Below are 55,721 nucleotides of genomic sequence, written 5' to 3' on the forward strand. Positions count from 1 at the left end.
TTGCCGGCGAGGAAATCGAGCGGGATCTCGTTGCGGCGGGTCTTGTCGAACAGGTAGCGGGTGCCGCGTATCCAGGTCCACATGATCAGCCCCATCAGGCAGGCAACCGTGATCGATACCCAGCCGCCTTCGAATATCTTCACGATGTTTGCCAGGAAGAAGCCGCTGTCGATGACACCGAACAGCACGGTCAAGGCCAGGGCAAGCGCCAGCTTCCACTTCCACAGCTTGCGCATCACCACGAACAGCAGGATGGTCGTCATCAGCATTTCGCCGGTGACCGAGATGCCATAGGCGGAAGCCAGCGAGCTCGAGCTGCCGAAACCGACGACCAGCAGCATCACCCCCAGCGCGATGAGCAGGTTGACCCGCGGCATGTAGATCTGGCCGAGTTGCATTTCGGACGTATGCTGCACCTCGATGCGTGGCAGAAGGTTGAGCTGCACCGCCTGGCGGGTCAGCGAAAAGGCACCCGAGATGACGGCCTGGCTGGCGATGACGGTCGCGGCCGTCGCCAGTCCCACCATCGGCATCAGAGCCCAGTCGGGCAGCATCTGGAAGAATGGATCGGTCGGCCTTCCGCCATTGGCCAGCACAAAGGCACCCTGCCCGAAATAGTTGAGCAGGAGGCAGGGGAAGACCACGGAAAACCACGCCAGCACGATAGGCTTGCGTCCAAAATGGCCGAGATCGACATAGAGCGCCTCGGCCCCGGTCACCGCCAGGAACACCGCGCCGACGGTGACGAAGGCGGCCGTGGGTGTGCTGGCGAGATAGACGACCGCGTAATAGGGATTGATGGCCAGCAGGATCGATGGGTCGTCCGTCAGATGATAGAGCCCCGCGACGCCGATGGCCAGGAACCACAGCGCGGTCACCGGCCCGAACACCGCCGCCACCTTCCCCGTGCCGAAGCGCTGCACCGAAAACAGCACGGCCAGGATGACCAGCGTGATCGGCACGACGTAAGCGTCCAGTGTCGGGGTCACCACCCTGAGCCCTTCGACCGCCGACAGCACGGAGATGGCCGGCGTTATGATCGAATCGCCGAAAAACAACGCCGCGCCGCAAAGACCGATCGCCAGGATGAGCCGCGCGCCCTTGGGATAGGCGCTGCGCGCCAGCGACATCAGCGACAGCGTGCCGCCCTCGCCCTTGTTGTCGGCACGAAGCACGAAGGCGACATATTTTATGGTCACGATGATCGTCAGCGCCCAAACGATCAGCGACAGCACGCCAAGCACGTGAACGCGCGTATCGATACCGGGCGAAGCGTGAAGCGCCTCGCGGAAGGCGTAGATCGGGCTGGTGCCGATATCACCATAGACGACACCGAGCGCCCCCAGCATCAGAACTTTGGTGCTTTGCTTTTCGGCCCCCGAATGGCTCGATTGCTCGACGGTTTCGGCCTCGCTAACGCGAGTGGCAAGGTCCATGGACCACTCCCCGACAAGCACGCGGTGCTTCATGCATGCTGCGATGCGATGTCAATTGCACGCTATGGCTGCCATACCTGCAAAGCGACGCTCTCTACCCCTACCAGCCGCAAGCCTTTAGAAACCGACCCACCGTGCCGGCCATGCCATACTCCAACGCGTCGGCTGTCAACCCGTGTCCGATCGACACTTCGGCCAATGCCGGAATACGCCTTGCCAACGCAGGCAGATTGTCCACTGTCAGATCGTGCCCGGCATTGACCTGAAGGCCGGCGGCGAATGCCGCATCGGCGGTTTTTCCCAATCTTTCCAGCTCTTTGGCGGCCTTTTCGGAATCCGAATGGTAGCTGCCGTAAGGGCCGGTATAGAGTTCGATTCGGTCAGCGCCAGTGTCGCGCGCGGCCGCCATGCCGACAGGATCGGCGTCCGAAAACAACGACACCCTGAAACCGCTCTTCTTCAGACGCCTGACGACCGGTGTCAGGAACGCCGAGTCGGCGGCAAAGTTCCAGCCATGATCGGAAGTTGCCTGTGCCGGGTCATCGGGAACCAGCGTCACCTGTTCGGGCTGATGTTTTTCCACAAGCGCCAGGAAATCCTCGCTCGGGTAGCCCTCTATGTTGAACTCGGCTTGCGGAAACTCATCGTCGATCAGCGCCCTGATCTCGGGCAGGTCGGAATGCCTTGTGTGACGTTCGTCGGGACGTGGGTGGACCGTCAGCCCATGTGCCCCGGCGGCAAGGGCAAGGCGGCCGACGCCGATCACGCTTGGCCATGGCAGGTCGCGCCGGTTGCGCAGCATGGCGATGGCGTTGAGGTTGACGGAAAGCTTTGCGGGCATGGGCTGGCGTCCGTGAGATCAGGCGGTTTGCGCGCGCCGTTCAGCCGCGGCGCGCTTGAGACCGGGCATCTATAGCGCCTTTGACGGGAACAGATAGGGGGTTTCCGGTGTTCCAGAAGACCGATATTTCCGCCAAAGGAGGCTCCGCCCGTGAATTTCCTGCAATCCGTGCCGGCGATCCGTCGCATCGACACCGATCGCGACGACCTGTTCGCAATCGATGTGGTCGGGCATGTCGCGGCGGCCGATGCGGAAAACCTGTTCGGCCTGCTGGAGGCGGCGTACGCGCTCCACCAGCGAATCGACGTGGCCGTGCGCATGGTCGATCACGACGGCGTCGATTGGACCGACATCTCCGACGAAACCCTCAAGCAGGGCGCCGTCCACGCACTGGAGCACATAGGCAGGTGCGCGGCAATCGGCACGCCCGACTGGACGGCGGACGCACGACACGCCTTGCCCGCGTCGTCACCCATCGAATTCAGGCATTTCAAGGCCGAGGACGAAGCCGACGCCTGGGAATGGCTCGGGGTCCAGCGGGTCGGTGCGCGAGAAAAGCCATCGTCGTAACGCTACCTGACGATGGTCAGCCGCTCGGCGGCCCGGGTGATCGCGGTATAAAGCCAGCGCTGGCGCGTTTCCTTGAAGGCCCAGCTTTCATCGAACAGCACGATCTCGTTCCACTGCGAGCCCTGCGCCTTGTGCACGGTCAGCGCGTAGCCGTAGTCGAAATCGTCGAAGCGCTTCTTCTGCTGCCAGGGAATTTCGGCGTCCGGATCCTCGAATGCCGCCTTGAGCAGTTTGATCTTGGCGACGCCGCGGTCCGGATCGTCCTCTTCGGGCGAAACCAGAAGGTTGATGCCGGGTTTCACCGTCTCGCGCGACGAGGTCATCACCTTCCACAGCGAACCGTTGAGCAGCCCCTTGGCGGGATCGTTGCGCAGGCAGACCAGCTTGTCGCCCGCCTGCGGATAGTCGGCATTGAAGCCCTTGAGTTCGCGCAGGCGCTGGTTGTAGCGGCGGCGCGTGCGGTTGGTGCCGACCAGCACCTGGTCCGCCCTGAGCACCAGCTCCTGGTTGACGTCCTCCTTGCCGATCACCTGCGCCGTGCCGTAGTCGCCGCGCATGAATTCTCGGCCCTCGCGCACGTCGAGCGCCAGCCGCAGGATCGGATTGTCGCGCGCCTGCCGGTGGATTTCGGTGAGCAGGAAATCCGGCTCGTGGTCGGTGAAGAAACCGCCGCCCGAGATCGGCGGCAACTGGCCGGGGTCGCCCAGCACCAGGATCGGCGTGCCGAAACTCATCAGGTCGCGGCCGAGCTGCTCGTCGACCATCGAGCATTCGTCGATGACGACCAGCTTGGCGCGCGAGATCGGGCTCTGCCGGTTGAGCGAGAAGGTCGGCGACATCGAGGTCTTGCCGGTCACCTCGTCCTCTACCGATTCCTCGCCCTTGGGCCGGTAGATCAGCGAATGGATGGTGCGGGCATTGACTGCCCCCTTGGAGCGCAGCACCTGCGCCGCCTTGCCGGTGAAGGCGGCGAACTGCACCTGGCCGTCGACATGCTCGGCGAAATAGCGCGCCAGCGTCGTCTTGCCGGTGCCGGCATAGCCGAACAGACGGAACAGCTGCGGCCGGCCCTCTTTGAGCCAGCGGGCAACCGCTTGCAGCGCCTCGTCCTGTTGGGGTGAAAATTCCATTAGCGTGAGAGACCGGATTCGCAAGACAAAGACAAGACAGCCGTCACCGTGCTTAGTTGCGGGATAGCTAATGAACGTGCTTCAATGCCTCCTTTCGCGGAGGAAAGGGCAATGGCAGCATATCTTATCGCTGACGTAGACATAACAGACGCCGCCGTTTTCGAAGAATACCGCCGGGATGTCCCAGCAACAGAAGCGCGCTACGGGGGAAGGTACATTGCCCGCGGCGGAGCCACCAAGGTGTTGGAAGGTGATTGGGAACCTCATCGCCTGGTGATTGTCGAGTTCCCAAACATGGCTTCCCTCGTGGAATGGTATGATTCTCCAGAATACGGACGGCTCAAAGCTATCCGCGAACGCTCCGCCAGGACGAGGATCATTGCTCTCGAAGGCATGATCCCCACCGATTAAAGATTGGCCAAGACGAGAACAAGGACGTACCGGGAAGGCAGTTATCTGCTCGCTTGATCGTGACCGGTCGGATCGTTCTCCAGCAGGATCGGCTTGCCGTGTGGGGTGGCATGCGCGGCGCGTTCCCAGGCCTGCGCCATCGCGTCGACATCGGATTTGGCGGCCAGCCCTTTCGACGCAAGCAGGTTTTCTAGTGCTGCCAGCCAATGTTCGTAATAATCGCGGCCGTCAGCCGCGGCGTTCGGCTTCTTCACCTGCGCCGACAGAGCATCCGCCCACTCGTTCCACGAGAACAGCCTCTTGTCGTGCAGGGCCACCGTCAAGGCGAAGGCCTCGGCCTGCCATGGCTCGGCAAACACCGGGGCATCGACCCCCGGCGGCAAATCGGCAGCGGTACCTTCAGGCCGGCTCAAGATAGCTCTCCCAGGCGTCGATCGACACGGTCAGCGTCGGGTCGGCGCCCTCGCCCCAGATCTCCGTGCCATCGAAAGCCACCGTATAGACCCATTGCGGGTTCTCGCCTTGCCCATGCGCGTTGGTGTCGGGAAAGACGAAACCGTCGCGCACCGCCTCGATCGTGCCCCGTTTGCCACGCGCATAGCGCGGCAGCCTGGTGTGGCCGGTCGGGTTGAAATTCTTCGTCCGCACGGCGTCGCCGGCCTTGAAGCGCGGCGCCGTCTCGACCGGCCGGTTGCAGGGGCCGCCCTTGGCGAGCACGGCCGGAACGTTTTCCGCCTTCAGCACCCGTTTCGGTGTCGCCGCCGCATCGATCGCCCCGCCTGCCCTGAGATCGCGTTCGCTGACGAAACCATGGCGATTGAGCAAGGTCTCCAGCGCCTTGATCCAGATTTGGTAGTAGCTGGAACCATAATAGTCGGCGGGATGCAGCGATTCCCGCGCGTGCCGGCTCTCGTCGATGTTCCAGGCACCCATGGCGCCGGCCGTCAGCGTCACGCCGAGCGCGCGCCGCTCCCAATCGGCATGGAAATAGGGTTCATCTTTTTCAGGGGCCACGGGCCCGAACCCCATCTGTCCGCCGAGATCCTGGGGACCGTTCATGTCGGCCCCCTCGTCTGTTCCGGTACTTTGGCCAGCGCCGTGCCGATCATGGCATCGCGGCTTACCAGCCCGGCCAGTTGCTCCTCGCTCCAGCCTTCGCTGCCCTGTGGCCGCTGCGGCACGACGAGGTAGCGCAGTTCCGCGGTCGAATCCCAGACGCGGATCTTCTTGTCCACCGGCAGCGTCAGCCCGAATTCCTCGAGCACGCCGCGCGGGTCGATGACGGCGCGTGAACGATAGGGCGGCGCCTTGTACCAGACCGGCGGTAGCCCGAGCACCGACCACGGATAGCAGGAACACAGCGTGCAGACGACGAGGTTGTGCGTCTCATCGGTGTTGAACACCGCCTGCATGTGCTCGCCCTGCCGGCCGGTGTAGCTGAGCGATTCGATGGCCGCCGTCGCGTCGCGCCTCAGCCAGTCGGCATAGGCCGGATCGCTCCAGGCTTTCGCCACCACCCTGGCGCCGTTGCGCGGACCGATCTTGGTCTCGTAGGTATCGACGATGACGTCGATCGCAGCCGGATCGATCAGCCCCTTGCGGGTCAGGATGGTCTCCAGCGCCCGCACGCGGGCGGCAAACGGATCGAGTTCGTTGTCGTGGTCATGATCGTGGGACATTGCCACAAACTATGGCTCCGATCCGCCGGCCGCAAGCATGACGGCTTGGGCCAGCTTTTATCCGGACCGCATCAAGCCGTTACTCGGCGGCGGTTTTCTGCGGCTCGCCCTGAATGTCGTCGTTGGTGCCGAACAAGGACGGCTGATCGCCCACGTCGACAACGTGCAGCTCGGGCTTGCGCTTCGCCATCAGCCCGACCAGCCAGCCCGAGAAATTCTCCATGTAGACATAGATCACCGGCGTCACGAACAGGGTCAGCGCCTGCGAGGCGAGCAGGCCGCCGACGACCGCGACACCCAGCGGCTGGCGCAGTTCCGCGCTGGCGCCGGTACCGAGCGCGATCGGGAAAGTGCCCATCAGTGCTGCCAGCGTCGTCATCATGATCGGCCTGAAACGCATCAGACACGCCTTGTGGATGGAATCGGTGGCCGACATGCCTTCTCGTCGCAGTTCGAGCGCGACATCGACCATCATGATGCCGTTCTTCTTGACGATGCCGATCAGCATCAGGATGCCGATCACCGCGATGACGGACAGATCCATGCCGGCGAAGCGCAAGGCAACGACGGCGCCGAGCACCGCCGACGGCAGGCCGGTCAGAATGGTGAGCGGGTGGATGAAGCTCTCATAGAGGATGCCGAGCACGATGTAGATGGTCAGGATGGCGCCGCCGATCAGCAGGCCCTGGTTGGCAAGCGAATCCTGGAAGGTCTTGGCCGTGCCGGCAAATGACGTCGAGATCTCCGTCGGCATGCCGATCTGCTCCTTGAGCGCGCTGATGCGGGCCGTGCTGTCGCCGAGCGCCACGCCTTGCGGCAAATTGTAGGAGATGGTCACCGCCGGAAGCTGGCCGAGCTGGTTGACCGTCAGGGCACCGGCCGTGCGGTCGACGCGGGCGAAGGCGCCGAGCGGAACCAGGCTGCCGCTCGCCGTCCGCATCTGGATGGCGAGCATCCGCTCGGGCGACCATTCGATCTTGGGATCGAGCTCGGTGATGACCTCGTAGCTGTCGGCCGAGCCGAAGATCGTCGAAACCTGGTCGGTGCCGAAACCGCCATAGAGAGCGCTGCGCAGCGTGTCGGTGTCGATGCCGAGCTGGGCGGCCTTGTCGCGATCCACCACCAGCGATGCCTGCAGCGCATTGTTCTGCAAATCGCTGGTGACGTCGGTGAAGGTCGCATGGTCGGCCGCCATCGCGTCATTGAGTTTCTGCGCCCAGATATCGGTCTGGCCGGTGTCCAGCCCCTGAACCACCAGCTGGTAGGCGCTGGCCGACGAGCGCGAACCCAGTCTCAGGTTCTGCACCGGCTGCATGTAGGTCTCGATGCCCGCCACGCCGGCCAGTTGCTTGCGCAGATCCGAAAGCACCTTCTCGATATCGGGACGCTGGTCCTTGCCCTTGAGCTGGACGAAGAGCTGCCCCTGGTTGAGCGCGTTGTTGCCGCTGCCCGCCGACCACGCGACATGGTCGACATAGGGCGAATGCGAGAAGACACTGGCCACCTGCCCTTGCAACTTGGCCATGGCGTCGAACGAGATGTCCTGGCGCGCGATGGTGGTCACCGAGATCTGGCCGATATCCTCCTGCGGGAAGAAGCCCTTCGGCGATACCTGGATCAGCCACACCGACGCCGCCGCGGTGCCGATGAAGACGAGGAACACCAGGAAGGTGTGCCGCAGGCAGAAGCTGAGGACACGGTCGTAGCCGCGCGTGATGAAATCGCGCTTGTGGCCCGCACCGTGCGCCTCACGGTCGGCCTTGGTCACCGACAGCAGCCGCGAGCACAGCATCGGCGTCAGCGTCAGCGAGACGAACATCGACGCCAGGATGGCGACCGTCACCACGACGGCGAACTCGTTGAAGATGCGCCCGATGACGCCGCCCATCAGAAGCACCGGGATGAACACGGCGACCAGCGNGACCAGCGAGATCGAGATCGAGATGATGGTGAAGCCGATTTCGCGCGCGCCCTTCAGCGACGCGTCGAAGGCAGACAGCCCATCCTCCTCCATATGGCGGAAGATGTTTTCGAGCATCACGATGGCGTCGTCAACGACAAGGCCAACCGCGAGCGTCAGGCCCATCAGCGAGATGTTGTCGATGGAAAAGCCGAACAGGAACATGGCGCCGAGCGTGGCGATTAGCGAGATCGGCACCGCCACGGCCGGGATGATGGTCGCCGTCACCCGGCGCAGGAACACGAAGATCACCATCACCACCAGCGCGATGGTCAAAAGCAGCGTGAACTGCACGTCGTCGACGGCCTGGCGGATCGAGGTCGAGCGATCGTTGAGCAGCTTGATCTGGGCCGCGGCCGGCATCTGGTCCTGGAAGGACGGCAGCATCGCCTTGACCTTGTCGACGACGTCGACCGTGTTGGCGTCGGGCTGGCGCTGGACGGCCATGATGATCGCGCGGGTACCGTCATACCAACTTGCGGTCGTCGTGGTCTGCACGGAATTGACGACCCGGGTCACTTCGCCCAGCCGCACCGGGTGGCCGTTCTTGGTGGCGATGATGAGGTTGGAGAAGCCGGCGGCGTCGGTCAGCTGGGTGTTGGCGGTGATCGTCAGCTGCTGCTTGTCGTTCTGCAGCACGCCGAGCGGCGTGTTGCTGTTGGCGGACGCGACCGCCGCCTGCAGCTGATCGATCGAGATGCCGCGGGCGGCAAGCGCGGTCGGGTCGATCTGGATGCGCACCGCGTATTTCTGCTGGCCGAAGATCGAGACCTGCGCCACGCCGTCAATGGTCGACAGCGACGGCGAGATGACGTTTTCGGCGAAGGCATCGAGGTCGGTCAGCGGAACCGTGTCGCTGACCAGCGACATCAAAAGGATCGGCGCGTCGGCCGGATTGACCTTGCGGTAGCTCGGCGGCGACGTCATCTGCGGCGGCAATGATTTCTGCGTGCGCGCTATCGCCGCCTGCACGTCGGCCGCCGCCGCGTCGATGTCGCGGTTGAGCACGAACTGGATGGCGATCGAGGTCTGGCCGAGCGAGTTCGTGGTCGAAATCGAATCGATGCCGGCGATGGTCGCGAACTGCTTGATCAGCGGCGTCGCTACCGATGTCGCCATGGTTTCCGGCGAGGCGCCGGGCAGCGAGGCCGAGACGTTGACCACCGGGAATTCGGCGCTGGGCAGTGCGGCGACCGGCAGGAATTTGTAGGCGAACAGCCCGCCCAGCACGAGAGCGAACGACATCAGGAGCGTGGCGACGGGCCTGCGAATGCAGAATTCGGAGATCATTGGGCCGCCCCGCCGGCACTGCTCGCCTCGGCCACCTTGGGTGCTGCCGTGGAGGCGCCCTCATGCACGGCGGCACCGTTCTTGAGCCTCGTCTGGCCTTCGGTGACCACCTTCTCGCCAGCTTTCACCCCCTGGCTGATGGCGCTGTTCTCGCCTTCGGTCAGCGCCACTTGCACCGGCCGCATCTCGACGGTGTTGTCGGGTTTGACCACATAGACGAACGGCCCCTTCTGGCTCGGCTGCACCGCGACCGTGGGAACCGAGGTCATCCGCGGCATGATGCCGGCGTCGAGGACGACATTCACATATTGGCCCGGCCACAGCGAAAGATCGGCGTTCGGTATGCTGGCTCTCGTGGCGATGGTGCCGGAAGCCGTGTCGACGCTGGAATCGACGAAATCGAGCGTACCCTTGCCGATCGGCGTCGGGTCGCCGTCCTGGGTCAGCGTCACTGCCCCCTGCTGCGGATTGGCCAGCGCCTTGTGCAGCAGCGCAAGGTTGCTTTCCGGCAGATTGAAGTTCACCTGCAGCGGGTCCATCTGGGTGATGGTCACCAACGGCGTCGCCGTGCTGCTGTTGCCATTGCTGACGGTGACAAGATCGCCGACGGCGACACTGACGGCACCCAGCCTGCCGGCGATCGGTGCCGTGATGGTGGCAAAGCCAAGCTGGACGTTGTCGGCATCGATCGTCGCCTTGTCGGCATCGACGGTCGCCGCCGCGGCCTTCTGCGCGGCAACCGCCTGGTCGTAGGTTTGCTGCGTGCCGGCCTGCTTGGCGACGAGGTCCTTGGCGCGCTGAAGATCGGAATTCGAGCTGGCGAGCAGGGCCTGGTCCTTGGCGAGTGTCGCCTGGTCCTTGGCGAGCTGCGCCTTCAGGGCACGATCATCAAGCGAAAACAGGAGATCCCCGGCCTTCACCATCTGCCCGTCCTTGACGTCGATGGAGACGATCTGGCTGGACACCCGCGCGTTGATATTGACCACCGCCGGAGAGGAGACGAAGCCGATGGCATAGCGCCGGATCGGGAAATCAGCCGTCGTCGCCGTCGCCGAGACGATCGAGGCCGAACGCGCACCATTGCCGCCAGCCGCCTGCTTGCCGCCTGCCTGTTTGTCCGCAGCCTGCGTGCCCGGGGCCTGTTTGTCCGGAGCCTGCTTGTTCGATGCCACCGCGACCTGCTTTGCGCCGATCAACTGTTGAGCCCGGCTCAGCGCATCGGGAGACAGATAGAGCCAGGCAGCACCCGCGCAGGCGACCGCCAGCAAAGAAAGAATGACTTTTCCACGCATCGACAAAAGGCCCTCTCTGTCCGACACGCCATAGCCAGGTGGTCGTATTCTAGCGCAACTCACGGGCTCCCTGCCGCGATTTCGCCGAATAGATAGGACACGCCTTTGTCGGAAAAGGGCCAAAACACGGCATTACGAAGATTTAATGTGCACTGCACAATGGATGTGCACCCGGCATGGCCGCTGGCCGAAGCTACGACGAGCCCCGAGGAAAACCTATTTCAACATCGGCCAAAGCGTCGCCGCCAGCAGCACGCCCATGGCGATGTTGAACCATTTCAGCCGTACCGGATCCGACAGGAAACCGCGCAGCGCCGTGCCGAATCCCGCCCATACCGAGACGCTCGGCAGGTTGACGATGGTGAAAGCCACCGAGATCAGCGCCACCGACAGGAACGGGTGCTCCGGATTGCTGTAGACGGCCATGGCGGTGACCGCCATCACCCAGGCCTTGGGATTGACCCACTGGAACGCCGCCGCATCGATGAAGCGCATCGGCCGCCCGCTTGCCTCGCCCTTGCCTGCGAACGAGCGCGACATGGCGATCTTCCAGGCGAGGTAGAGCAGATAGGCGGCGCCGGCGATCTTCAACGCCGTATGCAGCGCCGGAACCGCCGTCAGCACGGCGCCAAAACCAAGGCCGACGGCAAGCAGCAGCACCAGGAAACCGATGCTGATGCCAAGCATATGCGGCACGCTCCTGACCAGGCCGAAATTCACACCTGAAGCCAGCAGCATGAGGTTGTTCGGCCCCGGCGTGATCGAGGTGACGAAAGCGTAGACCAAAAGAGCGAGGAATGCGTCGAGCGACATGATATCCTCCCAGATACGTCAGTATTATTGTCTCTTTCCGGCGACCGCAAAGGCCAGAACCGGCCGGTCGCCGAGCCAGAATTGACGGCTGTGGGGGATCCGGCCGGTGCTACATGCCCTGCGGGCCGCGGTTCATCGCCGCCACGCCGGTGCGGCAGATCTCGACCAGGCCGAGCGGCTTCATGATGGCGATGAACTGGTCGAGCTTGGAGCCCTTGCCTGTGATCTCGAAGATGAAATGCTCGGTGTTGGCGTCGATGACCGAGGCGCGGAAAGCGTCGGCCAGCCGCAGCGCCTCGACGCGGGCCTCGCCGGTGCCGGCGACCTTGACCAGCGCCAGTTCCCGCTCCAGCGGCCGCTCCTGGCCGAACTCGTGCGAACGCACGGTAAGGTCGACCACGCGGTGCACCGGCACGATGCGCTCGAGCTGATGCTTGATCTGCTCCAGCACGTGCGGCGTGCCGCGGGTCACGATGGTGATCCGCGACAGGTGCTTTTCATGTTCGGTCTCGGAAACGGTCAGGCTCTCGATGTTGTAGCCGCGCCCGGAAAACAGGCCGATGACCCGGGCAAGCACGCCCGGCTCGTTGTCGACCAGCACGGAAAGCGTGTGGTTTTCCGGCCGCTCCGTTTCCTTGGCGATGAAGTAGGCGGAGCCGGTCGGTTGAAGGTGCTGTGCGTTCATGACATGAATCTCGATTTCAAACTCTTGATCTAACGATCTGTTTCCGCACGGCTTCTCGCGACAGCCCTGCCCTGGCTTCGCGGCTTACACCAGTTCCCTGCCCTTGGCGTCGATGGCGTTGGCCACGGCCTCGTCCGTCGCCTCGTCCGGCAACAGCATCTCATTGTGTGCCTTGCCCGACGGGATCATCGGGAAGCAGTTGGCGAGCGTCGCCACGCGGCAGTCGAACAGCACCGGCTTCTTGACAGCGATCATCTCCTTGATGGCGTCATCCAGCTCGTCGGGCTTTTCGCAGCGTATGCCGTGGCCGCCATAGGCTTCGGCCAGCTTGACGAAGTCCGGCATCGCCTCGGTGTAGGAATGCGACAGCCGGTTGCCGTGCAGCAGCTGCTGCCACTGGCGCACCATGCCCATGTACTGGTTGTTGAGGATGAAGATCTTGATCGGTGCATCGTGCTGCACCGCCGCGCTCATCTCCTGCATCGTCATCTGCACCGAGGCGTCGCCGGCGATGTCGACGACCAGCGCATCGGGATGCGCGATCTGCACGCCGAGAGCCGCCGGCAAGCCGTAGCCCATCGTGCCCAGCCCACCTGACGTCATCCAGCGGTTCGGCTTCTCGAAATGATAATGCTGCGCCGCCCACATCTGGTGCTGGCCGACCTCGGTGGTGATGTAGGTGTCCATGTCCTTGGTCAGTTCGTAGAGCCGCTGGATGGCGTATTGCGGCATGATGACCTCATGGTTCATCTTGTAGGCGAGTGAATCGCGACCGCGCCATTTGGCGATCTGCTCCCACCAGGGATAGAGCGCCTTCTTGTCGGCCTTGGCGGTCGCCCGCCACAGCCGCACCATGTCCTCCAGCACCCGGCCGACATCGCCGATGATAGGCACTTCGGTGTGCACGTTCTTGTTGATCGAGGATGGATCGATGTCGATGTGGATCTTGCGCGAGTTCGGCGAGAACGCGGTCAGCCGGCCGGTGATGCGGTCGTCGAAGCGCGCGCCGATGCAGATCATCACGTCGCAATCATGCATGGCCATGTTGGCTTCGTAGGTGCCGTGCATGCCAAGCATACCCAGCCAGTTCTTGCCCGATGCCGGATAGGCGCCGAGCCCCATCAGCGTCGAGGTGATCGGGAAACCAGTGAGATCGACCAGTTCGCGCAAGAGATGGCTCGCCTCCGGGCCGGAATTGATGACGCCGCCGCCCGAGTAGATGATCGGTTTCTTCGCGGTCGCCATCAGCTCGACCGCCGCCTTGATCTTCTCCAGATCGCCCTGGACCTTGGGCTGGTAGCTGGTGCGCGGCGCGATCTGCGGCGGGACATAAAATCCCTTGGCGAACTGCACGTCCTTCGGAATGTCGACCACCACCGGACCGGGACGGCCGGTCGTGGCGACATGGAAGGCCTCGTGAATGGTCGCCGCGAGTTCGTTGACGTCCTTCACCAGCCAGTTGTGCTTGGTGCAGGGGCGCGTGATGCCGACCGTGTCGCATTCCTGGAACGCGTCGGAGCCAATGAGCGAGGTCGGCACCTGCCCGGTCAGGCAAACCAGCGGGATCGAATCCATCAAGGCGTCCTGCAGCGGCGTCACCGCATTGGTGGCGCCGGGGCCGGAGGTCACCAGCATGACGCCGGCCTTGCCCGTCGAGCGCGCATAGCCTTCGGCCGCGTGGCCCGCACCCTGCTCGTGCCGCACCAGAATGTGCTCGACCTCGTCCTGCTGGAAGATCTCGTCGTAGATCGGGAGAACCGCGCCGCCGGGATAACCGAAGACATGCTTGACGCCATTGTCCTTCAGCGCCTGCACCACCATTTCGGCGCCCGTCATTTCGGCTCTTGGCATTTCGCGCCGTTCACTTTGTCCGTTGCTCATCGGTTTGGTCCCGTACTGTCGCCCTTTGGGCGTTGCCATCTGGCTGCTGCTGGTCGTTTAGTCGTGTTTTAGGCAATAAAAAAGGCCCCCGAGGGAGCCTGTGTGTTGCGCATGGGAGGTTTTCGCCCGGCGGTTACACCGCCTTGCCCACGCGCCTTCCTACGAGAATGAGTGCCTTTTTCATGATGGCGGACACTAAGGGCGGGCAAGGCAGGCTGTCAACGGCAAAAATCGCGCCGCCGATGAAGCCGCTTCCCAANGGCGGACACTAAGGGCGGGCAAGGCAGGCTGTCAACGGCAAAAATCGCGCCGCCGATGAAGCCGCTTCCCAATTTGAAAAACACCCGTCACGATTTCGCGACGGACGCCGCGTCAAACCGGCTTGGGAGCATGTTTTCCGGATAAGTCCTTGAAGCCACGCGAAACTATGGTGGGGCGTGACGAAGGCTATTCTCATTGCCAATACTTGATTGTCCGGCTTTGCAAGTCGGGAGGAGCAAACCATGACGGCCTGGATTTCACGGAGGAAAACTTATGCTCGACAAGGCCCCAAACAAGAAACTGTCCGACCTGCTCGATCAATTCGGCGCTGCCCTCGCCGCCAATGACATCGAGAAGGCGATCGGCTGCTTTCAGGAGGACTGCTACTGGCGCGACCTCGTCACCTTCACCTGGAACATCAAGACCATGGAAGGCAAGGACCAGGTCCGCGACATGCTGAAGAGCCAGTTGTCCGGGACAAAGCCGTCGCATTGGGCGCTCGCCAGCGGTGAGGACGCGACCGAGAGCGACGGGCTGATCGAGGGCTGGATCAGTTTCGAGACCGAAGTGGCGCGCGGCTTTGGCCATGTCAGGCTGAAGGACGGCAAGATCTGGACGCTGCTGACCACCATGGTCGAATTGAAGGGCCACGAGGAACCGGCCGGCTTCGCGCGGCCCATGGGGGCCAGGCATGGCTCGGGCAAGAACCGCCCGACATGGAAGGAAGAACGCGAGAAAGAGGCGGCCGAACTCGGCTTCAAGACGCAGCCCTACACGGTCATCATCGGTGGTGGCCAAGGCGGCATCGCGCTCGGCGCACGGCTGCGGCAGCTCGGCGTGCCGACCATCATCATCGAGAAGAACGAGCGCGCCGGCGACAGCTGGCGCAAGCGCTACAAGTCGCTCTGCCTGCACGATCCGGTCTGGTACGACCATCTGCCCTATATCGATTTCCCGAAAAACTGGCCGGTCTTCTCGCCCAAGGACAAGATCGGCGACTGGCTGGAAATGTACACCAAGGTGATGGAGCTGAACTACTGGTCCTCGACCGAGGCCAAGAGCGCCACCTATGACGACGAGAAGAAGGAATGGACCGTCGTCGTCCACCGCGACGGCAAGGACATCACCCTGAAACCCAAGCAGCTGGTGCTGGCCACCGGACAGTCCGGCAAGGCCAACCTGCCGAAATTCAAGGGCATGGAGAACTTCAAGGGCGACCAGCATCACTCCTCGAAGCATCCCGGCCCCGATGCCTATGCCGGCAAGAAGGCCGTTGTCATCGGCTCCAACAATTCCGCCCACGACATCGCCGCCGCGCTTTGGGAAGCCGGCGCCGACGTCACCATGGTGCAGCGCTCGAGCACCCATATCTCCAGATCCGACACGCTGATGGAAATCGGCCTGGGCTCCCTCTACTCGGAACAGGCGGTTCAGAACGGCATCACCACAGCCAAGGCCGATCTGATCTTTGCCTCCCTGCCCTACAAGATCCTGCACGAATTCCAGATCCCGGCCTATGCCGAGATGAAGAAACGCGACGCGGCGTTCTACAAGGGACTGGAAAAGGCCGGTTTCATGCTCGACTGGGGCGACGACGAGTCAGGCCTGTTCATGAAGTACCTCAGGCGAGGCTCCGGCTACTATATCGATGTCGGCGCTTCCCAGCTGGTCATCGACGGGTCTATCAAGCTGAAGAGCGGTGTCGACGTCGAAGAGATCAAGCAGCATTCGGTTCTGCTCAGCGACGGGTCGGAACTGCCTGCCGACCTTATCGTCTACGCCACCGGCTACGGCTCGATGAATGGCTGGGCCGCCGATCTGATATCGCGCGAAACGGCGGACAAGGTCGGAAAGTGCTGGGGCCTCGGCTCGAACACCACCAAGGATCCCGGCCCTTGGGAAGGCGAGTTGCGCAACATGTGGAAGCCGACGCAACAGGAAGCGCTGTGGTTCCACGGCGGCAATCTGCACCAGTCGCGCCACTATTCGCAGTTCCTGTCGCTGCAATTGAAGGCCAGGCATGCCGGGCTGCCGACGCCGGTCTACGGACTTCAGCAGGTGCACCACAAAGGCTAACGGCACACCCAGCCTTCTTGAATCTCCGCGCGGCATGTTCGCCGCGCGGGCCTTCGTTTCAGCCGCGCAACGTCACGCCGCTCGCCTTGGCCCAGCGCTCGAGGATCTTGCGCTCGTCCGGCAAAGCGGGGCGGGCCGGCGACCGTATTGTCGCCGTCGAAGCAGAAACACATGGGCGATCTCCTCCCGGTGACTGGTTGCGTCAGGCGCGGTTGGCGAAGTCGCGAACCACCCGCTGCAGCAACGGCACATAGTCGCGAAACGCCCGCGTCTTCATGTCGGCGACCTTGCCGCCCTCGTCCCAGATGCGAACCCGAACCGCTTCCTCATGGAACGGGTTCTTGCGGAACTCGGCCACCTCGTCGGCGTTCATCGGTCCGCCCTGCAGCGACAGCGTATGAACCGAAGCCGGCGACAGCTTGGAGAAATAGGTCGGGTCGGTGGCGCAGAGATACCGCTTGGCCGCCACATGCAGCCTGACGCATTCGACGATGACAGGCGGAAAGAACGGCGCCAGCACCTCGCCGCCGGCTTCGTCATGGTGCTTGTCCTCGACGTCCTCGGGCGAGTAGGTGCCGAACTCGCTGGTGTAATGGCCGATGTCGTGCAGCAGCGCGGCCGCCACCAGCACCTCGGGCGCGCCGTCCTGCTCCGCCAGCCATGCCCCCTGCAGCATATGCTCGGACATCGTCACCGGCTCGCCCAGATAGGATTCCGCACCCCGGCGCTCGAAAATGTCGGCGATGAATTCGACGATGTTGTCCGCGTTCAAATCCTGGCCGCTCATTCCGCGGCCTCCTTGAAATCTTGCTCGATCGCGGCGAGCGTCGACAACAGACCATCCTTGTCGGCGTAGCACCCTTGCAGCCAGCGCTTGCCGGTGCCCGAAAACGCCTTGCGGGCATGCATGACCCGCGTGTTGTCGACGATGAAGGCCTGGCCGGGTTCGAGCTTGAAGGTGACTTCGAAGGACGGATCCTCGATCAGCTCGGCGAACCGGCGATAGGCGGCGTAGTAGGCCTCCATGTCGGCGAAGGGGACGTCGACGGTCGGCGCCAGCGAGCGGTTGTTGAAGCGGATGCAGATCAGTTCGCCATCGGGACCGAGCTCGATCATCGGACGCTTGGCCTGCAGCCGCACGCCCGACGAGCCGGCATATTCGAAACGCGCCGGGCATGAACTCAACAGGCGGAAGCCTTCCGGGTTCTCGGCCTGCAAGGCAGCCGCGACGGCAAAACCGTCGACTACGCTCGATTCGCCGCCCTCCACCGTATTCTCGATGCAGGACAGGATCTGCAGCGTCGGCACCGGATCGCGATAGGGATTGTCGGTGTGTGCCTGGAGGCCGAGATTGGTGTAGGCAAGATTGTTTGGATTGACCTCGGCGCGCACTTCGAACCAGCGGCCGTAATTGGTTTCCCTGATGTAGCCGAACAGGTCAGACACTTTGCAGAGTGCTCCGGATTCGGCCGGCAGGCCGTCCATCACCGCAAAGCCATAGGTCCTCACCGCCGAAAGCCACTCCCGCAGGACACCGCGGCTGTGACTGGCTGCCGGGTAGCTGGCGCGCGGCACCGAATTCTGCATCGTCGCTTTGGTCCAGCGCTGGATGATATCGCCCGTCCAGCCGGGCTGGCGGAGCTCATCGCGGTCATAGGCGTTGGCACTCAGCCATGGCGCGGGAAAGCTGACCGTTTTTCCTTCCGGCACGAAGCTGACCTCCAGCATGCCGGCCTTGATCGCCGCCGCGCCAATTCTCGTCTCGGCCGGAATGTCGAGGATAGTGATGAGGCGCTGGCCGTTGCCGGCGCTGCGAGTCTTGTCGTCGAGTGCGTTGTCACGCAGCCAGATGGCGTGAAAGCGGGTGCGCCTCCCGTCCTGCCAGCCAAGTTCGATCGTTCTGCCTTCGTCGCCGACCAGCGCATGGGTGAGCATGGAAATCCGTCCCTGTCCGCTACACCCCGCGGCCCGGTCCGCAGGGTTTCGATTGCATGTTCGCCCCACGACAGGCATAACTCAAATTATCATTTTTTGGCCAGAGACCGTAAATAACTAATGGCTCGAAAAACCATTCCCGCCTTGCCGCCGCTCGACTGGCTGCGCAGTTTCGAGGCCGCCGCGCGGCTGTCGAATTTCACGGCTGCGGCTGCCGAACTCGGCCTCACCCAGGCGGCCGTCAGCCAGCACATCCGGTTTCTGGAGGAGCGGCTGAAGACCCGGCTGTTCTCGCGGCTGGCGCGAGGCGTCGCACTGTCGCCGGAAGGCGCCGCCTACCTGCCCCACATCCAGTCGGCCTTCGCCACCATCTCCAGCAGCACGACCGAACTGTTCGAGCCGCGCGCCGTCCAGACCGTCTCGATCCGGGTGCCGATCTCCTTCGCCTTGCTGGTGCTGGTTCCGGCACTTCCCGATCTCGCCGGGGCATTGCCGCGCATCCAGCTCGATCTTGTCACGATCCATCGCCCGACCGACTACGATCTGCCGGGGTCGGCACTCGACATCCGCTTCGGCAACGGCGCCTTTCCCGGGCGCGAGGCCGACAGGCTGACCGCCGAGCGGCTGGTGCCGGTGGCGGCTCCAGCCTTGGCCGCCGACGCCGATTGGACATCCCTGCCGCTGCTTCTGGTCGCCGGTGCACGCGAAATGTGGGCGGAGTGGTTCGCGGCGGCCGGATTGGCCGGCCACCTCCAGCGATCACACCGCTTCGACAGTTTCGTCGCCGCCATGGAAGCGGCGAGGGCCGGTGCCGGCGTGCTTTTAGGGTCGCGCCCTCTGATCGATGCGGCGCTCGACAACGGAACGCTGGTCAGGCTCTCGGACTTCGAGCTTTCCAGCACCTCGGGGCATTTCCTGACAAAGGCATCGACCGCACGGCTCACCAGCGCCGAGCAGGATTTCCGCACCTGGCTGCTGGGGCGCCTCTCCGGTGTGGCCTCGTCCTGACTATACCCCTACCCGTGTGCCGATACGCTTCCAGTAGATCAGCGTACCGGTCAGGCCGCCATGCGGTTTAAGCGCATAGTCCGGGATTTCGCCGGCCAGGGTGAAACCAAGCTTCTCGTAGAGGCCCGCAGCGCCTTCCTCCGTCGCCGTGTCCAGAACCAGCAGCGTGCGCCCCTTCTCGACGGCGACACGCTCCGCAGCCCGCATCAGGCGCGTCCCGATACCCCTGCCCCGATGTTCGACCGATGTCATCAGCTTGGCGATCTCGGCCCGGTGCGGCTGGTTGGGTGGGCAGTCGAGCAGCAGGGTGACCGTGCCGATCAGGGCCTTGCCGTCCCAGGCGCCAAGCACCGCCCTTTCCCCTTTTGCCGCCGCTGCCAACGATCTTTCCCAGAATGCGGTCGCCGCTTCCGGCGCCAGCGGATGCATGAAGCTGACCGATCCGCCGGCGGCAACCGTTTCGACCAGCAGGTCAGTCAGCATCGACAGCGTGTCCGGACGTGCGCCGAGGGCTTCGATTTCGATGGAATGCATGCCCTCGATATCCTTTGGAAGCAGTGAAATGAGTGAAGCAAGCTTGCCCCGGTCAGCCCAGTTGGCGCACACGGCGCCGTTTGCGCGCGGCCTTGATGGCGCTGATGCGGTCGGTGTCTTCTTGCCCGAGATGCCGTCCGCGCTCCAGGATCTCGAGCGTGTATTCCTCATAGGTCAGGCCCAGCCTCTCGGCCTTGTCCATGCGCATCAGCATGACATCGCGGCTCGGCGCCTTCCATGCCTTGGCATGGGCCGCCTGCCAGGCGAGGAAGATGTAGGGATCGCCCTTGCCCCATGGCGGTCCTTTGTACTCATCGAGGGGCGGCCCCCCATTGTGGGAGCGCTTTGGCCGTCTTGCCATGATCTCAGCCCCTGACCAGCGCGACGAGATAGTCGGCGCCCGGCTCCAGCGCATGGAAGGTGCAGTCCGACGGCGCTCCGAGCGCCAGGCAATCGCCGGGCTCGAGCCGGTGCGCCACATCGCCCTCGACGAATTCCAACCGCCCGGAAATCAGCCATATCTGCTGTTTGATGAAGGCGTAGGACGCTGCCGGAAAGCTGACCTTGGCGCCCGCCGGCAGATGCACCTTGATCAGTTCGAGCGGCATGTCGCAGGCCGGTGAAAGATGCCGCCTGACATAGCCGGTATCGGGATCGCGCCACATAGGCTGGTCGCTCTCGCGCAGTAGCCCACCACCCTGCAATTCCGCCCGTGCGATCAAGGTCGACAGCGTCATGCCGAACGCCGCGGCGATCCGCACCAGAAGAGCCGCGGTCGGGCTGGTCTTGCCGCGCTCGATCGTGCTCAACATCGCCTTGGAAACCCCCGATCGCTCGGCAAGCTCCGCCAGCGACCAGTCGCGCATGACCCTCTCGGCGTGTATGCGCCTGCCGATAGTGGAGGAAATGTCGTTCGCTATATCATCCATTCGTCCAGTATAGCGAAATTCCAAGATTGGAGACAAGATGGGAGAAGAGCCATACCGCGACAATTTTAGCCGGATCTTTAATCCTCTCTACACCATCCGACCTCACCCGACCTTAACCCCGTTCCCTGTAGGGTCGATGCTCAAGGGAAATGGGGATTGTCCTGTCCATGTTTGTCGAACGCGAAGCTTCCGTCGGAGAACCGACATCGCAGGAGCGCCGCCACGCAGAGCAGAACGACAGGCGCATCCTTGGCAATGTCGTGCAATGCGACGGCGCCCGCGCCACCATCAGCGCCTTTGCCGACGAAGTCGATGGCGCGGTCACCGGCCTGTGGACGGTCGGCAAGATGATCTCGATCAATCTGGGCACGACGCGCACCGTTGGTCTCGTCTATGCGATCGGCAAGTCGGACCGCGCCTGGAACAATGAAGGCCAGAACGCCATCGAGGTCAGCATCGAGTTGATCGGCGAAGTGCGTGACGGCGCCGAGCCCGGCGCCAAGCCGATCTTCGACCGCGGCATCACCACCTATCCGCATATCGGCGCCGTCGCGCACCGCATCCGCAGCCGGGATCTGCAGGCGGTCTACGATCTGGCCGGGCGCCATTCCATCACCATCGGTTCGCTGTCGCAGGACGAGACGATCGCCGCCAACATCGCTATCGACGACACGCTGGCGCGCCATTTCGCCATCGTCGGCACCACCGGCGTCGGCAAATCCACCGCCGTCTCGCTCCTGCTGCGCAAATCGATCGCGGCGCGGCCGGATCTGCGCATCCTGATCCTCGACCCGCACAACGAGTTCGCGGCATCGCTGCCCGAATATTGCGTCAGGGTCGATTCCAAGACGCTCGACCTGCCGTTCTGGATGTTCAAGCTTGAGGAGTTCGCCGAGGTGCTGTTTCGCGGGCGCGAGACGGTGCCGGAGGAGATCGACGCGCTGCGCGACCTCATTCCGCTCGCCAAGAACCTCTACCGCAACCCGAATTCGGGCGCCTACCTCAGGCGCGGCAACGATGCGCTGACCGCCGATACGCCGGTACCCTACCGCATCGCCGACCTGCTCAAGCAAATCGACGAGCGCACGGGCATGCTCGAAAGCAAGAACGAGCGCCCGACGCTCAAATCGTTGAAGACGCGCATCGAATCGGCGGCCGCCGATCCGCGCTACCGCTTCATGTTCAGTTCGCGCCTGATCGAGGACACCATCCACGAGACGATCGGCAACATCTTCCGCGTGCCGCATCATGGCCGGCCGGTGACCTGCTTCGAGATGGCCGGCATGCCCTCCGAAGTAGTCAATTCCGTCTGTTCGGTGCTGGCGCGCCTGGCTTTCGACCTTGCTTTGTGGAGCGAAGGCAAGCTGCAGCTCCTGCTGCTGTGCGAAGAGGCGCATCGCTACATGCCGGCCGACGCCCGCCTCGGCTTCGCGCCGACCAGGCACGCGCTGTCGCGCATCGCCAAGGAGGGCCGCAAATACGGCTGCTATCTCGGTGTCGTCACCCAGCGTCCGGGCGAACTCGACCCGACCATCCTGTCGCAATGCTCGACCTTCTTCGCCATGCGCCTCGCCAACGAGCAGGACCAGGCGATCATCCGTTCGGCAATCGCCGACTCGTCCGCCTCCACACTCGCCTTCCTGTCGTCCATGGGCCAGCGCGAAGCCATCGCCTTCGGCGAAGGCGTGGCGACAACCATGCGGCTGAAGTTCGAAAGACTGCCCGCCGAGTTGCTTCCAGGCGCTGCGAAGCGAGAGCAGCAGGAAGCAGCGAAATTAAACGACGACGTCGATCTGGTGGCGATCGTCGAGCGGCTGCGCAACGTGCCGAAGCCGCAGCCGCAGGGCATGCCGTTCGCCGAAGTGGTCGATTCCGGCAGGCAGGCAGGCGATCCCGACTACCGCAAGCCGCCGGCCACCACCCGCGTCCAATCGGACGACGATTTCGACATGCGCTACGGCCTCAAGCCCGCCACCTTCGGCCTGCGCCCTCAGAACGATTGAGCCTGGCGTCAAGTCCATCCGTCGATAGCTCCGAGCAACATCCAAGGGCCAGCTTCGTTGGCCAGCTTGGGCAAATCCCATCAGGGAATTCGTCAGGCTGAGTCCGGGTGGTGCTGTTTTCGAGAACCGGAGCGGAGCGGACATTCAGTCCGTGAGCACCGGAAGCGCAGAAAACAGCGGCAAACGGCCAGCCTCACGAATTCAATGATGGGATTTTAGGCGCAGACGCGGTTGCGGCCTTGCCTCTTCGCCTCATAGAGCTGGCGGTCGGCGCGGCGATAGAAACCTTCCGCCGTTTCCTGCCTGTCCCAGACGGCAAGGCCGACGCTGGTCGTGATCTTGAGCCGGACATTGCCTGTCAGCACCGACATGTTGGCGATCGCCTTGCGAATGCGCTCGGCAAACTTGCCCAGAAGCTCCGCGTCCATGTTGGGCGTAACCACGGCAAACTCCTCGCCGCCCAGTCGCGCCACCACGTCGTGGTAGCGTGTCATGTCCTTCAGGCAGCTGGCCACCGCCCTCAGCACCTCGTCGCCGACGTCGTGGCCGTGTGTGTCGTTGACCTGCTTGAAATGATCGAGGTCGAGGATCATCAGCCCGACCGGCTTTTCGATGCGCCTGAACTCTTCCAGATATTCCTTCAGCGCGTCATCGAAATAACGCCGGTTCTGCATCCCGGTCAGGCTGTCGGTCAGGGCCGCGTGCTCGAGCGTTTCGGAGCGCGCGCTGAGCGAAACCGTCATGGCGCGCAGCTTGCCTTCTTCCGTCGCCTGTTTGCGGATCAGCGGGTAGATGAAGAAGATGCCGAAAAACAGTGCGGTCGCAAGCAGCACGCCGGTCGCGAACAAGAGCTTGTTGAGGTAGATGACCTTGTCCAGGCCCGAAGCCGTATGGAGTTCCGTGGCGAAGGATTGCAGTTGTCCATAGGCATGCAGCGTCACCAGGCCCGCGGCCAGGATCACGAAGATAAAGACGAAAAATGCTGATTCCGCCTTATGGAAACGCATCTGCTCCCCGATGGAAAAGTGCCCATCGACTTTATGGCACGGACCGACTTACGGAGCGTTAACTTGGACAACCTCGGCGGGAACTCTTTCCTTGGGGTCAACTTTTCAGGTTGTATTAGCAACAAGTGCTTGGATCGTGGTTTCGAGATCGTCACCAGGGCGCAATCTTTGCCATTCCGGCCCCAGTTGATGCCGGAACCAGGTCGCCTGCCGCTTGGCATATTGCCGGGTCGCGATCTTGGCGCGTTCGATCGCCTCGGGAAAACTGGATTGCCCGGCCATCGCGCCCTGCAGCTCACGAACGCCGATCGCCTTCATCGCCGGCAGGTCCGGATCGAGACGAAGGGCCGCAAGTTGCCTGACTTCCTCCAGCGCACCTTTGTCCAGCATCTGGTCGAAACGCCTTTCGATGCGATCGACCAGCATGGCCCGGTCCGGCTCGATGACCAGGAAATGCGCCGTCTGCCTGTCGATGAGCGGCCGGCCGCGCTCGGCTTGCCATTCCAGGATCGATCGGCCGGATGCGTCGAGCACCTCGAGCGCGCGCACGATGCGCTGGCTGTCGGTGGGCTTCAATTGCATGGCGGTTCTCGAATCCTCGCGCAGCAGGATGCCATGCAGCTTGACCGATCCCCGTTCCTTCAGCTCGTAGCGCCAACGGTCGCGCACCTGCTGGGGAATATCAGGCATGTCCGAAATGCCCTCTGCCAGCGCGCGGAAGTAAAGCCCTGTGCCGCCGACGAAGATCGGCCGCCGCGAGAGCGCGCCGTCATCGATCAGCTTCGTGACGTCGCGCAGCCATGCTCCCGTCGAGTAGGCGGCGCCGGGATGGACATGCCCATAGAGAAAATGCGGCGCCCGTGCGAGGTCGGCTGCCTCCGGCCTGGCGGTCAGCACGTCGAGAACCGAATAGCCTTGCATGGAATCGGTGTTGACGATGACGCCACCCGTGCGTTCGGCCACGTCGAGCGCCAGTGCCGACTTGCCGCTGGCGGTCGGCCCGGCTATCAGGATCGCGTTCGTCACGCGGCCTTGGCCCGCACCTGCGCCGGAATTCTCGATGCCGCTCATTGCCACGCTTGTTTCCCGTCCCGCTGACCGCGCTCTGTCGCCGTCGCTTGCGAATATGGCCTCGCGGTCGGTGGGCGCAAGCGCCGTCGTCTGGCTGGCCGAAGGAATTGCCTGCGATCTTGCCCTGCCGCAAGAAGCCGACGCCGCCGAAACGACCGCCGTCCTGCGCGCCGCGCTGGCCGCGGAGCCGGTCGACGTGATCGTCCAGCAGGCTGACGCAAGGCGAAAGAAGATCCTCATCGCCGACATGGATTCGACCGTGATCGACCAGGAATGCATCGACGAACTGGCCGACGAGATCGGCGTCAAGGATCGTGTTGCCGTCATCACGGCGCGGTCGATGAATGGCGAGATCGCTTTCGAACCAGCGTTGCGCGAACGCGTGGCGCTGTTGAAGGGCCTCGAAGCCGCCGTGGTCGACCGCATCGTCACCAACCGGCTGACACTGGCCTCGGGCGGCCGCGCCCTTGTCCAGACCATGCGCGCCAACGGCGCCTGGACGGCGCTCGTGTCTGGCGGCTTCGAAGTCTTCACCACGCGTATCGCGGCCATGCTTGGGTTCCAGGAGCACCGCGCCAACCGCTTGCTTGAACAGGACGGATGCTTCACCGGGCTGGTCGGCGAGCCGATCCTTGGCCGCGCCGCCAAGGCCGATGCGCTGCTCGAAATCACGGCCCGCCTCGGCCTGACGCCGGCCGATGCGATCGCTGTCGGCGATGGCGCCAACGATCTCGACATGATCCGCCTGGCCGGCACCGGTGTCGCGCTCCATGCCAAGCCGACCGTGGCGGCCCAGGCCAAGGTTCGCATCGACCATGGCGACCTGACCGCATTGCTCTATCTGCAGGGCTATCGCCAGGAAGAATTCGTGCAATGAAACCAATGCGAACCGAGCGCCTGATCCTGCGCAACTGGGAAGATCGCGACCGCGACCTGTTCCATCGCATCAACTCCGACGAACGGGTGATGGACTTCTTCCCGTTCCGACGCGACCGCGCCCAGGCGGACGCCAAGATGGATGAGTTCCGCGCCTGGATCGCTGAGGATGGTTACGGTTTCGCGGCAGCCGAAATTGTCGCCACGGGCGAGTGCATCGGCTTTGTCGGCCTGCTCGACACCGATCATGTGCCGTCGCTGCCGGCCGGCACCGTCGAGATCGGCTGGCGGCTGGCGCCTGAGTTCTGGGGCAAGGGTTACGTCACCGAGGCAGCCGAGGCGTGGCTGGCTTACGGCTTCGAGACTCTTGGCCTCGATGAAATCGTGTCGTTCGCCGTCGCGGCCAACCGCCGCTCCACGGCCGTCATGGAACGTCTCGGCATGACAGCCGATCCATCGGCCGATTTCGATCATCCCGACATTCCCGACAGCCACCCCGCACTCAAGCGGCATGTGCTCTACCGGCTGACAGCCCGCGATTGGCGGGCAAGAAAAAGGGCGGCTCGCTAACCGCCCTTTTCGATCAAAATCAGATTAATTGCAGGCTCAGCCGGATTCAATCCATCCGGATCGTCACGAAGCGCAACTCTCCGGTCTTCGACGCCAGCATCAGCAGCGCGTTCTTGCGCCCCTGCTCCTTAAGGGCGCCGATCCGATCCATGACGTCCTTGGGCGTAGCGACCGATTCCTGGGCGATCTCGGTGATCACCTCGCCGGGTTGGATGCCGCGCTCCGAGGCGGCCGAATCCTTGGCGACATCGGTGATGACGACGCCCGACACATCGGCCGCGATGCTGAACTTCTTGCGTGTCTCGTCATTGAGTTCGCCGACGGTCATGCCGAGCACGGAAGCCGTCGAGACGGCCGGAGCCTTGTCGCCCTTGTCCTGGTCGGTGTTGCCGCCTTCCTCGGCGCTGGCAGCTTTCTCGCCATCCTCGAGCCGGCCGAGCGTCACCTTCACGGTCTGCTCGACGCCCTTGCGCACGATCAGCACGTCGACCGCCTTGCCGACCGGGCTTTCGGCGACCACGCGCGGCAGGTCGCGCATTTCATGGATGTCCTTGCCGTCGAACTTGAGGATGACGTCGCCGGCCTGGATGGTGCCGTTGTCGACAGGACCGCCCTTGATGACGCCGGCGACCAGCGCGCCCTTGGCGGTCGCCATGCCAAGGCTCTCGGCGATGTCGTCCGTCACCGGCTGGATGCGCACGCCAAGCCAGCCGCGCCGTGTCTCGCCATACTGGCGCAGCTGTTCGACAACGCCCGAGGCGAGCTGCGAGGGGATTGAGAAGCCGATGCCGATCGAGCCGCCGGACGGCGAAATGATTGCCGTGTTGATGCCGATGACCTCGCCGGCGCTGTTGAACAGCGGGCCGCCGGAATTGCCGCGATTGATCGCGGCGTCGGTCTGGATGAAATCGTCATAGGGGCCGGAATTGATGTCGCGGTTGCGGGCCGAGACGATGCCGACCGTGACGGTGCCGCCGAGGCCGAACGGATTGCCGATCGCCATCACCCAGTCGCCGACGCGCATCTTGGTGGAATCGCCGAACTTCACCGCCGTCAGCTTGTGGCCTTTCGGATCGACCTTCAGCACCGCGACATCCGTCTTGGTGTCGGTACCGACCAGCGTCGCCTTCAACGTGACGCCGTCGGAGAAATTGACCTCGATATCGTCGGCGTCGGCGATCACATGGTTGTTGGTGACGACGATGCCCTGTTCGGCGTCGATGACGAAACCGGACCCCAGCGACTGCACTTTCTGCGCGCCATTGTCCTTGTCGCCGCCGCGGTTCTTGAAGAAATCGTCGAAGAAGTCCTGGAAGGGCGAGCCCTCGGGCAGCTGCGGCATCGGCACCGCGCCCGGACCTTCCGTGCCCTTTACCGTCTGCGAGGTCGAGATATTGACCACCGCGCCGAGCAGTCCTTGCGCAAGGTCCGCCACCGAGGCCGGTCCGTCGGCGGCCAATGTCGGGGTCACGAAGGACGGGACAGCAACGGCGCCGACGAGAAGCGCCGCCGCGCCAGCGATGAACGTCCGCCGTGCCGCGCGCAAGAAGAGTGTGGATGTCATCGAGAAGCCTCCCGGTATGTCTGAAAAAGAAAGCGCAATGGCCAAGATACCGCGTTGCGCCATGTTGGCAAAAAATACGGCACGTTTGCGGCTATGACTGTCGGCAGAGGATAAATCCTCCATTATTCCGGAGACGAAAGCCGGCCGCTCTCATCCGCCGCGCACGAGCCAGACGATGCCGACCCCGATGGCGATCGCCACAAGGCCGCCGATCCGCAAGGCATTTTCCGGCATGGACAGCACCTCGCCCGCGAGCTTCCTCGCAAAGCCGGGGAAGCCGCCATAGACCAGGCCCTCTATGACAAGGACCAGGCCTATCGCCGCGAAGAAATCCTGCACCGGCCCGTTACTGGCCGGTGCTGGGTTGTGTCGCCGGTGCGGCGGGCGCCGGTGCCGGGTTTGCCGGCCCTTCCTTGCCGTCAGGATTGCGGAAGAAGCGGAAGAACTCGGAACTCGGCGACAGCACCATCGTCGTCCCGGTGTTGTCCAGCGCTGTGCCATAGGCATTCATCGACCGGTAGAAATCGAAGAAGGCCGGGTCGCGCTGGTAAGCTCCCGCGAAGGTGGCGCTGCGCTGGGCTTCGCCCTCGCCGCGCAGGATCTCGGACTCCTTCTGCGCTTCGGCCACGATCTCGACGACCTCACGATCGGCGCGTGCCGTGATGCGCTGTGCCGCTTCGTTGCCGCGTGCCCGCAGCCTGGCGGCCTCGGCCAGCCGTTCCGCCTTCATGCGATCGTAGGTCTGCTGCGAAACCTCGGCCGTCAGGTCGGTACGGCGGATGCGGACATCCTCGATCTGCAGGCCAAGGGACGTGGCGTCGGGCCGGAGCTGATCGCGCACTTCGCGCATCATCACCGCACGCTGTTCCGAAAGCGCGGCCTCGAAGTCGCGCAGGCCGTAGACGCGGCGCAAGGCAGCGTCGAGACGCGTTCTGAGCCGCGCTTCCGCCAGTTCGATCTGGCCGGACACGGCGGCACGGAAGACGCGCGGGTCCGAGATGCGATAGGCGATGAAGGCATCGACTTCGTAGAACTTGCCGCCCGACACCTGGACGCGGATGTTGTCCAGGTCGAAGCGCAGCACCCTGTTCTCGATCAGTTGCACCGTGTCGGCGTCGAAGAACGAGAACGGCGCCTTGAAATAGATGCCGGGTTCGCTCTTGACGTCGACGATCTCGCCGAACCTCAACACCAGCGCCTGCTGGCGCGCATTGACCACGAAGACAGAGGAATAGATCAGGAAGAGGATGACCGCCGCGACGACGGCGACGATGGGAAGACGGTTGGCCATCACTGGTTCCCTCCCGTGTTCGCGGCAGGCGCGGCCGGTGCCGGCGGCTTTGGCTGCAGTGCCGGCAGCGGCAGATAGGGCACGACACCTTGTCCGTTTCCCTGCTCGACGATGACCTTGCTCGAGTCCTTCAGAACCCTCTCCATGGTTTCAAGATAAAGGCGTTTGCGCGTGACGTCGGGCGCTTTGACATATTCGTCATAGACCGAGATGAAGCGCTGGGCCTCACCTTCGGCTTCCTGCACGACCCTGTTCTTGTAGGCGGCCGCATCTTCGCGAACCTGTGCCGCCTCACCGCGCGCCTGGCCAAGCTTCTGGTTGGAATACTGATTGGCCTGCTCGACGAACTTGTCCTCGTCCTGCTCGGCACGCTGCACCTCGTCGAAGGCGTCGGCCACTTCGCGTGGCGGTGCCGCATCCTCTATCGAGACGGCGTTGACGTTGAGACCGGCCTTGTAGCCGTCCAGCGTCGTCTGGATGATTTCGCGCACCGACGCCGCTATGCCCTGGCGGTCATCGCGGAAGATGTCCTGTGCCGGCCTGCGGCCCACGGCTTCGCGCATGGCACTTTCGGCGACCTGCCGCAGCATGCCGTCCGGGTCGGAGACGTCGAACAGATAGGCCCGGGGATCGGACACCTGATAGGCCACCGAAAACTGCACGTTGACGATGTTCTGGTCGCCCGAAAGCATCAGGCCGTTGCCGCTGGTGTTGCCGCCGCCAATGTCGACGAGCTGCTCGGAAATCTTTGCCGTCTCGACGGTTTCAAGCGGCCACCAGTGGAAATGCAGGCCGGGCTGGGAGAGTTCAGGCTTCGGCTTGCCAAAGCGCAGTTCGACCGCGACCTCGTCCGGTTGCACGGTGTACACCGCCTGGAACGCCCATAGAACAACCAGTACGGCGGCGATCAGCCCGAACACGGCCGGGCTGGCGCCGCCACCGCCGGGCAGCGCGCGCCGCAGCCTGTCCTGGCCGCGGCGGATGATGTCTTCGAGGTCGGGAGGCGAGCCCTGCGGGCCGCTCGGTCCCTTTGGCCCCTGCCCCCAGGGTCCCTGATTGTTGCCGCCGCCGCCCCACGGGCCGCCGCCTCCGCCACTCTTGTCGTTCCAGGGCATGAATGTCCTTTCGCTTGGAATTCCCTCAAGCGCCGGAGTTACGGCGCAAATCCAGTGTTGTTCTTCTATAGGGTCGCCACGGCACGCTTTCAACGCGATGCGCCGCCGACTTCGTCCGATTTGGACCGCTCGCGACCCTTTGTCGTCTTTCAATGCCCTTTTTGTCTATCAATGTATCTCGCGGCGGCGCTCGTAAACCGAATAGCGCGTCGCGTGGCTGTCCTTTTCCCCGGCGGGAACCTCCTGCGCACTCACCATACGCCAGGATTTCGGGTCGATCGGCGGAAAATGCGCGTCGCCATCGACCGTGGCCAGCACGTGGGTGACGTGTAGCCGGTCGGCCAGCGGCAGTGCCTGGGCATAGATCTCGCCGCCGCCGATGACGCAGACCTCGTCCACGCCGGTCATGCAGCGTCCGCGCACATTCGCCAGCTGGATCGCGGCTTCCAGCGTATGCGCCACCTCGACGCCCTCGGCGCGCCAGGTCTTGTCGCGTGTGACGACGATGTTCAACCTGCCCGGCAGCGGGCGGCCGATGCCTTCATAGGTCTTGCGGCCCATGATGATAGGCTTGCCCATCGTGTCGGTCTTGAACCGCTTGAGATCGGTGGAGAGCCGCCAGGGCAGCCCGCCATTCCGGCCGATCACGCCATTCTCGGCGATGGCAACGTAGATCGCGACATGCATCAGTTCGCGTCCCCGCCGCTGCTGTCCGACGGTTCGAGCAGGAGGATGTCGATGTCGCGCTCGGGATAGAAATCGTCAGCGGTCATCTCGAAGGTCGTCGGCCCGACCTTTTTGACATTGTCGCCGCAGAACGAGACCAACGCCTTCGGGTTGCCTTTGTCGATGGTCAGTTTGAACTTGCCGATGGTGCCCGCCGCCCAGTTGCCGCCCGTGGTCAGGATATAGGCGATGCGGCTTTCATAATATCTCGGGTAGCCGTCGGGGCTGTCCTTCGCGGCTTTCCGCACCGCTTTCTCGAACGTGTCGTCCATGCAGTAGCGGGTCTTGTAGGCCTCATATGCGCCCTGGAACTGGCCCTCGTTGAAAAAACTGACCGAAGAGGTGCCGCCGACGCTCGGCTTGTAGCGGTGCGCGACATGAACGTCCTTGTTGGCGGGAAACGTCGAGCGCCACCAATAGGTCGAGCGGAGCTGCCAGAACGGCGCATAGCTGGACTTCATACCGCTCCCGTCATCGGCGGTGTCCTCGATGATGATGCCGCGATTGACCCAATCGTCGGCCACCGCTTGCGGCAGCTTCGCCAGGGCCGCCTTGGCCGCGTCGCCGAACGGATTGAACGGCACATTCTGCGCCTTCAAATCGGCGCTGATGTCGATGCCGAGCGCGAACACCTTCTGCTCGAGCTGCGGCTTTGCCGCGACACCGTCGATCGTCACCTCGAAGCCGAGGAAGTTGTCGCTCTGGTTCTCGGGAATGGCCGGCATCTCTTCGGGATTGCCGGAAATGTCGGGCATCGGGAAGGCGACGATCGCATCGACATCCTTGTCGGTGTTGTTGTGGAAGACGTAGTCGACCGTCACCTTTTCGGGCGAGATGAAGAGATCCTCGCTTTGCATCGCCACGGCATCGCTGCGCGACAGGATCAGGCCGCCGGTGCCGAGTTCGGCGACGGAATCATTGGCGAATGCGGGCACGGTCGAGAAGGCCAGCACCGCGCTCAGCATATATCGCAACATGAAAGCTCCCTCGGCGAGAATGTCGCGATGACCCTAGCCGTTTCAACGTGGCGTTTCAAAGCCCTTCCATATCCCATGACCGCGCCACGGTGTCTGGACTAACAGGCTCCGATCGGGCAGGAGTTCGCTCCATGCGCACGCTTCTCGTCATCGGCATCGGCGCCGGCAATCCTGACCACATGACTGTGCAGGCCATAACCGGCCTGAACAGGGCGGACGTCCTGTTTATTCCCGACAAGGGCGCGAAGAAAAACGAACTCGCCGACCTGCGGCGCGGGATCTGCGACCGCTTCGTCACCAACCCGAAATCGCGCCGCGTCGAGTTCGACGTGCCAGTGCGCGCCGAGCCTGCGCCCTCCTACCGCTCGACCGTCGACGACTGGCACGAAGCCATCGCCGCCATCTACGAAGCCCTGATCCGTGACGAGATCGCCGAAGGCGGCTGCGGCGCCTTCCTGATCTGGGGCGATCCGTCGCTCTACGATAGCGCCTTGCGCATTCTCGAGCGCGTGCGGCTGAGGGGCAATGTCGCCTTCGAACTGGAGGTCATCCCCGGCATCACCGCCATCCAGGCGCTGGCGGCCAGCCACAAGATGGCGCTGAACCGCATTGGCGATTCCATCCTGGTCACCACCGGCCGCAGGCTTACCGAAGAGGGCCTGGCCGGCAATGCCGGCAGCACCGTCGTCATGCTGGACGGCAAATGCGCCTTCAACACGCTGACCGACCAGGATGTCACCATCCATTGGGGCGCCTATCTCGGCACGCCGGACGAGATCCTCATTTCAGGCCGCCTCCGGGATGTCGGCGCCAGGATCGAACAGACCCGCGAAGAAGCCCGCCGGCAAAAGGGCTGGATCATGGATACCTATGTGCTGCGCAAGCCAGGCGAATAGGAAGACAATAAGGCAGTAGGGCAGTAGGGCAGTAGGTGAAGGATTTTTTATGCTGGAAAACAGCTACGAATTACTGCCCTACTGCCCTACTGCCCTACTGCCCTACTGCCCTACTCCCCTACTCCCTACCCAGCATCGATCTCCGCCTGCAATGCCTCCATATGCGTCGCGGCCGCCGCGGCCGCCGCGCGCTCGATCGCACGGAAGCGGCTGACCACCGCCAGGCCGACCGCCGTCAGTTGCGCGCCGCCGCCCTTGCGGCCGCCGGTCTGTGCCGAAACCAGCGGCTTGCCGAACACGCGGTTCATGTCCTCGACCAGATCCCAGGCATGCTTGTAGGACATCTCCATGCCGCGCGCGGCGGCCGAAATCGAGCCGAAGGAGGCGATCTGCTCCAGCAGCTCGATCTTGCCCGGCCCAATTCGCCCGTCCGGATCGAGATTTATCCGCAAGCTCAACGACGGCATCTTTGCTCCTCCGCAATCACCCAGCCTTGCTATCAAAGTTGCCTCGCCGTCAAAGCAGCCTTGGCGATACCGTTATTCCAGATCAACATAGCGCCGATCGCCGCGCCTGTCAGCCATCGACCTCGAACGGCAAACCGGCGCCGGTGTTGGCCCGATCGAAGCTCACCGTCTTGACCACCGCGAAAACCTTGCCGCCCAGCCGCAGCTTCAGCGCCTGCCGCGACTGCTCGGTGATGCGGGCAAGCACCGTTGCGCCATTGCAGTCGATGCCGACCTCGACCGACGGCCCCTCGCCCGGGCTGATCGCCACGATCGTGCCGGGCAGGATGTTGAGCGCGCTAAGGCCCTTGGGCTGCTCGGTGGCGATCATGACGTCGCGGGCGCGGATGCGGATGCGCACCGGCGCTCCCGCCGTCACGGCCAATCGCGGCACGCGGATCTCGCCGGCGGCCGAGCCGAGCACGGTCATGCCGAAAGCCTCGTCATGGCGCAGCACCTTCGTGTCGAGCACGGCGCCGCCCTCGCCGCGCTCTTCCGCCGGCAGCAGGTCGAGCCTTTGCATGACGGCCTCGGTCGGGCCGCTGGCAACGACCTTGCCTTGCGCCATCGTCACCACATCGCTGGCCAACCGCGCCACTTCGGCGATCGAATGGCTGACATAGACGATCGGGATCTTCGTCTCGTCGCGCAGCCGCTCGATATAGGGCAGGATCTCGGCCTTGCGCGCCTCATCCAGCGAGGCCAGCGGCTCGTCCATGAGCAGCAGCCTGGGGCTGGCCAGCAGCGCCCGGCCGATCGCCACGCGCTGTCTCTCGCCGCCCGACAGCTTTGCCGGCCGCCTGTCCAGAAGCGGAGCGATGCCGAGCAGGTCGACAACCGCGTCCATGTCGGCATAGCGCTCCCTGGCCGGCGTGAACCAGCGGCCGTAGCGCAGATTGCCGGCCACGCTCATATGCGGAAACAGCCGCGCATCCTGGAACACCATGCCGATGCGGCGCCTGTGCCTCGGCACGAAAATGCCGGCATCCGTGTCGACCAGCACGCGGCCGTCGACCTCGATGCGCCCCTTGCCGGGCCGGATCAGCCCGGCGATCATGTTGATCAGCGTCGTCTTGCCCGAACCGGACGGGCCGAACAGTGCCGTCAGCCGCCCGGCGCTCTCGAAGCGGGCGTCGATGGCGAAATCGCCAAGCCGGTGGCCGACATCGACGAATACGCTCATTCGATATCCATCCGCCGGCCAACGCGCCGCGCCAGCACTTCCGAGGCGACGAGCGCCGCCATCGAGATGACGATCGAGATCAGCGTCAGCCGCAGTGCCCCTTCATCGCCACCGGGCACCTGGGTGAAGGTGTAGATCGCCGACGGCAGCGTCTGCGTCTCGTTGGGGATGTTGGAGACGAAGGTGATCGTCGCGCCGAACTCGCCCATCGCCTTGGCGAAGGAAAGGATCGCGCCGGCGATCAGCCCGGGCAGGATCAGCGGCAGCGTGATGGTGGCGAACACCCACAACGGATTGGCGCCGAGCGTTCCCGCCGCCGCCTCGATTCTGCGGTCCACCGCTTCGATCGACAGTCGGATCGCCCGCACCATCAGGGGAAAGCCCATGACGCCGCAGGCAAGAGCCGCACCCGTCCAGCGGAAGGAGAAAACAATGCCGAAATGCTCGGCCAGGAAGGCGCCGGCCGGCCCGCGTTTGCCGAAAGTCAGCAGCAGCAGATAACCGGTCACCACTGGAGGCAGGATCAGCGGCAGGTGCACCAGCCCGTTGAGCAGCGTCTTGCCCCAGAATTTTCCCCGCGCAAGCACAAACGCGATCAATATGCCGGGCGGGAGGCTGGCGAGCATCGCCACCGTCGCCACCTTGATCGACAGCCGGACCGCATTCCATTCTTCGGGAGTGAGGTCCAGCAGCCAGTTCATATTGCGGTATCAGGCCCTTTTCAGTTGCTCGGCGTGAGCACGGTAAAGCCCTGCTCCTTGAAAAGCGCGCCGGCCTTGGCGGACTGCAGGCATTCCAGGAAGGCCGTCGTATCCTTGTCCTTCGAATCGGCGGTCTGGGCAACCGGATAGACGATCGGCGGATGCGAATCCTCCGGGAAGGTGCCGACCACCTTGACGCCCTTTTCGGCATGCGCGTCGGTGGCATAGACGATGCCGAAAGCCGCTTCGCCCGTCGAAACCAGCTTCAGCGCCGCGCGCACATTCTCGGCCTGCGCCACCTTGCCTTCGACCGACGACCAGACGCCGAGCGATTCCAGTGCCGCCTTGCCATATTTGCCGGCCGGCACCGCCTTGACGTCACCCATGGCGAGCTTGCCGTCGCCCACCAGCCTGGCGAGGTCAAACCCCTTCTCGATCTTTGCTTTAGCAGTCGAATCTTTCGCCGCCACCAGCACGATCTCGTTGCCGAGCAGCTTCACTTCGGTGTCGGGCTTGATCAGCTTCTTGTCGGAGAGATATTTCATCCAATCGAGGTCGGCCGAGATGAAGACATCGGCCGGCGCCCCGCCCTCGATCTGCTTGGCCAGCGCCGAGCTTGCGGCATAAGAGACGGTCGCGGCCTCGCCGACATCGGCTTCGCAGGCCTTGTTCACCGCGTCGAGCGCGTCCTTGAGGCTGGCGGCCGCAAACACCACGACCTTGTCTTCCGCGTGCGCCACCGGCACCACGGCCATCAACGCTGCAAAACCGCCAATGGCGATCACCCTCAACCCGAGACCTTTGCGCTTCATCGAAACTCTCCCTGGTTTGAAATCCGTGCGGCTCGATGCCTGCCAACCGATATATCCGCATGAATATAACAAGGGAAGGGCCGACACCCTTCTCGACATCGATTGTTCTGGTAAAACGGGCAAAGAAAAGACTTGGAAAGGACCCTTCGACGAAGATCAGCGCTCGCAATATCCTCAAGGGAACCATCACCGAGATCGTCAAAGGCGCCACCACCTCGCATGTTCGGATCGACATCGGCGGCGGCGTCATCGTTACCGCCTCCATCACCAACGAGGCCGTTGCCGACCTCAAGCTCGAAAAAGGCAAGCAGGCCTACGCCGTGGTCAAGGCCTCGGACGTGATGGTCGGGATCGACTGAGGTGCCTCAATGAAGATTAAGCGGCAAGCCTATGGATCAAGGCATCTTCGACATAAATGCCATTGATGGTGTTGTGAGAAAATCGCACCTCACCGAGGCCGTCAACCCGCATGGCGATACCCAAGCCGGCGATCAGCCGGTCGTCCGCTGATGTGATCTTCACCTTGCTAAGGTCCAAAATAGGTTCTTGCGGGCGCGCCTTACGCCAGTCAGCGGCAATCGTTGCCGCATCGAAATATTTCTTCTCAAGGTCCTTTCGCGGACCACGATAGGCGATGATCATACGCCAATTATCGACATCGCTGTTGTACAGCCATAGCGCGGCCGCGACTCCAAATCCGTTTTCATCAAGAGCACGAATTAAGTTGATACCGGCATCGATGTCAGCCCTCACCAACGCTCCTGAAGCCATCTGAATATTCCTTGCTCTTCGTCAACCATGGCGTTTCGCATGGCCGTCGCTTCAAACACGTCTATCATATCGTAACGCGAAGCCTCATTCCAATCTGAAACCGCTGACCAGTGACCATCGAATATAGGCGACGCCGTCCGGCTTTGGGTCAGGTCGGAAAACAGGCCAGCTAAGGCTATAAGCCTGTTGAGATCGTGGCTGTAAACGTCTTGCACAAATTTCTTGTCGGGAATGGTATCCGGCTGGAAAAGCCTCGAAATTCGCGACTTGATCGCTATTTCTGCGGCGTAGCCAAAGAGATAGTAAGCATTCGAGTAGCGTTGATTTTGAAACAAGAGTTCTGCGTCACGTAGCTTAGCACCGGCTATGGCCTGGAGGGTGTTCCTCTCTAGCGTCATACGGCGATCGGCGCCTTGATCGATGCATCGGCGACGTAGTTTTCCAGCCGGAAATCCTCGAAGCGGAAGGCGAACAGGTCCTTCACCTTCGGGTTGATCCACATTGTCGGCAGCGCCCTCGGCGTGCGCCGCAACTGTTCGCGCGCCTGCTCGAAATGGTTCGAGTAGAGATGCGCGTCACCCAGCGTGTGGACGAAATCGCCCGGCTTCAGCCCGGTCACCTGCGCCACCATCAGCGTCAGCAAGGCGTAGGACGCGATGTTGAAGGGAACGCCGAGGAAGATATCGGCGGAGCGCTGATAGAGTTGGCAGGAAAGCCGTCCCTCCGACACGTAGAACTGGAACAGGCAGTGGCACGGCGGCAGCGCCATGGCTTCGACCTCGGCCGGATTCCAGGCCGAGACGATCAGCCGTCGCGATTGAGGATTGCGGCGTATCTCCTTCAAAAGATTCGCGATCTGGTCGATCGAGCCGCCATGTCCGTCTGGCCAAGAGCGCCACTGCTTGCCATAGACCGGGCCGAGATCGCCATTCTCGTCAGCCCATTCGTCCCAGATGGAAACGCCGTTGTCAGTCAGGTATTTGATATTGGTGTCGCCGGCCAGGAACCACAGCAGTTCATGGATGATCGACTTCAGGTGCAGCTTCTTGGTGGTGGTGACCGGGAAGCCGCGCGCCAGATCGAAACGCATCTGGTAGCCGAAGACGGAACGCGTGCCGGTGCCGGTGCGGTCGCCGCGATCGGCGCCGTTTTCCAGCACATGCTGCAAGAGGTCGAGATACTGGCGCATCGGTTCCGGCTCGATTCGAGAGTGCAGGCATTATAGCTGCCGGGCACGCGGTCGAACACATTAAAACGCTGCAAGCGTTGCTTGCACCACCATTCTTCCCCAGCGTTTGCGCCGCCCCTCATTGCCCTACCGGGCATTTCTCCCCGTATAGTGACGGGGAGAAAGGTGCTGGCCGCAACGATGGCGCACTACTTGTAACGCTCGCGGTTGGCGAAAACGTCAAAGACAGCGCCCTTCTCCCCGTCACTATACGGGGAGAAGATGGCGGCAGCCAGATGAGGGGCGGCGCTGACGCCTGGTGAAGTGAAGGTCAACCTGAACCGACTGCCCAGCCCCGCGTCAGCCAGTTGGTGCGATCGTCAGAGCGAGCCGAGCTTGCCCAGATCCTTGGCCACCAGATAGTAGAAGGTCACGCGGCTCTTGGTGTTGTCCGCCTGCATCGCCGTGCAGGTCTTCTGGATCGCGGCGTCGGCTTTCGCGGCATCGCTGACGCCGAGTTTCTTGGCCGCCCAGCTCTCCCGGACGCGTTCGAGTTCTTTCGGGTCCGTACAGGACACCAGCGAGGAATCGCGGTTTCTCAGCGCGATGCCAAGGTGCTTGACGATCTTTTCGACCGCTTCGGCACTGGCACCGGCGTCATACTTCTTCACATCCGCAAGATAGTCGGCCATCAAAATTCCCCTCGTCGGCGCCACCGATCCGATCGATGAGGGCTGTGGCGCGCTTCGCAACTGGTGCGCTCGGTCGATAACTCCTCACCGCGGCAAAGCTTCGGTTGAGACCGTGCCCAAGTCAACCCTCGGGCTTGGCGATTTGAGATGAGCGACAAAGCACCATTGCGCCCTTTCATTTCTGGCGTCAGCCCCCTATATTCGGTTTGTCGGCTTGACCGACTATGGCGATAAATGGGCGATGAAATAAGCCGTTCGGACCCGGGGGCGGTACCCGGCGCCTCCACCAAAAGCCGCTGTTCAGGACAGAGCGGTTTTTGCTGGGGGCGAAATAGGATCGACGAAGGTGTAAAGATCGTACTTTTGCCCGGCATTGTACCACCGTCATCGGGCTAAACTTATAGTTGCCAACGACAACTATGCGGAAGCACGTCTCGCTGCTTAATGCAGTGCGATAGCTTCAAATCAAGCCCTAGGGGTTCGCACTTCTAGGCGGGGTTCGGAGGTACCTGGCAACAGAAACCTCCACTTCTCCCCCTCTCGACATACGACACGCGCAACGGCAAGTCCGCGCCGGCCTTTGTCCGGCCCGCGTGACCCGAGCCGTGGCGCCGGGTGCCTCTCTCCCATAGGCAAAAAAATGCAAAACGATTCGGATCGATTCTTCGTGCTGACCGGCGGTCCCGGTTCCGGCAAGACCACATTGATCGAAGCCTTGCGCCAGGCAGGCTACGCAACATCCGTCGAGGCCGGGCGCGGCATCATCCGCGACCAGGCCGCCATCGGTGGATCCGCCCTGGCGTGATCGTGCCCTGTTCGCCGAACTGATGCTGTCATGGGAGATGCGCTCATATCGGCGCGCGATCGAACGGAAGGGGCCGGTCTTCTTCGATCGCGGCGTGCCCGACACGCTTGGCTATGTCAGGCTGGGCGGCCTGCCGGTGCCAGAGCACATCAGCGCCGCCGCCAAGCACTTCCGCTACAGCCCGCGCGTCTTCATAGCCCCGCCTTGGCCGGAAATCTTCGCGCAGGATGAAGAGCGCAAGCAGACGTTCGATGAGGCCGAGCGCACCTATCATGCGCTGGTCGGCGTCTACGGGGAATTGGGTTATGAACTGGTTCCGCTGCCCCTCGCGCCAGTCGAAGTGCGGCTGCGCTTCGTATTGACCGAGACAGGATTGGTATGAAAAAAGGCCGGGAAAACCCGGCCTTTTCAGCTGCTTGCGGCTGCTTATTCCGCCGGCGCTTCGACCGCCTCGCGAGAGCGGCCGAGCGTGACCTTGGCCAGCGTGAAGGAAATCACGGCGCACAGCGTGATGCCGGCAACCATCGGCAACGGCGTGCCGTCGAAGAACACGCCGGCGACGCCCATGGCAAGTGCGCCGATGGCGAAGTGCAGCGTGCCCATCAGCGCCGACGCCGTGCCGGCGATCTCGCCATGCTCTTCCATGGCCAGCACCGACGTGGTCGGGATGACCAGGCCGAGGAAGCCGTAACCGACGAACAGCAGCGCCGCCATCACGTCGAGCCGGTCGACGCCCGTCACCATGATCGCGAACAGCACCACCATCGTCGTCGCATAGCCGGTCACCGCGACGCGCACCACGCGCCGCAGCCCGAACCGCTCGGCCAGCAATCCCGTCAGCTGCGACATGCCGATGAAGGCCACCGCGTTGATCGAGAAGAACACGCTGTAGACCGAAGGCGACAGCCCGTAGTGGTCGATCAGGATGAAGGACGAGCTCGACAGGTAGACGAAGAAGCTCGCAATGCCGAAGCCGGCGATCGCCACCAGGCCAAGGAAGTTGCGGTCACCCATCAAGAAGCGGTAGCCGGCAAGCGCGGTTCCGAAGGAGGAACCGACGCGTTCCTCCGCCGGCCTCGTCTCCTTGAGAGAGGTCGCGAGCAGGATCGTGGCAAGGAGTGCCGCGCCCGTCACCGTCCAGAACACGGCGCGCCAGCCGAAACTCTCGATGATCTGGCTGCCGGTCAGCGGCGCCAGGATCGGCGACACCGAAAACACCAGCATCAACAGCGACATCAGCTTGGCGGCCTCGTTGCCGGTGTGCAGGTCGCGCACGATGGCGCGTGGCACGGCCATGCCGGCGCTGGCGCCAAGCCCCTGCAGGAATCGGAAGGCGATCAGCCACTCGATGGTCGGCGCCATGGCCGAGCCGATGCCGCCGACCATGAACAGCGCAAGGCCGCCATAGAGCGGCAGCTTGCGGCCGACCATGTCGGAGATCGGCCCGACGACGATCTGGCCAAAGCCCATCGACAGGAAGAAGATCAGCAGGCTCATCTGCACGGCAGCCGTGCCGGCATGCAGATCCTCGCCGATCGACGGCAGGGCCGGAAGATACATGTCGATCGCGAACGGGCCGATGGCGGACAACAGGCCGAGCACGACCGCGATGCGGAGGAATTTGGGACTCATGATATTGGCTTCTTTCGAATCTGGTTGCCGCCGCTGGGCGACGTCTAACCCTAGGACGTTCCATCCCGTGAGATTCCGACCCTCCAAGAGCGAATTTCTTTCGCCTCCCAGGAGTGAAATCCCTTTGTATCGTGTCCACAAATTTAGACACCCTTGTCTAAATCGTCAATCACCTCTATATGGATTTTGATGAGACTGGGCGTTTCTCCTGACACTTTCCCGCCACGCGGCCATGAGGCCAAGCGCATATCGATCGTCGATGCCGCTGCGGGCGTGTTTTGCCGCGAGGGTTTCGCCGGCGCCAATATCGACCTGATCTCCGCCGAGGCAGGCGTGTCGCGGCAAACCGTCTACAACCACCATGGCGACAAGGAAAAGTTGTTCATGGCGGTGGTGCGCGACCTCACCGAGCGCTGCAACGCCGGCATCTTTGCCACCATTGCCACCTTTCCCGACCAGCCCGGCGATCTCGAAGCGGACCTGATCGGCTTTGCCGTGCGCCTGAACCAGAATTGCATCTGCAACCGCGACGGAAAATTCCTGCGCAAGCTGATCCAGACCGAAGGCGAGCGCTACCCGGAACTTTTCGCCGAGTGGCGCGAACAGGGACCGGGCAGGACATGGCCGGCGATCGCCGCCCGCTTCGCCCGCCTCGCCTATGGCGGATACCTCACGATCGAGGATCCCGACGTGGCGGCGCGCCAGTTCCTTGGCCTCGTCAACGCCGAACTGCAGACGACGTTCATGCTTGGCGGCACGCCGGGCGAAGACGAGGTCGTGCAATCGGCGACGAACGGCGTGCGCACCTTCCTGCGCGCATTCGGCAAGCGCCCTTCCCCGGCCGGCCTCAAGAAGCACGCCGCGCTGGCCAACGCCTGACATTTGCGATTGCTGCGAAGCCGGCTTGCCGATCAAATCGTTCGCAATAATTCTGGCTTCGGCGCGGCGGCGATCTATATGCGGTTTACGCCGCGCTCAAGCTTGATTACAGCTATGCGGACGATTCAACGGAACCCGACCACCACATGGCCGACGACCATATCCGCTACGACATTCTGGCCCAGGAGGCGTTGCGCGGCGTCATGCGCAAGGTCCTGGCCGAGGTCGCGCGCACCGGCCTCCCCGGCAACCATCATTTCTTCATCACCTTCCTGACCGGCGCGCCCGGCGTGCGCGTGTCGTCGCGCCTGCGTGAGCGCTATCCCGAGCAGATGACCATCGTCATCCAGTTCCAGTATTGGGACCTGAAGGTGACCGACACCGGTTTCGAGGTTGGCCTGTCATTCTCCGATGTGCCGGAGAAACTCGAAATCCCGTTCTCAGCCGTGCGCGGTTTCTACGATCCATCGGTCAACTTCGAGCTCGAATTCGACGTCAAGACCGAAGGTGCGGCGACCGAGGAACCGGAAGACCAGGCCACGCCCGAGCCGCTGACCATCGTCTCCGAGAAGAAGACCAAGGCCGAAAAGAAGGCGGCCGCCGAGCCGGAGAAGAAACCAGCCGCGGGCGACGCCGCCGCCAAGGGCGCCGAAGTGGTTTCGCTCGACGCTTTCCGCAAGAAATAAGCCCACGGTTCGCGCCATGGCCGACATCGTCAACCTCCGCCAGGCTCGCAAGCAGAGGGCGCGGGACGAGAAGCTGCGCGTCGCTGAACAGAACCGGGCGCTGCACGGCCGTTCCAAGGCGGACAAGCAGCGCGACCGGCTGATCGCCGACAAGGCCGACAAATTCGTCGCCGGGCATCGCCTCGAGCCGTCCGACAGCGACGACCAATGAGCGTCCGGCCATGAGCGTCCGACCGTGAGCGTCGTCGAAAAGCGCTCCGTGACCATTCGCGGCCATCGCACCAGCTATTCCCTCGAAAAGCCCTTCTACGACGATCTCGTCGCCATCGCGGCGGACAGGAGGCTGACGCTCGCCGCTCTCGTCGCCGAAGTCGACGAGACGCGACCGCGCGACACCAACCTGTCCTCGGCGCTGAGGCTGCATGTCCTGGAATGGGCGAAGCGCGGGACGAGCGGCTAGAGCAATTCCAGGAAAAGTGTGACACGGTTTTCCGTCCGGAATTGCGTAAAAACAAAGAGATAGAGCGNAGAGCAATTCCAGGAAAAGTGTGACACGGTTTTCCGTCCGGAATTGCGTAAAAACAAAGAGATAGAGCGGTTCGCCGTTTCCGTGAAACGGTGAAATGCTCTAAAGGCCCTCCACAGCGTCCGCCTTTTGCCTGCGCCTGCCGCCGAAGCCAAGCAAGGTCGAACGCTCACGCTCTTCCGCCTGCTTGCGCGACCGCACGCGCATCAGATCCTTCCAGCCGACATAGCCCACCAGTTGCAGGCCTTCGCGGGTGACGACCGGCAGATGCGACACGTTGGCGGTCAGCAGCTTGTCGGAGAGGCCTTCCAGATATTCGTCCGGATAGGCCAGCGTCACCTTGCTCCCGGCCAGCAACGCGCCGAGCGTCGTGGTGCGGTGGGTTCCGGCGCGCCGCCAGCGCAGGATTGCTGGCGGATCGATGAGGCCGAGCACATGCCCGTTCTCGTCGATCACCGGAAAGCTCGGGTGCCGCGTTTCCGGGGCGGTCAGGAAGGCCGCCGCGCCATGCAGCGTCATCGTCGCCGGCACGCTCTCGACCTGCGTGGTCATCACCTCGCGCACCCTGGTCAGCGCAAAGGGATCGACGCGATATTCGCGCACCAGATGGTGCCCTCGCCTTGCGATTTTCTCGGTCAGGATCGAACGCTTCATCAGGAGCACGGTGACGGCGTGCGCCGCCGCACAAGCCGCGATCAGCGGCACCAGCACATGCGTGTTGCCGGTCAACTCGACGGCGAAGAAGGTGGCCGTCAGCGGCGCCCGCATCGTGCCGCCCATGGTGGCGGCCATCGCCAGTAGCGCCCAGAAGCCCGGATCCGCCGCCGGCAGGAAACCGGCAAGCACCGCCCCCATCGCTCCGCCCATGATCAACAGCGGCGCCAGCACGCCCCCAGACGTTCCCGAACCGAGCGCCACCGACCAGATGATGGCCTTGACCACCAGCAGGATGAGTGCGGCGGTGGCAAGCGTGTGGCCGTTCAGCATGTCCGAAATGTTGTCATAGCCGACGCCAAGTGCCCGCGGTTCGAACAACCCGCCGATGCCGACCACCAGGCCGCCGATCATCGGCCACCACATCCAGTGGATGGGCAGTTTCTGGAAGGCGTCCTCGCAGGCATAGACCATCTGCGTCAAAAGCCCCGACAACAGGCCGGCGCAGATGCCGACCAGAACCCAGCCGCCAAGCCCGGTGAACGAGACCGCCATGCCGCCCTCGAACGGGAAGATCGGCCCGGGCAGATGCAGCAGGGTGCGCTCGACCTCGGCGATGATTGCGGCGACGGCGACGGGAATGAAGCTGCGCGGCGTCCATTCGAAAAGCAGCAGTTCGACCGCCAGCATGATGGCGGCGATCGGCGTGCCGAACACGGTCGTCATGCCGGCGGCGGCGCCCGCCACCAGCAGCGTCTTTCGTTCATTGTCGCTGACCGGCAGCATCTGTGCGATCAGCGAGCCGATCGCGCCGCCCGTCATGATGATCGGGCCTTCAGCGCCGAAAGGACCGCCGGAACCGATCGAGATCGCCGACGACAGCGGCTTCAGGATCGCAACCTTGGCGTCGAGTTTCGAGCGCCCGAGCAGGATCGCCTCGATCGCTTCGGGAATGCCGTGGCCGCGGATCTTCTCGCTGCCGTAGCGCGCCATCAGGCCGATGATCAGCGCGCCGACGACCGGAACGATGACGGCCGCATAACCGAGCGGCGTATCCTGCAGCTTCAGGTCGGCAAGCGAGAACTGGCCGAAATAGGCAATGTTGGTGGCAAGCCTGATCAGCTTCAACAGCACGATGCCGGCAAACAGCCCCGCTGTCGCCACCACGACGGCGATGGCCGCAACCAAGAGCACTCTGGCATCGGTGGTAAAATCCCTGAGATGATCGGGATTGGGCTGATGGGTCTTCATGATGGTTTTGCTTCCTGGCACCGGCCGTATCTCGCACGCGCGGCCCGGTCGAAGCGGCCAGCCGGCTTTGTCGGTTGGCTATGTATCGTAACACGATATAAATATTCAAGCGGGTTCTGCTTGAAATTCGTTTGAGCTTTCACCGGAAACCGAACAAATGTCCGCTATGACGCAGCCCAGGAAATCCCGCCCCGCCATCAAGCAGTCCGATTACCAGCGGCTGTCGGAGTTTCGCTACCTGATCCGCCGCTTCCTCGAATTCAGTCAGATCCAGGCGGAAGACGCCGGCCTGACGCCGCGCCAGCACCAGGCGCTGCTGGCGATCAAGGGTTTTCCGGGCGATGGACCGGTAACGGTCGGCGACCTGGCGGAGCGCCTGCGCATCCGACACCACAGCGCCGTCGAACTGGTCAACCGCCTTGGCGAGGCGGGGCTGGTCACACGGGATCAGGACAAGGACGACCATCGCCGCGTGCTGCTGCGGCTGACCGAGCGCGCCGACGATCGTCTGGCCGAGCTGTCGGCGGTTCATCTCGACGAACTCTCGCGCATAGAGCCCATGTTGCGGCGCCTGCTCGATCGGGACGGCGAGTGACGTTTTCTCCGCCTTGCGCGGACAGCGCCTATATTTTCACGACGCCCGCATCCTTTGGCCACTCCGCAACGTCTCGGTGGTGAGAGCCCAAAAGCGGCGCCGTGCAATCCAGAGGAAGGCCAGCGATGAAACGTCATCTGATACGCTACAAGACGAAACCGGAACGGGCCGACGAGAACGAGCGATTGGTCAAGGCCGTCTTCCAGGAGTTGCACGACAAATCGCCGGACGGCGTTCGCTACATGACATTGCGGTCCGGCGACGGGACATTCGTCCATCTGGTCGAGACGCAGACCGATGCGCATGCAGACATCATCACCGGGCTGGCCGCATTCGAGGCATTTCAAAACGGCATCCGGGATCGTTGCAGCGAACGTCCGCAGCGCGAGGAGATGACCGTGGTGGGCAGTTACCGGATGCTGGATGCGTAAGCGGAGACGTCGCAGGATGGGAGACGCATGACCATTCCCGTTGCTGACCGGCACAGCGCGCTTTTCGAGCGCCTGTCTGGGGAGTTGCGCCCCAAGCTGCACCGTTACTGCGCCCGCATGACGGGCTCGGTCATCGACGGCGAGGACGTGCTGCAGGAGGCGCTGGCCAAGGCATTCCAGGCCTTGGCCGATGCCGGGCCGATCGCCAACGCGGAAGGCTGGCTGTTTCGCATCGCCCACAACACGGCGCTCGATTTCCTGCGCCGCCGCGCCCGTGAAAAGGTCCATTCCGATGAGGATCCGGACATGATCGTCGACCCGGCAAACCCTACCGTCGACCGACAGGCCGCTTCTGCCGCGCTGCACACCTTCATGCGCCTTCCCGTGGCGCAGCGAAGCAGCGTCATCATGATGGATGTTCTCGGCTATTCGCTGCAGGAGATCAGCGCCACGCTCGACGCCAGCGTCCCGGCGATCAAGGCCGCGCTGCATCGCGGGCGGGGGGCCGGCTGCGCGAACTTGCCGATGAACAGGACGACCGCCCTGTTCCGAGATTGAGCGCGGCGGAACGTCTGCTGCTCGATGCCTACATCGATCGCTTCAACGCCCGCGATTTCGACGCGGTGCGCGACATGCTGGCCGATGAAGTCCGGCTCGAACTGGTGGCCAAGACGCGGTTGAACGGCCGCAAGGAAGTCGGCACCTATTTCAGCAACTATTCCCGGGTGCAGGACTGGCATTTTGTGCCGGGGTTCGTCGAAGACAGGCCGGCAATCCTCGTCCGCGACGCCAACGATCCGGGCGCACGACCCACCTATTTCATATTGCTGGCCTGGCAGGACGGCAAGCTTGCCGGCATCCGCGACTTCCGCCACGCCCGCTATGCCGCGGACGGCGCCGAGATGTCCGTCCTTTAAAAACGATTTCGGACAGCAAGGCCCTACTGCCCTACTGCCCTACTGCCCTACTCCAACGACTTCAACAAATTGTCGATCGTGAACGGATTGGCCTTTGGCTTGGCTGGCGGATTGTCGTTCGCCTGCGGCTGTGGCGCCCGCTCGACCTTCGGCGCTGGGTCGGCGGCTTTTTGATCGGCCTCCCGCTTCGCCTTTTCCTGCGAGGCGATGCGCTTTGCCTCTTCCGCCTTCTGGCGCTCCTGTTCCGCCTGGGCCTTGGCCGCCTCATCGGCGGCCTGCTGCTCGGCCGCGGCCTTGGCGTCCGCATCCGCCTTTGCCTTGGCGTCGGCATCCGCCTTGGCTTTCGCTTCGGCGTCGGCTTTCGCCTTGGCATCCGCTTCAGCCTTGGCATCCGCTTCAGCTTGGGCCTGGGCGTCAGCCTCCGCTTTCGCCTTGGCGTCCGCCTCGGCTTTCAGCCGCGCCGCTTCCTCCTGCTGGCGAAGCTCCTCGGCGGCCTTGTCGCGCGCATCCTGGAGTGCAGCGTAGTAGCGCACCTCACGCCGCAACCGCTGCTTCTCCAGCAGCGCCGCCTGCATCGCCTCGACGCGCTGCTGCTCCTTTTCCAGCGCCCGCTGGGTCAGGAACTGTGCCAGCGGCTCGCTGTCGAACTGCCGCTTGATGGCGCCGAGCGGGCCTTCGGCGGTGAAATTCATGACCGGCTCGGAGCCGACCAGGGCCTCGTCGCCGGGCTTGTAGGTGATCGCGCCCTTGGCCGACACCGTGTTGGCGTTGAGATCGGCCGTGATATCGGCGGACAGGGTCGCCGCCGGATTTTCAAAACTGATCGGCGGCGCCCGCAGCGTGCCGCCGGCAACCGTGAAAGCAATCTCGGCATCCCCGGCGGCAAAGCTGCCGTCGGCGGCGATGTCAGGCGCGAAGCCGGCTGTCTTGGCCGCGTCGATGTCGCGCCCGATCGCGTCGGCCTTGGCAAGCAAAGCGCTGAACGCATCGGGATTGACGCCGGCGACCTGCAAACCCTTCAACGTCGCCGTGCCGGAACCCGACAAAGCGGCGACCATCGCATCGACCGACTTGCCGCTGGTCGACAGCGCCGCCGAGAAATCGCTTTTGCCGCTGATGCCGGCATCCGGCAGCACGGTTCCCAAATCGGATCCGGCCAGTTTCATCTGGCCGCTGAAAAGCCCGGTGCCGTCATTGTTCTTCAACTCGAACAGGCCGGTCAGCGCCCCGCCCAGGAGCTTGGCCTTGAGATCGGAAACGCGGATGCCTTCCTGGTCGAGCTTGAGCGAAAAGCCAGCGTCGTAAGCGGTGGCGAACGAGCCGGCGGCGAGCGCCGCCGTCGTCAGGTCGAGGTCGGCGGTGAACGGCAGGCTGGATTTCTGGCTGAAGGGCGCATCCGGCCAGGCGCCACGCTTTTCGCCCCCGCCCTTGTCGGCCCCGCTCTTGTCAGCTGCACCCTTGTCAGCAAGAAAGGCGGAATCGCCGAACAGCGCCACCGCCATCGGATCGAGGTCGAGTTCGTCGAGCGCCAGCGCGCCGGCCAGATGCGGAACGCCGTCCTTGACATCGACATTGACATCGCCGGACACCGCAGCCTCGTTGATGGCGCCGCTGAGATTGTCGAGCACCAGCAGGCCGTTGCCGTAGTCGCCCTGCGCCGCGAGCGACGCCGACATGCCGGCGCCCATGCCCGGCAGGCCGATGCCCGATGTCATCAGCCAGGGTTCGATGTCGGCGGCGTCGAGGCTGAGCTTGCCCTTGGCGGTGGGCCCTTGCGGCGTGTCCGCCACGGTTCCCTCGAAGCCGGCCTTGAAGTCGTTGCCGGTGAGGCTGAAATTTGTCGCCAGGCCGCCACTGAGCGTGCCCTTGGCCTGGATATCGGTGCTGGCTTCGCCCAGCATGCCGAGCGGCAGCGCCGGCAGGCCGCAAAGTGCCAGGAGAGCGGTGGCGTCGGGGTTTTTGGCGTTGAAGGTCAGCGTTACCGGCGCGTCGAGAAGATCGCCCATCGCCCCCTTTCCGGACAGCGACGCCGAAAACGCCGAGCCGCCGGCCTTGCCCTGCCCGCTCACCGCCAGGCCCGTCGTGCCATCGCCATTGTCGGCTGCACTTGCCACGAGGTCGACGCGGGCATCCTGGAACAGGTCGGGATAGGCGGCCGCACGGCTTGCCAGGCCCTTCAGCACGGCGCTGTCCGGATAATGCTGCGCGGCGACGTCGATCAGCGGCTTCAGGTCGACGGCGACCACAGAAGCGTCCAGCTTGCCGGTCGGGCTCGCCGGGAAATCCTTGATCCGGCCCGTGGTGCTGATCGAGGCGCCGGCCAGCCCGCCCACCGACAGCCGGTCGATTTCGAGCAAGCCCTCGCGCAGCCTCAGCGCCGTATCGACCGTATCGGCGGTCAGCCCGCCGGCGCTGACCGGCCCGGCCTTGATCTGGAAATCGAGATCGCGGTCGGCGAAGCGGTTGGCGCCCTTGTCGCTGACGAAGATCGAGGCGAACGCCGCCAGCCCGTCGACATCGAGCTCGCCGCCCTCAAGCCGCATCAGCACAGAGGGCCTGGCGTCGTCGGGCTGGCTGGAATCGATGCGTCCGGAAAACTTCGCCTTGCCCAGGATCAGTTCGAGGTCGCTGAAGGATTGATGTTTTCCCGAGAGATCGACCTTGGCCTTGAAGCCGGCGGCAGGCAGGCGGCGGATCGCCTCGTCGACATCCTTGGACAGCCAGGCGGCAAAGCCAGAGGGCTGCGCCACCGCAAGCAGCAACGAGCCGGTGAAGCCGAAATGGCTCTGTACGTTGAGCACCAGCATGCCATCGGCTTCCAGCGTGGTGCGGCCCGGCAGTGTCGCTGCAAGCGACTTTATCTTCCAGCCATCTTCGACCGGCTCGGCGGAAAGATGCACGTCGCGAACCGTGGTGTCGCCGGCCACCACCGCCGGCAGCTTGACCTCGACGGTGCCGGGAATGGTCGGCTTCGGCAGATCGAGCAGCGCCTGCTCCAGCCCGGCAATGCGCTGGTCGAGCGTCAGGCCGGTGCCGGCCTGAGCGCCCACGGCCTCGTCGAACTGCACCTGCGCGCCATTGGCCTCGATGGCGAAGCTCGGTTTCTGGCCGAGATCGACCGAGGCCTTGCCGTCGGCGGTATAAGGATTGTCCAGCGGCCCCGTCTCGAAACGGAATTCGTCGACGCCGAGCTTCTGGTGGTCGAGCGAGAACTTGCCGTTCAGCCGAAAGCCCGGATCGGGCTTGCCGGTCGAGACCTTCACCGTCTCGCCGTCGTTGCCGCGCAGCTCGGCGCTGTTCTTGTCGGCACCGGAAATCTTGAACTGGCCTGAGTAAACGGCGGCGCCGTTGACGATGCCAGCATTGCCGTCTGTTTCGATCACCAGGGGATAGGCATCGGGGTCGGCCTTCAGGCGAATGCGCATCTGCCCGGAGGGTTCGGCCTTGCCGGTCGACGCAGCGACCGTGGTGCGCAACCCGTCCAGCCGCAACGTGCCGTCCAAGCGCCACGGACCGGCCAGCGACTTGGCCGAAATGGTCGAATTGATCTCGGAAAAGATGTGACTGCGCCCGCCGGCGGCATGGCGCAGTTCGATCTGCCCTTCGGTCACCGTCAGCTTCTCGATCGATATCTGGCCGGGGTTGAAGGGCGAGGACGGACGCATGGCCCAGTCGACCGTGCCATCCCTGGCGATGTCAATGGTCGCCTTCGGCCGCACCAGCCGCATATCGAAGATCAGCACCTCGCCGCGCAGGAAGGGCGCGAGTTCGGCATCCATCGAAAACGTCTCGACGGTCATGGCCGGCTGGCCATTGGGACCACCGGCGACGGCGACGTTGGAGAAGGTCACCGAGGGAAACGGCAACAGCCTTGCCGTGGCGTCGCCCTGCACGGTCACCTTGCGGCCGAGGATGGCGCTCGCCTCGCGTTCGAAATCGGCGCGGTAGCCGGTCCAGTCGATAAAATACGGCACCACCAGCGCCGCACACAGCACCAGCACGAACAGGCCACCGAAGATCACGAACAGGCGTGCGAGCATCAGCTCCGAACAGGTTGATTGAATTTCCGCCGCACTCTACCCGCATCCGCGTGTCGATAAAGAGGCAATTCTTCGAGTGTTGCGTCCTGTCGGGCGATCTGAAACAAATCCCGGAAAATACGGAGATTCTCGGATGTCGGGCAAGAGCTGGGACCGCGTGCCAATCGACGCGCAGAGCGTCGATGCCCCGCTTTCGCAGTCGGCGATTTTTCTGGTCGTCACCGTCGCCGATGAACCGCCGGCTCTCGCCAGGATTTGTTCCGCGCTCGGCGACCTTGACGACCTGGTCAAGAATGTCGGGTTCCGCGACCTTGGCGGCCGCCTGTCCTGCATCGCCGGCATCGGCCGCGCTCTCTGGGACCGCCTCAGCCCCGGCCGGCGGCCGCTGGAGCTGAAACCGTTCGCGCCGATCAAGGGAGCGGTCCATTCGGCCCCGTCGACACCGGGCGACCTTCTCTTCCACATCCGCGCCGAACGATCAGACATGTGCTTCGAGTTCGAGCGCATCCTGCTCGACAGGCTTGGCCCTGGTGTGACCGTCGTCGACGAAGTCACGGGCTTTCGCTATTTCGACGCCCGTGACCTGCTCGGTTTCGTCGACGGCACGGCCAACCCGACCGGCCTCGACCTGCCCGCCTCGGCGCTGGTTGGCGACGAGGATGCCGGCTTTGCCGGCGGCAGCTATGTCGTCGTCCAGAAATACCTGCACGATCTCCAGGCCTGGGCGCGCATTCCAACGCCCGAGCAGGAAGCGATCATCGGCCGCACCAAGATCGACAACATCGAAATCGACGATGACGACGCGCCGCGCAAGTCGCACAAGTCGCTGGCCACCATCGAGGATGCCGACGGCAACGAATACGATATATTGCGCGACAACATGCCGTTCGGCAGGCCCGGGCAGAACGAGTTCGGCACCTACTTCATCGGCTATTCCCGGTATCTCTGGGTCACCGAAAAGATGCTGCAGCGCATGTATGTCGGCGACCCGCCGGGCGCCTACGACCGGTTGCTCGATGTCTCCACGCCGCACACCGGCACGACATTCTTCGCCCCGACACGACCCATGCTGCAGGCCCTTGTCCAGGACGCGCAGGAGCAGCCTGCGGCCGCACGGTAAAGGGCGACGGCTGACGGCCCATCCGCTGGGCTTCAGCGTGCGTCGCGCTTCGCCTGCGCAACCTTGGCCGCCTTGCGCTGCCGGCAGAGTTCCGCCGGCCGGACCAGGTTCGGCGCCCGCTGGTTCGTCACCGCACGCATGGCGCGGTCAAGACAAGCCTTTTGTCCAGCAGCCTTGCGACGACCGATGCCACACCGATCAGCGGGCGGATCGGCCACGCAGATATGCACAGACCAATTCGATGAGTTCGGCTCGCAATGCCGGTAGGTCGAGCTCACCATGCCGCGCGGCGGCATGAACCACCCCTTCGACCGCCCCCGAAAGCACACGCCCGGCAATGTCATCGCGCTCGGGGTCAGGCGTTCCAGAGGCCGACGCGATCACGGCCTGGTAGCGCCGCTGATATTCCGCTTCGAACTGATCTTGCGTCGAGCGGGCGGCAAGCGGCACTTCGTCGAGCAGGACGCGATGCAGGTCCTGGTCGACATTATGGGCGGCGACGACACCGTCGATCAGCCGCGCCGCCCGCTGCTCCAGCGTGGTTGCCACATTGCTCTCATTGGGCCCGGAAATTGCCGCCAGCACTCCGTCGAGATGGCGTTTGCGGATTTCCTCCGCCAAGGCCAGCTTGTTAGGAAAATACTGATAGATCGAACCGACGCTGACGCCACCAACGGACGCCGTTTCGTTGGTGGTGAAACCCGCCCAGCCGCGCCGCGCCAGAACGCGAGCCGCCGCCTCCACGATCGTGTCGACGGTCGCACGCGAACGCTGCTGCCGTGGCGCTTTGCGCACCTTTGCCTGCTCTGAGGGAACGCGAGTAGCCATGACTGGGCTTCTTCACCAAAATGCGACTGCCAGCTCACATTTATCGAGTGAGCCGCGACAAGCAAGTCCCGCCTGTCACCCAAACAAAGCGAGGCCACCATGAGCAGCAAGACTCTGCTTCACTCCCTGTTCCGCTACAAAGCCTGGGCTGATGATGGGCTGCTTGCCTTGCTGGCCGGGATCAAGAACGACGTATCGGAAGAGCAGTTCGGCACGATCCTCGAGACCATCAATCACGCGTATGTCGTCGACAAGATTTTTGCCTCGAACGTCCAGAAGCAGAGGCACGGTTTTCGCGATACAGGCACGAGCAGCACGCCGACATTCGCCGAGCTATCGAAGGCAATCACCGAAACCGACCAATGGTATCTGCGCTATGTCGAACAGCTGGAGCCCGAAGCTCTGGCGGAGAGGATCCCCTTCGTCTTTACCAGTGGTGCCCCTGGGGAAATGTCACGCGAGGAGATGTTGGCACACGTCATTACCCATGGCGGTTATCATCGCGGCGAGGTCGGCAGGATCGTGACTCAGTTGTCGAAACCCACGTCTCCCGACACGTTCACCGGTTATCTTCACCGGGCCGAGCCTGCGGGTCGCGCGTGAAGCCCGAACGGGACTAGCTTCGTTGGAACGTATCCGCGCTGGTCGACATCGAGCGCCACCAATTCAGTTTTTCGATCTTCGCGGGTTGGCCCTCGCCACTGGCCTTTATCGCCGCATCCGAGACGACAAACCATAACGTCTCCATTTTCCCCTCCCGAAGAAGACCGGTGTAGGAAACGATCGCATCCCCGACCGCCGTTTTCCCGCCGCCGGCAAAACTGATGCAGTCGCCGCGGTGGACGCCCAAAATCGGAATTTCCTGGCCATGGAAACCGCTATCCGGCAGCGCGGTTCGAAACGATCCCGATATACGATTGTCCGCATCATCGGTGATCTCGACGATGGACCCGTATTGATTCTTCCAGAGGCCTTTCCAGTTCATGGGCGGCCGCTCCGCTTTGACGATATCCGTTGGTTGCCGCAACGTGAAAGTCGGGAATCGGTTCCGCAGGTGCGGGCAGTTTCAGGCCTCAACGTGCGGCCGGTGCAGGTGCCGTCCGAACCGAACGGCGGCGCGTTCGACAAGCCTTTTCGTGCCAACGCATTCACGGGTTGTCTTCACCAACGAGCCTGCGAGACTTTCGCCTATAACGTTCAGGCTCGCCGTCCGACACCCTCCATCAACACGGTCAAAACGGTTCCGTTGTGAAGACTGGTCGAGAAACTCTCCGCAATAAATTCCAGCATCGAATCATGAAACGTCAGGATGAAGTGCCGATAGTTTGAAAACAGTTCCGGCGTGTGTGACGGATGAACCCGATTTGTCTTTTCAAGGGACGCGATCCACGCTGAGTTGCGGACTTCGAATGCCTCATAGGGTCGCAAGCCCAGTGCATAGAGCCGGTGGCCGCTGATGGTTTCATCATTCGGCGGGCCGAACTGAAATGCCAGATAAGGATCTGCCGTCAGGACGACGACATGCTGGTTGACTGTTGCCGGTGAAACCGAGCGCGGATTCGTGCCATCGAAGGACGTATCCGGAGCATTGGCGATATAAGCGACGAGCAGCCTGCTTTCATCCGCAAACACATGAGGCAATGGCGCGCCGGGGGAAGACGGCGGCACCTCGATCGGCAGCAGGGTCTCGGCACCCGACATTTAATGGCCCTCGCTCGGCAATATCTTGCCCGGATTCATGATGTTTTGCGGGTCAAGCGCCTGCTTGATGGTGCGCATGATGTCGACGCCGTGGCCGAGTTCGTGGCGCAGGAAGCCGATCTTGCCCTGGCCGATGCCATGTTCGCCGGTGCAGGTGCCGTCCATGGCGATGGCACGCATGTTGAGCCGCGCGACGAATTTTTCCGACAGCGCGATCTCCTTGGGGTCGTTCACGTCCATCAGCACCAGCACGTGGAAATTGCCGTCGCCGGCATGGCCGACGATCGGCGCGATCAGCCCCATTTCGGCGATGTCGGCTTCGGTTTCGGTGACGCATTCGGCAAAGCGCGAGATCGGCACGCAGACATCGGTCGATAGACCCTTAGCGCCCGGCCGCAATGTGAGCGACGACCAGTAGGCGTCGTGCCTCGCTTTCCACAGTTTCGTCCGCTCCTCGGCGACGCTGGTCCACAGGAAGGGTCCGCCGCCATTTTCCTCCGCGATCATGCCGAAGGTTTCGGCCTGCTCGGCAACGCCGGCATCGCTGCCGTGGAATTCGACGAACAGGCACGGGCTTTCCGGATAATCGAGCTTGGAATAAGTCTTCATCGCCCGCATCTGCAGCGCATTGACCAGTTCGATGCGAGCCACCGGGATGCCCATCTGGATCGTGGCGATGACGGCGTTGCAGGCCGACTCGACGCTCGGAAACGGACAGACGCCGCCGGAGATCGCCTGCGGAATGCCTTGCAGCTTCAAAGTCAGCGAGGTGATGATGCCGAGCGTGCCTTCGGAGCCGACCAAGAGCCGCGTCAGATCGTAACCGGCCGAACTCTTCTTCGCCCTTTTGCCGGTGATCACCGTCTCGCCGTCGGCCATGACGGCGGTCAGCGACAGCACGTTCTCGCGCATCGTGCCATAGCGCACGGCGTTGGTGCCGGACGCCCGCGTCGCGGCCATGCCACCCAGCGAGGCATTGGCGCCCGGATCGATCGG

The 55,721-nt window shown here is 63.4% G+C and carries 56 protein-coding genes, 1 other RNA gene and 2 pseudogenes (1 of these 59 running past the window's edge); 20 read left to right on the forward strand and 39 right to left on the reverse strand.

The window, feature by feature from the left end:
- The coding region (locus X743_RS159300; RefSeq protein WP_023765034.1) for a KUP/HAK/KT family potassium transporter at nt 1–1,436 on the reverse strand (1,436 nt) is incomplete at its 3' end.
- A 100-nt stretch (nt 1,437–1,536) separates the two neighbouring features.
- On the reverse strand, nt 1,537–2,277 hold the full coding sequence (locus tag X743_RS159295; protein ID WP_023765035.1) for a pyridoxine 5'-phosphate synthase: 741 nt from the start codon (nt 2,275–2,277) through the stop codon (nt 1,537–1,539).
- Between the two features lie 150 nt (nt 2,278–2,427).
- Here X743_RS159295 and X743_RS159290 point away from each other — a divergent pair, with 150 nt between their 5' ends.
- Nucleotides 2,428–2,847, forward strand: coding sequence for an STAS/SEC14 domain-containing protein (locus X743_RS159290; RefSeq protein ID WP_013894772.1), 420 nt, complete (start codon nt 2,428–2,430; stop codon nt 2,845–2,847).
- A 2-nt stretch (nt 2,848–2,849) separates the two neighbouring features.
- Here X743_RS159290 and X743_RS159285 read toward each other — a convergent pair whose 3' ends face one another.
- Entirely contained in the window at nt 2,850–3,977 is a 1,128-nt protein-coding gene (locus tag X743_RS159285) for an ATP-dependent RecD-like DNA helicase (protein WP_013894771.1), read from the reverse strand.
- Between the two features lie 111 nt (nt 3,978–4,088).
- Between X743_RS159285 and X743_RS159280 the strand changes: the two genes are divergently transcribed.
- Nucleotides 4,089–4,388 (forward strand): DUF1330 domain-containing protein, encoded by a 300-nt coding sequence (locus X743_RS159280; RefSeq protein ID WP_023765036.1) that lies wholly within the window; start codon nt 4,089–4,091, stop codon nt 4,386–4,388.
- A 41-nt stretch (nt 4,389–4,429) separates the two neighbouring features.
- Here X743_RS159280 and X743_RS159275 read toward each other — a convergent pair whose 3' ends face one another.
- The 8 genes from X743_RS159275 to X743_RS159240 all read right to left on the reverse strand — a co-directional run bounded on the left by X743_RS159275 (nt 4,430) and on the right by X743_RS159240 (nt 13,943).
- Nucleotides 4,430–4,801 carry a nitrile hydratase accessory protein gene (locus tag X743_RS159275; protein ID WP_023765037.1) on the reverse strand — a complete coding sequence of 124 codons (372 nt, stop codon included), beginning with the start codon at nt 4,799–4,801 and terminating at the stop codon, nt 4,430–4,432.
- Complete coding sequence (nthB, locus tag X743_RS159270) at nt 4,788–5,447, reverse strand: nitrile hydratase subunit beta (RefSeq protein ID WP_023765038.1); 660 nt, start codon at nt 5,445–5,447, stop codon at nt 4,788–4,790. The genes X743_RS159275 and nthB overlap by 14 nt, the downstream gene beginning before the upstream one ends.
- Nucleotides 5,444–6,067, reverse strand: a complete 624-nt coding sequence (nthA, locus tag X743_RS159265) for a nitrile hydratase subunit alpha (protein ID WP_023765039.1) — start codon at nt 6,065–6,067, stop codon at nt 5,444–5,446. Before nthA ends, nthB begins: the two co-directional genes overlap by 4 nt.
- Nucleotides 6,068–6,146: 79 nt before the next feature.
- Nucleotides 6,147–9,317, reverse strand: coding sequence for an efflux RND transporter permease subunit (locus X743_RS159260; protein WP_023765040.1), 3,171 nt, complete (start codon nt 9,315–9,317; stop codon nt 6,147–6,149).
- The gene (locus X743_RS159255; RefSeq protein WP_023765041.1) at nt 9,314–10,609 is read right to left on the reverse strand and encodes an efflux RND transporter periplasmic adaptor subunit; all 1,296 of its coding nucleotides are present in this window, start codon (nt 10,607–10,609) and stop codon (nt 9,314–9,316) included. Before X743_RS159255 ends, X743_RS159260 begins: the two co-directional genes overlap by 4 nt.
- A 216-nt stretch (nt 10,610–10,825) precedes the next feature.
- Complete coding sequence (locus X743_RS159250) at nt 10,826–11,422, reverse strand: LysE family translocator (protein WP_023765042.1); 597 nt, start codon at nt 11,420–11,422, stop codon at nt 10,826–10,828.
- Nucleotides 11,423–11,531: 109 nt separating this feature from the next.
- Nucleotides 11,532–12,107 carry an acetolactate synthase small subunit gene (gene ilvN / locus X743_RS159245; RefSeq protein WP_013894763.1) on the reverse strand — a complete coding sequence of 192 codons (576 nt, stop codon included), beginning with the start codon at nt 12,105–12,107 and terminating at the stop codon, nt 11,532–11,534.
- An 84-nt stretch (nt 12,108–12,191) separates the two neighbouring features.
- Nucleotides 12,192–13,943 (reverse strand): acetolactate synthase 3 large subunit, encoded by a 1,752-nt coding sequence (locus tag X743_RS159240; RefSeq protein ID WP_023765043.1) that lies wholly within the window; start codon nt 13,941–13,943, stop codon nt 12,192–12,194.
- A 579-nt stretch (nt 13,944–14,522) separates the two neighbouring features.
- Here X743_RS159240 and X743_RS159235 point away from each other — a divergent pair.
- Nucleotides 14,523–16,325, forward strand: a complete 1,803-nt coding sequence (locus tag X743_RS159235; RefSeq protein ID WP_023765044.1) for an NAD(P)/FAD-dependent oxidoreductase — start codon at nt 14,523–14,525, stop codon at nt 16,323–16,325.
- Between the two features lie 202 nt (nt 16,326–16,527).
- Here X743_RS159235 and X743_RS159230 read toward each other — a convergent pair whose 3' ends face one another.
- Entirely contained in the window at nt 16,528–17,112 is a 585-nt protein-coding gene (locus X743_RS159230) for an HD domain-containing protein (RefSeq protein WP_023765045.1), read from the reverse strand.
- Nucleotides 17,109–18,260 carry a gamma-butyrobetaine dioxygenase gene (locus X743_RS159225; RefSeq protein ID WP_023765046.1) on the reverse strand — a complete coding sequence of 384 codons (1,152 nt, stop codon included), beginning with the start codon at nt 18,258–18,260 and terminating at the stop codon, nt 17,109–17,111. The genes X743_RS159230 and X743_RS159225 overlap by 4 nt, the downstream gene beginning before the upstream one ends.
- Nucleotides 18,261–18,380: 120 nt before the next feature.
- On the opposite strand from X743_RS159225, the gene X743_RS159220 reads away from it, so the two are divergent.
- Nucleotides 18,381–19,268 carry a LysR family transcriptional regulator gene (locus X743_RS159220; protein ID WP_023765047.1) on the forward strand — a complete coding sequence of 296 codons (888 nt, stop codon included), beginning with the start codon at nt 18,381–18,383 and terminating at the stop codon, nt 19,266–19,268.
- Here the strand turns inward: X743_RS159220 and X743_RS159215 are convergent, their stop codons facing one another.
- Genes X743_RS159215 through X743_RS159205 form a run of 3 tightly spaced genes read right to left on the reverse strand, consistent with a single transcriptional unit; the run spans nt 19,269 to nt 20,731 of the window.
- Nucleotides 19,269–19,802 (reverse strand): GNAT family N-acetyltransferase, encoded by a 534-nt coding sequence (locus X743_RS159215; RefSeq protein ID WP_023765048.1) that lies wholly within the window; start codon nt 19,800–19,802, stop codon nt 19,269–19,271.
- Between the two features lie 52 nt (nt 19,803–19,854).
- The gene (locus X743_RS159210) at nt 19,855–20,163 is read right to left on the reverse strand and encodes a hypothetical protein (RefSeq protein ID WP_023765049.1); all 309 of its coding nucleotides are present in this window, start codon (nt 20,161–20,163) and stop codon (nt 19,855–19,857) included.
- Between the two features lie 4 nt (nt 20,164–20,167).
- A complete protein-coding gene (locus X743_RS159205) occupies nt 20,168–20,731 on the reverse strand; it encodes an XRE family transcriptional regulator (RefSeq protein WP_023765050.1) in 564 nt (187 codons plus the stop codon).
- 167 nt (nt 20,732–20,898) lie between these two features.
- On the opposite strand from X743_RS159205, the gene X743_RS159200 reads away from it, so the two are divergent.
- Nucleotides 20,899–22,734 (forward strand): ATP-binding protein, encoded by a 1,836-nt coding sequence (locus tag X743_RS159200; protein WP_023765051.1) that lies wholly within the window; start codon nt 20,899–20,901, stop codon nt 22,732–22,734.
- A gap of 215 nt (nt 22,735–22,949) precedes the next feature.
- Here the strand turns inward: X743_RS159200 and X743_RS159195 are convergent, their stop codons facing one another.
- Both X743_RS159195 and miaA read right to left on the reverse strand, forming a co-directional pair.
- Nucleotides 22,950–23,741: a GGDEF domain-containing protein gene (locus tag X743_RS159195; RefSeq protein WP_023765052.1), complete on the reverse strand. Its 792-nt coding sequence runs from the start codon at nt 23,739–23,741 to the stop codon at nt 22,950–22,952.
- Between the two features lie 105 nt (nt 23,742–23,846).
- On the reverse strand, nt 23,847–24,812 hold the full coding sequence (miaA, locus tag X743_RS0135780; RefSeq protein WP_031257658.1) for a tRNA (adenosine(37)-N6)-dimethylallyltransferase MiaA: 966 nt from the start codon (nt 24,810–24,812) through the stop codon (nt 23,847–23,849).
- Here miaA and serB point away from each other — a divergent pair.
- Both serB and X743_RS159185 read left to right on the forward strand, forming a co-directional pair.
- Nucleotides 24,802–25,689 (forward strand): phosphoserine phosphatase SerB, encoded by an 888-nt coding sequence (gene serB, locus X743_RS159190; protein WP_023765054.1) that lies wholly within the window; start codon nt 24,802–24,804, stop codon nt 25,687–25,689. The genes miaA and serB overlap by 11 nt on opposite strands.
- Complete coding sequence (locus X743_RS159185; protein WP_023765055.1) at nt 25,686–26,258, forward strand: GNAT family N-acetyltransferase; 573 nt, start codon at nt 25,686–25,688, stop codon at nt 26,256–26,258. Before serB ends, X743_RS159185 begins: the two co-directional genes overlap by 4 nt.
- 46 nt (nt 26,259–26,304) lie before the next feature.
- Here the strand turns inward: X743_RS159185 and X743_RS159180 are convergent, their stop codons facing one another.
- From X743_RS159180 to X743_RS159155, 6 genes are all read right to left on the reverse strand, one after another.
- On the reverse strand, nt 26,305–27,822 hold the full coding sequence (locus tag X743_RS159180; protein WP_023765056.1) for a DegQ family serine endoprotease: 1,518 nt from the start codon (nt 27,820–27,822) through the stop codon (nt 26,305–26,307).
- 150 nt (nt 27,823–27,972) lie between these two features.
- Nucleotides 27,973–28,161, reverse strand: a complete 189-nt coding sequence (locus X743_RS159175) for a DUF2065 domain-containing protein (RefSeq protein ID WP_013894746.1) — start codon at nt 28,159–28,161, stop codon at nt 27,973–27,975.
- A gap of 7 nt (nt 28,162–28,168) precedes the next feature.
- Entirely contained in the window at nt 28,169–29,113 is a 945-nt protein-coding gene (locus X743_RS159170) for a protease modulator HflC (RefSeq protein WP_023765057.1), read from the reverse strand.
- The gene (gene hflK / locus X743_RS159165; protein ID WP_023765058.1) at nt 29,113–30,228 is read right to left on the reverse strand and encodes an FtsH protease activity modulator HflK; all 1,116 of its coding nucleotides are present in this window, start codon (nt 30,226–30,228) and stop codon (nt 29,113–29,115) included. Before hflK ends, X743_RS159170 begins: the two co-directional genes overlap by 1 nt.
- Nucleotides 30,229–30,396: 168 nt before the next feature.
- The gene (locus X743_RS159160) at nt 30,397–30,915 is read right to left on the reverse strand and encodes a dihydrofolate reductase (RefSeq protein ID WP_023765059.1); all 519 of its coding nucleotides are present in this window, start codon (nt 30,913–30,915) and stop codon (nt 30,397–30,399) included.
- A complete protein-coding gene (locus X743_RS159155) occupies nt 30,915–31,931 on the reverse strand; it encodes a DUF4424 domain-containing protein (protein WP_023765060.1) in 1,017 nt (338 codons plus the stop codon). The genes X743_RS159160 and X743_RS159155 overlap by 1 nt, the downstream gene beginning before the upstream one ends.
- A gap of 131 nt (nt 31,932–32,062) precedes the next feature.
- On the opposite strand from X743_RS159155, the gene cobF reads away from it, so the two are divergent.
- A complete protein-coding gene (cobF, locus tag X743_RS159150) occupies nt 32,063–32,827 on the forward strand; it encodes a precorrin-6A synthase (deacetylating) (protein WP_023765061.1) in 765 nt (254 codons plus the stop codon).
- Nucleotides 32,828–32,952: 125 nt separating this feature from the next.
- On the opposite strand, the gene X743_RS159145 is transcribed toward cobF, so the two are convergent.
- The 4 genes from X743_RS159145 to modA form a co-directional block, all read right to left on the reverse strand.
- The gene (locus tag X743_RS159145) at nt 32,953–33,294 is read right to left on the reverse strand and encodes a winged helix-turn-helix domain-containing protein (protein ID WP_023765062.1); all 342 of its coding nucleotides are present in this window, start codon (nt 33,292–33,294) and stop codon (nt 32,953–32,955) included.
- Nucleotides 33,295–33,403: 109 nt separating this feature from the next.
- Nucleotides 33,404–34,516: a molybdenum ABC transporter ATP-binding protein gene (modC, locus tag X743_RS159140; RefSeq protein ID WP_023765063.1), complete on the reverse strand. Its 1,113-nt coding sequence runs from the start codon at nt 34,514–34,516 to the stop codon at nt 33,404–33,406.
- Complete coding sequence (gene modB / locus X743_RS159135) at nt 34,513–35,217, reverse strand: molybdate ABC transporter permease subunit (RefSeq protein WP_023765064.1); 705 nt, start codon at nt 35,215–35,217, stop codon at nt 34,513–34,515. Before modB ends, modC begins: the two co-directional genes overlap by 4 nt.
- Nucleotides 35,218–35,237: 20 nt before the next feature.
- A complete protein-coding gene (gene modA, locus X743_RS159130) occupies nt 35,238–36,029 on the reverse strand; it encodes a molybdate ABC transporter substrate-binding protein (RefSeq protein WP_023765065.1) in 792 nt (263 codons plus the stop codon).
- 107 nt (nt 36,030–36,136) lie between these two features.
- On the opposite strand from modA, the gene X743_RS0135785 reads away from it, so the two are divergent.
- The gene (locus tag X743_RS0135785) at nt 36,137–36,388 is read left to right on the forward strand and encodes a molybdopterin-binding protein (protein WP_051508528.1); all 252 of its coding nucleotides are present in this window, start codon (nt 36,137–36,139) and stop codon (nt 36,386–36,388) included.
- Nucleotides 36,389–36,404: 16 nt separating this feature from the next.
- Here X743_RS0135785 and X743_RS159125 read toward each other — a convergent pair whose 3' ends face one another.
- The 4 genes from X743_RS159125 to X743_RS159110 all read right to left on the reverse strand — a co-directional run bounded on the left by X743_RS159125 (nt 36,405) and on the right by X743_RS159110 (nt 38,660).
- Nucleotides 36,405–36,782 (reverse strand): hypothetical protein, encoded by a 378-nt coding sequence (locus tag X743_RS159125; protein ID WP_156934408.1) that lies wholly within the window; start codon nt 36,780–36,782, stop codon nt 36,405–36,407.
- A complete protein-coding gene (locus tag X743_RS159120; RefSeq protein WP_023765068.1) occupies nt 36,779–37,198 on the reverse strand; it encodes a hypothetical protein in 420 nt (139 codons plus the stop codon). The genes X743_RS159125 and X743_RS159120 overlap by 4 nt, the downstream gene beginning before the upstream one ends.
- Nucleotides 37,195–37,989 (reverse strand): thymidylate synthase, encoded by a 795-nt coding sequence (locus tag X743_RS159115; protein WP_023765069.1) that lies wholly within the window; start codon nt 37,987–37,989, stop codon nt 37,195–37,197. Before X743_RS159115 ends, X743_RS159120 begins: the two co-directional genes overlap by 4 nt.
- Before the next feature lie 359 nt (nt 37,990–38,348).
- Nucleotides 38,349–38,660, reverse strand: coding sequence for a DUF2853 family protein (locus X743_RS159110; protein ID WP_023765070.1), 312 nt, complete (start codon nt 38,658–38,660; stop codon nt 38,349–38,351).
- 169 nt (nt 38,661–38,829) lie between these two features.
- Here X743_RS159110 and ssrA point away from each other — a divergent pair.
- Both ssrA and X743_RS01000000168840 read left to right on the forward strand, forming a co-directional pair.
- Nucleotides 38,830–39,190, forward strand: a transfer-messenger RNA (tmRNA) gene (ssrA, locus tag X743_RS1000000170480).
- Nucleotides 39,191–39,300: 110 nt separating this feature from the next.
- A pseudogene (locus X743_RS01000000168840) lies at nt 39,301–39,847 on the forward strand (AAA family ATPase).
- A 44-nt stretch (nt 39,848–39,891) separates the two neighbouring features.
- On the opposite strand, the gene X743_RS159105 reads toward X743_RS01000000168840, so the two are convergent.
- Nucleotides 39,892–41,097: a multidrug effflux MFS transporter gene (locus tag X743_RS159105; protein ID WP_023765071.1), complete on the reverse strand. Its 1,206-nt coding sequence runs from the start codon at nt 41,095–41,097 to the stop codon at nt 39,892–39,894.
- 189 nt (nt 41,098–41,286) lie between these two features.
- Between X743_RS159105 and X743_RS159100 the strand changes: the two genes are divergently transcribed.
- From X743_RS159100 to X743_RS159085, 4 genes are all read left to right on the forward strand, one after another.
- Nucleotides 41,287–41,976: a TetR/AcrR family transcriptional regulator gene (locus X743_RS159100; RefSeq protein WP_023765072.1), complete on the forward strand. Its 690-nt coding sequence runs from the start codon at nt 41,287–41,289 to the stop codon at nt 41,974–41,976.
- Nucleotides 41,977–42,122: 146 nt separating this feature from the next.
- Entirely contained in the window at nt 42,123–42,662 is a 540-nt protein-coding gene (locus X743_RS159095) for an SspB family protein (RefSeq protein WP_023765073.1), read from the forward strand.
- A gap of 16 nt (nt 42,663–42,678) precedes the next feature.
- Nucleotides 42,679–42,873, forward strand: a complete 195-nt coding sequence (locus tag X743_RS159090) for a DUF4169 family protein (protein ID WP_013894729.1) — start codon at nt 42,679–42,681, stop codon at nt 42,871–42,873.
- 24 nt (nt 42,874–42,897) lie between these two features.
- On the forward strand, nt 42,898–43,122 hold the full coding sequence (locus X743_RS159085; protein WP_023765074.1) for a ribbon-helix-helix domain-containing protein: 225 nt from the start codon (nt 42,898–42,900) through the stop codon (nt 43,120–43,122).
- A gap of 168 nt (nt 43,123–43,290) precedes the next feature.
- Here the strand turns inward: X743_RS159085 and X743_RS159080 are convergent, their stop codons facing one another.
- Complete coding sequence (locus X743_RS159080) at nt 43,291–45,093, reverse strand: chloride channel protein (RefSeq protein WP_023765075.1); 1,803 nt, start codon at nt 45,091–45,093, stop codon at nt 43,291–43,293.
- Nucleotides 45,094–45,250: 157 nt separating this feature from the next.
- Between X743_RS159080 and X743_RS159075 the strand changes: the two genes are divergently transcribed.
- The 3 genes and pseudogenes from X743_RS159075 to X743_RS01000000168845 all read left to right on the forward strand — a co-directional run bounded on the left by X743_RS159075 (nt 45,251) and on the right by X743_RS01000000168845 (nt 47,036).
- A complete protein-coding gene (locus X743_RS159075) occupies nt 45,251–45,688 on the forward strand; it encodes a helix-turn-helix domain-containing protein (RefSeq protein WP_023765076.1) in 438 nt (145 codons plus the stop codon).
- 125 nt (nt 45,689–45,813) lie between these two features.
- Nucleotides 45,814–46,119, forward strand: coding sequence for a hypothetical protein (locus X743_RS159070; RefSeq protein ID WP_023765077.1), 306 nt, complete (start codon nt 45,814–45,816; stop codon nt 46,117–46,119).
- Nucleotides 46,120–46,146: 27 nt separating this feature from the next.
- Nucleotides 46,147–47,036, forward strand: a pseudogene (locus tag X743_RS01000000168845) (sigma-70 family RNA polymerase sigma factor).
- A 47-nt stretch (nt 47,037–47,083) separates the two neighbouring features.
- Here X743_RS01000000168845 and X743_RS159065 read toward each other — a convergent pair.
- Nucleotides 47,084–51,076, reverse strand: a complete 3,993-nt coding sequence (locus X743_RS159065; RefSeq protein ID WP_023765078.1) for an AsmA-like C-terminal region-containing protein — start codon at nt 51,074–51,076, stop codon at nt 47,084–47,086.
- Between the two features lie 133 nt (nt 51,077–51,209).
- On the opposite strand from X743_RS159065, the gene X743_RS159060 reads away from it, so the two are divergent.
- The gene (locus X743_RS159060) at nt 51,210–52,196 is read left to right on the forward strand and encodes a Dyp-type peroxidase (RefSeq protein WP_023765079.1); all 987 of its coding nucleotides are present in this window, start codon (nt 51,210–51,212) and stop codon (nt 52,194–52,196) included.
- A 198-nt stretch (nt 52,197–52,394) separates the two neighbouring features.
- On the opposite strand, the gene X743_RS159055 is transcribed toward X743_RS159060, so the two are convergent.
- Complete coding sequence (locus X743_RS159055) at nt 52,395–53,024, reverse strand: TetR/AcrR family transcriptional regulator (RefSeq protein ID WP_031257620.1); 630 nt, start codon at nt 53,022–53,024, stop codon at nt 52,395–52,397.
- Nucleotides 53,025–53,123: 99 nt separating this feature from the next.
- Here X743_RS159055 and X743_RS159050 point away from each other — a divergent pair, with 99 nt between their 5' ends.
- The gene (locus X743_RS159050; protein ID WP_023765082.1) at nt 53,124–53,627 is read left to right on the forward strand and encodes a DinB family protein; all 504 of its coding nucleotides are present in this window, start codon (nt 53,124–53,126) and stop codon (nt 53,625–53,627) included.
- 13 nt (nt 53,628–53,640) lie between these two features.
- Here X743_RS159050 and X743_RS159045 read toward each other — a convergent pair whose 3' ends face one another.
- From X743_RS159045 to X743_RS159040, 3 genes are all read right to left on the reverse strand, one after another.
- Entirely contained in the window at nt 53,641–54,009 is a 369-nt protein-coding gene (locus tag X743_RS159045) for an avidin/streptavidin family protein (RefSeq protein ID WP_023765083.1), read from the reverse strand.
- Between the two features lie 212 nt (nt 54,010–54,221).
- Complete coding sequence (locus tag X743_RS21555) at nt 54,222–54,725, reverse strand: hypothetical protein (protein ID WP_023765084.1); 504 nt, start codon at nt 54,723–54,725, stop codon at nt 54,222–54,224.
- Nucleotides 54,726–55,721 carry the 3' portion of an FAD-linked oxidase C-terminal domain-containing protein gene (locus X743_RS159040; protein ID WP_023765085.1) on the reverse strand. The gene runs 423 nt beyond the window's last position, so 996 of the gene's 1,419 nt are visible here — the last part of the coding sequence; its start codon lies beyond the right edge, outside the window; the stop codon is at nt 54,726–54,728.

Origin of the sequence: Mesorhizobium sp. LNHC232B00 (assembly GCF_000502435.1) — a bacterium.
Lineage (GTDB): Bacteria > Pseudomonadota > Alphaproteobacteria > Rhizobiales > Rhizobiaceae > Mesorhizobium > Mesorhizobium opportunistum.

Bases quoted from the DNA above. Each gene is read 5' to 3' on its own strand.
- X743_RS159235 (WP_023765044.1), top strand. From the start codon at position 14,523: ATGCTCGACAAGGCCCCAAACAAGAAACTGTCCGACCTGCTCGATCAA.
- X743_RS159215 (WP_023765048.1), bottom strand. From the start codon at position 19,802: ATGCATTCCATCGAAATCGAAGCCCTCGGCGCACGTCCGGACACGCTG.
- X743_RS159120 (WP_023765068.1), bottom strand. From the start codon at position 37,198: ATGACGCTAGAGAGGAACACCCTCCAGGCCATAGCCGGTGCTAAGCTA.
- nthB (WP_023765038.1), bottom strand. From the start codon at position 5,447: ATGAACGGTCCCCAGGATCTCGGCGGACAGATGGGGTTCGGGCCCGTG.
- X743_RS159195 (WP_023765052.1), bottom strand. From the start codon at position 23,741: ATGCGTTTCCATAAGGCGGAATCAGCATTTTTCGTCTTTATCTTCGTG.
- X743_RS159055 (WP_031257620.1), bottom strand. From the start codon at position 53,024: ATGGCTACTCGCGTTCCCTCAGAGCAGGCAAAGGTGCGCAAAGCGCCA.
- ilvN (WP_013894763.1), bottom strand. From the start codon at position 12,107: ATGAACGCACAGCACCTTCAACCGACCGGCTCCGCCTACTTCATCGCC.
- X743_RS159220 (WP_023765047.1), top strand. From the start codon at position 18,381: ATGGCTCGAAAAACCATTCCCGCCTTGCCGCCGCTCGACTGGCTGCGC.
- miaA (WP_031257658.1), bottom strand. From the start codon at position 24,812: ATGAGCGGCATCGAGAATTCCGGCGCAGGTGCGGGCCAAGGCCGCGTG.
- X743_RS159110 (WP_023765070.1), bottom strand. From the start codon at position 38,660: ATGGCCGACTATCTTGCGGATGTGAAGAAGTATGACGCCGGTGCCAGT.
- X743_RS159180 (WP_023765056.1), bottom strand. From the start codon at position 27,822: ATGACATCCACACTCTTCTTGCGCGCGGCACGGCGGACGTTCATCGCT.
- X743_RS159060 (WP_023765079.1), top strand. From the start codon at position 51,210: ATGTCGGGCAAGAGCTGGGACCGCGTGCCAATCGACGCGCAGAGCGTC.
- X743_RS159070 (WP_023765077.1), top strand. From the start codon at position 45,814: ATGAAACGTCATCTGATACGCTACAAGACGAAACCGGAACGGGCCGAC.
- X743_RS159100 (WP_023765072.1), top strand. From the start codon at position 41,287: ATGAGACTGGGCGTTTCTCCTGACACTTTCCCGCCACGCGGCCATGAG.
- modA (WP_023765065.1), bottom strand. From the start codon at position 36,029: ATGAAGCGCAAAGGTCTCGGGTTGAGGGTGATCGCCATTGGCGGTTTT.
- X743_RS159080 (WP_023765075.1), bottom strand. From the start codon at position 45,093: ATGAAGACCCATCAGCCCAATCCCGATCATCTCAGGGATTTTACCACC.
- X743_RS159115 (WP_023765069.1), bottom strand. From the start codon at position 37,989: ATGCGCCAGTATCTCGACCTCTTGCAGCATGTGCTGGAAAACGGCGCC.
- X743_RS159205 (WP_023765050.1), bottom strand. From the start codon at position 20,731: ATGGATGATATAGCGAACGACATTTCCTCCACTATCGGCAGGCGCATA.
- X743_RS159280 (WP_023765036.1), top strand. From the start codon at position 4,089: ATGGCAGCATATCTTATCGCTGACGTAGACATAACAGACGCCGCCGTT.
- X743_RS159095 (WP_023765073.1), top strand. From the start codon at position 42,123: ATGGCCGACGACCATATCCGCTACGACATTCTGGCCCAGGAGGCGTTG.
- X743_RS159295 (WP_023765035.1), bottom strand. From the start codon at position 2,277: ATGCCCGCAAAGCTTTCCGTCAACCTCAACGCCATCGCCATGCTGCGC.
- X743_RS159050 (WP_023765082.1), top strand. From the start codon at position 53,124: ATGAGCAGCAAGACTCTGCTTCACTCCCTGTTCCGCTACAAAGCCTGG.
- X743_RS159240 (WP_023765043.1), bottom strand. From the start codon at position 13,943: ATGACGGGCGCCGAAATGGTGGTGCAGGCGCTGAAGGACAATGGCGTC.
- modB (WP_023765064.1), bottom strand. From the start codon at position 35,217: ATGAACTGGCTGCTGGACCTCACTCCCGAAGAATGGAATGCGGTCCGG.
- X743_RS159200 (WP_023765051.1), top strand. From the start codon at position 20,899: ATGTTTGTCGAACGCGAAGCTTCCGTCGGAGAACCGACATCGCAGGAG.
- X743_RS159170 (WP_023765057.1), bottom strand. From the start codon at position 29,113: ATGGCCAACCGTCTTCCCATCGTCGCCGTCGTCGCGGCGGTCATCCTC.
- X743_RS159105 (WP_023765071.1), bottom strand. From the start codon at position 41,097: ATGAGTCCCAAATTCCTCCGCATCGCGGTCGTGCTCGGCCTGTTGTCC.
- X743_RS159045 (WP_023765083.1), bottom strand. From the start codon at position 54,009: ATGAACTGGAAAGGCCTCTGGAAGAATCAATACGGGTCCATCGTCGAG.
- X743_RS159285 (WP_013894771.1), bottom strand. From the start codon at position 3,977: ATGGAATTTTCACCCCAACAGGACGAGGCGCTGCAAGCGGTTGCCCGC.
- X743_RS159145 (WP_023765062.1), bottom strand. From the start codon at position 33,294: ATGCCGTCGTTGAGCTTGCGGATAAATCTCGATCCGGACGGGCGAATT.
- modC (WP_023765063.1), bottom strand. From the start codon at position 34,516: ATGAGCGTATTCGTCGATGTCGGCCACCGGCTTGGCGATTTCGCCATC.
- X743_RS159210 (WP_023765049.1), bottom strand. From the start codon at position 20,163: ATGGCAAGACGGCCAAAGCGCTCCCACAATGGGGGGCCGCCCCTCGAT.
- cobF (WP_023765061.1), top strand. From the start codon at position 32,063: ATGCGCACGCTTCTCGTCATCGGCATCGGCGCCGGCAATCCTGACCAC.
- X743_RS159185 (WP_023765055.1), top strand. From the start codon at position 25,686: ATGAAACCAATGCGAACCGAGCGCCTGATCCTGCGCAACTGGGAAGAT.
- X743_RS159075 (WP_023765076.1), top strand. From the start codon at position 45,251: ATGTCCGCTATGACGCAGCCCAGGAAATCCCGCCCCGCCATCAAGCAG.
- X743_RS159250 (WP_023765042.1), bottom strand. From the start codon at position 11,422: ATGTCGCTCGACGCATTCCTCGCTCTTTTGGTCTACGCTTTCGTCACC.
- X743_RS159255 (WP_023765041.1), bottom strand. From the start codon at position 10,609: ATGCGTGGAAAAGTCATTCTTTCTTTGCTGGCGGTCGCCTGCGCGGGT.
- X743_RS159155 (WP_023765060.1), bottom strand. From the start codon at position 31,931: ATGTTGCGATATATGCTGAGCGCGGTGCTGGCCTTCTCGACCGTGCCC.
- serB (WP_023765054.1), top strand. From the start codon at position 24,802: ATGCCGCTCATTGCCACGCTTGTTTCCCGTCCCGCTGACCGCGCTCTG.
- X743_RS159065 (WP_023765078.1), bottom strand. From the start codon at position 51,076: ATGCTCGCACGCCTGTTCGTGATCTTCGGTGGCCTGTTCGTGCTGGTG.
- X743_RS159090 (WP_013894729.1), top strand. From the start codon at position 42,679: ATGGCCGACATCGTCAACCTCCGCCAGGCTCGCAAGCAGAGGGCGCGG.
- hflK (WP_023765058.1), bottom strand. From the start codon at position 30,228: ATGCCCTGGAACGACAAGAGTGGCGGAGGCGGCGGCCCGTGGGGCGGC.
- nthA (WP_023765039.1), bottom strand. From the start codon at position 6,067: ATGTCCCACGATCATGACCACGACAACGAACTCGATCCGTTTGCCGCC.
- X743_RS159230 (WP_023765045.1), bottom strand. From the start codon at position 17,112: ATGAGCGGCCAGGATTTGAACGCGGACAACATCGTCGAATTCATCGCC.
- X743_RS159160 (WP_023765059.1), bottom strand. From the start codon at position 30,915: ATGCATGTCGCGATCTACGTTGCCATCGCCGAGAATGGCGTGATCGGC.
- X743_RS159225 (WP_023765046.1), bottom strand. From the start codon at position 18,260: ATGCTCACCCATGCGCTGGTCGGCGACGAAGGCAGAACGATCGAACTT.
- X743_RS21555 (WP_023765084.1), bottom strand. From the start codon at position 54,725: ATGTCGGGTGCCGAGACCCTGCTGCCGATCGAGGTGCCGCCGTCTTCC.